The organism is Flavobacterium sp. LK-23 (assembly GCF_058135255.1).
This window is the reverse complement of record NZ_JBYUVT010000002.1, coordinates 1-57671: the sequence shown is the minus strand read 5'-3', so window position 1 is coordinate 57671 and position 57671 is coordinate 1. Positions and strand designations below refer to the sequence as shown.

Here is a 57671-nt window from a genome sequence, read left to right as displayed (position 1 = left end):
CACTCATATTGATATTTCACGACTGAAGGATAAAACGATTCTTGCCTTTAAAACTTGGGGAAAGCACTTTTTAATCTGTTTTGATTCTTTTACGGTAAAAATTCACCTGCTGATGTTCGGAACCTACCGAGTTAACGAACGCAAAACTTCAAAACCCAGACTTAGTTTAGTTTTTGATAAGGGCGAAATTAATTTCTACACCTGCTCAGTTAAAATCTTAGAAGGCGATATCAATTCTCATTATGATTGGAGCGTTGATGTAATGAATGAAAATTGGAATCCGAAGAAAGCACAGATGAGCATTGAAAAAATGCCTGAAAAAATGATCTGTGATGTACTATTAGACCAGGATATTTTTTCTGGAGTGGGCAATATCATAAAAAATGAAGTTTTGTACCGCTGTTATGTTCATCCAGAGTCGATTGTAGAAAAGATTCCGCCTCATCTTATAAGCCAGCTCATAGCCGAATGTTCTATTTACAGTTTTGAATTTTTATACTGGAAAAAGAAATTCGAACTGAAACAACATTGGGAAGCTTATACAAAAAGTATTTGCTTACGATGTAATCTGCCGTTTGAAAAAAAACAGACGGGAGATCGTAAACGCAGAAGCTTTTTCTGCACCAATTGTCAACAACTATACAAATGAAAAATCAAGTAATAATAGGATGTTCAAGTTTTTATAACAGTTTTTGGAAGAATATTTTTTATCCACAAAATCTGCCTTCAAAGCAATGGTTTGATTTTTATTGCCATCATTTTGATACGTATGAATTTAATGGAAGTTTTTATAAATTTCCAACAGTAAGAATCTTTCAAAATTGGTACAGTAAAACGCCTGAATCTTTCAAGTTTTCGATTAAAGTGCCAAAAGAAATTACCCATATCAAAAAACTGCAAGAATGTGAAGGTCTGCTTAATGACTTTTATCAGGTCTGTAAAGTGGGTATGAAAGAAAAACTTGCAGCTGTTTTGTTTCAATTTCCGCCGAGTTATGTTTTTAGCCGGGAAAAATTAGAAACCATAATCAATAGTTTGGATTATAATTTTAAAAATGTGGTCGAGTTTCGTCACGAAAGCTGGTGGAATGATGAGGTTTGGACTGTTTTCAAAGAAAATAATGTTACATTTTGCAGTGTAAGCCATCCTAATCTTCCTAAAACTATTTTTAAAGATTTTCCGCTGCTTTATGTGCGATTTCATGGAGTTCCGAAATTATTTTACTCCAGTTATTCTACAGAAGAATTACAGCAAGTAAATCACCAAATTCATTCCAAAAAAGGATTTGTATACTTTAATAATACAGCAAGTGAAGCAGGTATTTTGAATGCTTTGGAATTGAAGAGAATGAATGCTTAAGTCTGTCTTTTTTTTTTAACGCAAAGTGCACAAAGTTTTTTTTATTGTGAAGGCTTAATGCATGCGTGAAAAAGTTCGCAAAGTAAGTTTAATTTGCTTGCTGAATAATTTTTATTTCCCGCAGATTTTACAGATTTAGTAGATTTTTTTTTTAATCTTTTTAATTCTCTTAATCTGTGGCAAAAAAATAACCGTGTCTATCTAAACGAATTTTTTTTAACGCAAAGCGCGCAAAGTTTTTTTTTTATTTTGAAGACTTAATGCATGCGTGAAAAAGTTCGCAAAGATTTGAGTTTAATTTTCTTGCTGAATAATTTTTGTTTCACGCTTCCGATTACAGATTTAAACAGATTTTTTTAAATCTTTTTAATCCTTTAATCTGTGGCAAAAAAAAATAACCGCAAAGAGCGCAATGTATACACAAGGTACGCAAAAGAAAAAATCTTAGCGAACTTAGCGTATACTTTGCGCTCTTTGCGGTTAAAAAAACTTTAAAAAAGCTATAATTTCAAGCTTCCTTCAATTCCGTCATCCATCGTTTTTCCTGTTACAAAAGCCGCTGTCATTTTTGCAATAGCAACCATTTTTCCGTTTTTGTTGTTCCAATAGTAACCATCTTCAGGAACTACTTTTATAACACTCAAATTCGGATCGTCTACACCGCCAGGCATCCAGATTTTTACTATAGGATTCCATAATTTTTCGATAGTTTCTCGATCGTACGAAATACTTGCGGTTCCGTGAAGCGTTAGAAATTTATCATGCGGTTCAGAAAAGAATATTTCAACCATCGGATTTAATGTAATATCTGCATTCTGACTGCTGTTTCGGTCAGATAAAAACCAAAGCTGTCCCAAATCATCAATTTTCTGAACAGACATTGGTCGTGACTGTAATCTATATTCATTGTATGTACAAAACATACATGTTTTAATATGCTCAGCAAGATCTTTTATTTTATCTACTGCAAATTCATCTGTAAGGTCTTTATGATCGCCCATAATATTAATATTTTTAAGTTAATTACTTGACAAATAAAGTCTTGTTTGTCATTGAAATAGCTAAAAGTAAAGTTGGCTCTTTTTGTCCGTTTACAGATTATATAATTAAACTTATAAATTATGAGATTTCAATTTGCTTTTTTTGTAAGAAATTAGTTTAAAATCTGGTTGTTACATAAAATTACATTATATTTGAGACATTATAATTCGAAGCCAAAAGATAATGACTGATTTTACGATATACTATACTGATGACGATGAAGATGATTTGTGTATTTTTGCTGATGCCGTAGAATCTATACCTCAGAACATTAAACTTCAAACGTATTCTGGCGGACAGAATTTTTTAAACGCAATTTGCGATCCGCCTGCTACACCTTATGTCGTTTTTTTAGATTTAAACATGCCTGGAAAAAATGGCTTTGATGTTCTAGAAGAACTTCGAAATTCAGATTATAAAAAAGATATTCCTGTTGTAATTTATTCTACTTCAAGCGAGCCTGGAATTATAGAAAAATGCCGTAAACTTGGCGCCAACTGCTTTATTACAAAGCCAGTTTTAATGAATGACATTATAAAATCTATAGAGCATGCAATGCAAATAGATTGGGAAAAATTTATTCCCAATCAATCTAATTTTGTGTTTAAATATTAATTTCAGACAAATCGGGAATATAAATATTAAAAGTAGAACCTTTACCTTTTTCGCTAGAAACTGTGATAAAGCCTCTATGATTTTCGACGATTTTTTTCACGATTGCAAGACCAATTCCAGTTCCTTTGTATTCACTTTCGGTATTTAAGCGCTGAAAAACTTCAAAGATTTTTTCTTTATAAATAGGTTCAAAACCAATTCCGTTATCTTCCACTTGGAGATGAAGGTAATTTTTGTCTTTAAATTCAGCATTAGGAAGCAATTTTCCATCAATTTGAGTAGCAGAAATTTTCACTTCTGGAGGAACACCAGGTATAGAAAATTTCAAAGCATTTTCAACCAAATTATGTACCAACTGTCTAAACTGAAACTGAATAAGATTTGCTTCTCCTAAATCATGATATTCTACAATAGCATTTTTTTCTTCAATTCGATCAGAAAAATCACTTATTACTTCTTCTGCAATTTCGTCTATTTTAACCGTTGTAAAAATACGATCGGCAGAATTGGTACGCGAATAGGTTAATAAATCCTGAATTAGATTTTGCATTTTCTTTGCCGAAAACTCAATTCTAGCTAAATAAGATCTGGCATTTGCCGAAATATTCTGCTCGTCTAAAGTTGCCAATCGACTTGCAAAAGTCTGAATTTTTCGCAGCGGTTCCTGCAAATCATGGCTTGAGATATAAGCAAACGACTGCAATTCTATATTCATATTAATCAAATCCCTGTTTTTGAGTTCCAATTGTGTGGTACGCTCTATAATTTGATCTTCTAGTTTATTGGTAAAGTTTTTTTGCTCTTCTATATCAGTGCTTGTTCCAACCCACATTTGAATCTTTCCAGATTCATCCAATTGTGCTATTGCACGGCTGAGCTGCCATCTGTATTCGCCATCATAGCGCTTAAAACGGTGAATGAAAAGAAAATCATTTCCTGTTTTTACAGATTCCATCCATAGTTTTACATTTTCCTCGCGGTCGTCGGGATGCACAATTTGAAGCCAGCCATTTTTGTCAATTTCTTCTTTAGACAATCCAGAATAGCTGTAAACTGTTTCATTAAAATAATTCAGATTTCCTAGAGTATCACTCGTCCAGATGAACTGAGGAATAGAATCGGCGAGAAGTCTAAATTTTTGTTCGCTCTTCATTAAAACGTGCTGACTTTCTTTTTCGATTGTAAAATCCATCACAGTTCCCAACATTTTGGAAGGTTCGTTATTTTCATCAAAAAAGATTTTCCCCTGAACTTTAATCCATGCAATTGATTGGTCTAGTTTTAAAATTCGAGCTTCATATTTGTAAATTCCAGTTTTTAATGCTTCCGCGAAAGCGTCTAAAACAATATTCTCGTCTTCTGGAAGTATACGGTTTCGAATGTCTTGATGTACAATCTTTGTATTTTTCTCAAATCCAAAAATATCTAGAATAGTATCGCTATAGATGAGTTTCTTTGTTTTAAGATTCAAATCCCACATGGCAATTTCGGCGATTTCAGTAGCCAAACGTGTTCTTGCTTCGGCAGTTTCCACTTTTTTTCTGGCTTTAACCTTAGAAGTTACATCATAAACCGTGCACATTACACCAGATGCTTTTCCGTTTTTTTCGTATAGCGTAGTATATTCGTAATCCAGATAGAATTTTTTGAGACTTCCTTTAATATCAACATAAGCCACAGCTTCATTCTCCCGAATCGTTTTTCCATTGACCAAAACATCATGTAATAATTCAGGATATTTTTGGTTTTTCAATTCAGGAAAAACATCTAGTAACGGAATGCCAATACATTCTTTTTCTTCCTTTTGCCAAATATTATACATCATGGCTTTATTGGCCATTTCGATAACGAAATCTTTTCCTCTAAAAATTGCCATTGCAATAGGAGAATCAATTACAATATTTCTAAAAGCTTTTTCATTTTCTTCAAGGAGATATCTGCCTTTTACTTCTTCGGTTACTTCATATGCAACTACAATAACTCCAGTAATCTCGTTTTCTTCATTTAAAGGGTAAAAAACGAGATTGAAATAAGCTAATTCTTCTTTGTTATAACGATTTAAGGTTACAGCAAATTCATCTGCATAGTATGGTTCGCCAGTTTCGAAAACCTTTTTTATAATAGGATATGCAGTTTCTCTAGTTTCGGGAACAGAATCAAAAATAGACTTGTTTAATATGGCACTTTCTTCTCTATCAATGATATGGAGATAAGTGGTATTGGCCATCTCGACAATTAGATCGGCTCCTTTTAAAACACAAATTCCGAGAGGCAATTGTTTAACTGTATTTCTAAAACGTCTTTCGCTTTCTTCGAGTTTTTTGCGAGTAATGATTTGATTGGTAGTTTCATTACAAATTACCAAAACGCCATTTGTTTTTCCGTTTTCATCATTTACAGGACTATAACTAAATGTCCAGTAAACATCTTCCAATTTTCCATTTCTATAAATCGGTAATAATTGGTCTTCGTGCCATGTGGCTTCTCCATTTTGAAGTACTTGATCGATTAGAGGCTTAATAAAATCCCAGATTTCAGGCCAGTAATCGGCTCCTTTTTGGCCTAGAATAGAAGGATGTTTTCCATCATTTCCTAGACTTGGACGATAGGCATCATTGTAAAAACAAATATGATCTTGTCCCCAAAATAAAAACATGGGGAATTTAGAGTTTAGAAGAATTCCTAAAGTAGTCCTAAGACTTTGAGGCCATGATTCTATAGGCCCAAGTGTAGTTTTACTCCAATCTTTTGCGCGAGTAAGCATACCCATTTCTCCTCCGTTTGCGAGAAAATCATATTTGTTGCTATTCATTAAAATCTTATTTTTCGTCTTGTTAACAAGCTACTTTTCATTCGTATTAAAGTTAGTAAATTCTTGTTTTGAATTAAGTTTTATTAAAATTAATGAAAATAAATATTCGCAGAAAAGCGATTTTTAAATGAGGCAAGATTAAAATCGTTAGAGTTAATTTTATCGCTTTCCTATGCGGAAATTTGAATAACAGTTAAAAATAAAAAACAATGAAAAGGGAAGATTCAAAACACGAAACCGATAATATAAAGAGATATCAAGAAGAAGGATACACGGTAAATTATTTATTCGAAAACGATCATTTGATAGATTCAGAGAGCAAAGCAACGTATAAACCAGAAGATATTTTTATTGTGGCGCATCATCGTTATGAAGGTATGAGTGATCCCGATGATATGTCAATTTTATACATAATAGAAACTAAAGATGGAGGCAAAGGAACTCATTTATTAGGATATGGTCCAACGGCAGATTTGGAAGAAGCCGAATTTTTTAAAGACATCCCGAAAGCCAATTATTCCAAAAATGCAGACATAAACGAATTAACATAAAAGAATAAAAATAGATTGGTATTTTTATTTTGCTGATGAGCAGTTGTTTCAAATTTATTTGAGGCAGCTGCTTTTTTTTTTTTTGAAAGTTGCAAAGATGCTGAGATACTGAGATCCTAAGTTTTTTTGCTCTTTGTTTTTTAAAAGTGAGAAAGGTAGAAGTGTAGTTCCTTAGTTTGAATTCATTTGAGGTAGTTTTTTACTGTTTTTTGAGTTTGAGAAACTTACTACCTCAGTATCTCAGCAACTTTGCAACTTTAAATAATAATTATGAAATATCTGCACAAAATTGTATAAAGAATTGACTGACAATATAAACGAAATTTGGATTATAGAAAGTTAGCAACCAAGGTTGGTTTTTATGCGTAAATAAATAACTAACCGCTTTTACTAAAACCAAACCATATAATGAAAAAACTTTACATAAATACTGGAAGCTTTGATGCTGTTTTTAATAATCTGAAAGAAAGTTTTGGAGGAAAATTAAAAGTTACTGCCAATGAATACAATTTGACAATTCAATCAAAATGGGCAAAGGGAAGCATTTCTGGCGTTCGTTTTGAAAAAGAGATGTCATACCTAAGTTTTGATTTAACTTTTAATCAAGAAATTAGTTTAAGTATCGAATCGAATCCGTTTTCGCCTGTATTTTTTGCGTATTGCGAGAAAGGAAACGTTTTGCATAGTTTTGGTGCCAATGGGGCTACTCATAGCCTTAAAAAACAACAGTCAGGTATTATGAGCAATTCTTCTACTATTAATAGTGTTTTGTATTTTCAAAGCCACCAACATATTCAATTCTCTTTAATTGGAATGCCAACAACAATGGAAAATAAAGAAAGCGATTTTGTTTCTCAAGTAAAAAAAATATTTACGAGCAATTCTGGAAATTACATTTATATAGGAGATGAAAATCACAAGATTGGAGAGAAATTTCAGGAGCTTAAAAGAATTCCGAGTCAAGGATTAGTTCGTTATATAGTAATGAAAAGTATTCTTCGCGAAGTTTTAGAGCTTGAGATAGCGCAACATAGTTATAATTATTTTACAGCGTTTGAGCCTATTTTGAACTTTGCAGTAAAACAATTAAGTGAGATCAAAAAATTATCTCATATGAAATTAACCGCAATTACAGCGCCAGTACAGTTTTTAAAGCGAAACTTACAACGTCGAAAATACCAATTGGAATTAAAATCATACAACCAAAAATTAGCTAGCTAGTAAGCATACCATATTCTTCACTTTCAAAAAAACAGCTTCGATCGAGCTGTTTTTTTTTATTCTTTTTCATAGTAAATAATGAAATAAACCATGATGAGATTTAAAACGAAAGAAATACTATTGGTCAGAATAATGGGAAGGTCTTTTTTAAGAATTCCGTAAACAATCCATACCGCAATCCCAAAGGTTAAAATGCTGAACATCCATAGCGAAATTTCTTTTACTTTCTTGGTCTTCCAGACCTTTATAATTTGCGGAATCGTAGATAGTGTAATACACCCTCCAGCAAAAAGTCCGATGATGTCTATAAAATTCATTTTTTAAGATTTGTTAAGTTGGTTTAAAATAATCTCGCAAAGGCGCAGAGTCGCAAAGCCATTTTTATTAAGTTATAAAAACAAACTTAACGCCTTTGCGTCTTTGCGAGCAAAAAAATTGCGGTCATTGCGTAAATCTTAGCGCTCTTAGCGGTTAATAATTCATTTTGTAAGATTTTATTAAGTTAGTTTAGATAGTCTCGCAAAGGCGCAGAGTCGCAAAGTCATTTTATTAAGTTATAATAAAAACAAAAACTTCGCGCCTTCGCGTCTTTGCGAGCAAAAAAACTTAGCATCTTAGAAACTTTTTACCCAACCAATTCTCCACCATTTATATGAATAAACTGCCCAGTAATATAACTACTGTCTTCAGAGGCCAGAAACACATAAGCAGGTGCCACTTCCGAAGGCTGACCGGCTCTCTCCATCGGATTGTCTTTTCCAAAATCAGATAATTTGTCAAAAGTGGCTACGATCAAAGGCGTCCAGATTGGTCCCGGTGCAACGCCATTTACGCGTATTTTCTTTTTTGCCAGCATAGTCGAAAGTGAACGGGTAAAACTTACAATTGCACCTTTGGTACTCGCATAATCTGCCAAATGTTCGCTTCCGCGAAAAGCCGTAACAGAGGTGGTGTTTATAATGCTATCGCCCTCTTTTAAGAAAGCAAGCGCTGCTTTTGTGATATAAAAGAAAGGGTAAATATTAGTTTCAAAAGTTTTATGAAGCTGTGCTGAAGTTATTTTTTCTATTTCTGTTTGCGGAAACTGAGTTGCAGCATTATTTACCAAAACATCAAGACTTTTAAAAGTGGTATGGCATTTTTTAATGGCACTTTTACAAAACTTTTCATCTTTCAAATCACCATTAATTAGTAGGCATTGCTGGCCTTCTTTTTCGATCATCGCTTTGGTTTCAAGTGCATCTTTATCTTCTTTTAGATATACAATTGCAATATTAGCACCTTCTCTTGCAAAATGTACTGCAACACTTCGGCCAATTCCGCTGTCGCCACCAGTAATGAAAGCTGTTTTTCCTAGTAATTTACCGCTTCCAACATAATTTTCTCTTATAATTTCAGGCTCCGGATTCATCATGTGTTCATTGCCTGGAAGATTTTGTTTTTGCTCGGGAAATGTTTGTTTCTTTTTCATGATTTACTCTTTTTTAAGCTTGTAGTTTCATTTAAAATTACCTGTTAACTGCAATTTTAGTTGCCTTAAAAGGTATTTTGTTTAGCTCAATCAAAATAAAATGATAGATTATGTGTGAAAATACATCTAATAAGTGATAGGATTAAAATAATAGAAATTTCTAATAAGCTAAAAATCATGCAATAGGTTTAATGTGATAGTCAAAGATGGGAATTTTGTAACTATTTTTGATTTAGATAAAAAACCTGCTCGTTATTTTTTTTATACATTTGAGAATTTCCACATAATTTTTAAGAGTTACTTCGGTGATTCTTTAAAAAAATAAGAAAATTTTTAAATTTCACTTTAAATTCAAGAGTTTTGATTTACAACCGATTTAGCTTCAACATGGCATGGTATTAATTGTAGACGATATAAGGGCCAATATTATTGCCTTAAAGAAAACATTAGAGCTGCATAATATCGATGTCGATAGTGCCGAATCTGGAGAAGAAGCTTTAAAGAAAATCCTGAAAACAGATTATTGTCTGATTATTATGGATGTTCAAATGCCAGGACTCGATGGTTTTGAGGTAGTAAAAATTCTTTCTGGAAATATACGTACAAAAGATATTCCTGTTATTTTTCTTTCGGCACTTAATACCGAGAAAAAATACATTTTTAAGGGGTACGAAACTGGTGCTGTGGAATACATTACCAAACCTGTAGACAGTGATTTACTAATTTTAAAAGTAAAAACCTTCATTAAAATCTACGAACAGCAAAATGAACTTAAAGTGATGAAAGATCTTCTTTCTAAAGAAATAAAAATTAGAAAAGAAGCGCAGGACAATCTTGAAATAAAAATCGCGGAAAGAACTAAAGAACTGGTTCAGAAAAATGAAGAACTGGAACTTCGAAATCACGAATTGCAGCAGTTTTCTTGGGTGGTATCACACGATTTAAATGAACCAATCAGAAAGATTCAAATCTTTATCAAAATAATAAAAGACCTTTACTTAAAGGCAGACGACAAAGCGATCGATTATGTGGACCGAACAATAAAATCGGCAGAAAGAATGCAAACTTTAATTACCGATCTTTTGGCTTATTCAAGGCTTTCTGCTCAGGTTAAACCGGAAAAAACAGATTTGAATATTGTTTTGCAGGAAGTGTTGGGAGATTTTGATTATTTAATTGAACGCAAAAACGCCACCATAAAAACCAACGAACTTCCAACAATAGATAGTATTCCGAGCCAGATGCGCCAGGTTTTTCAAAATCTAATTGGAAATGCTTTGAAATTCTCAGGCAATGAAGAAAAAGCGGTAATTGAGATTACTTCTGAAACTATTTTAGAAAAATCAATCGAAAGTCCGACTTCGCCAGAAGGCAAATTTTGCAGGATTACAGTAAAAGATAACGGAATTGGTTTTGATGAGATTTATCTTGATCGTATTTTTATTATCTTTCAAAGTTTAAACGATCGTCAATCTTACGAAGGAACAGGAATTGGACTGGCAATTGCTAAGAAAATAATCGAAAAACATAACGGATTAATTACAGCAAAAAGTAAAGTGGGAGAAGGTGCAAGCTTTATCATTGTTCTTCCTTTAAAATACGAATAAAAATAATTTAGAATATATGAATGGTAATTTTAAAAGAAATTTATTAATCAGTTCACTAGTTTCACTGCTTGTACTTACGATTAGTTCTGTTGCCTCTTTTATTAGTATTAAAAGTCTACTAAACAGTAATTTTTGGGTAAACCATACTCAGGATGTAATATATAACCTAAATGAAGGTTCCTCAATTATTATAGAAGCCCAGACCAGTATGAGAGGTTATCTGCTTACAGGCGATGAGCAGTTTGTTGATCGTTTTAATGATGCTGAAGCGAAATCAAATACTTATTTTGATAAGTTGGACGAACTTACGTCTGACAATCCTTCGCAGAAAAAATTACTAGAAGATTTACGCTCTAAACGTTCCGGTTTCTTTAAATATCTAAACAATCAGATTGTCAAAAAACGTTTAAGCAAAGAAACGCTGATTTTTGATTTGAATGAAGGCAGAAACATGATGAACGAGATTAAGGCGATCGTTAGGAAAGTTGAAAATACAGAACAAAAACTTTTAGAAGAACGTAACTCGAATTCAGAACGTTACGGTAATTATAGTTTAGCTTTAATTGTTGTTGCTTTCTTTATAGCCTTTCTTATTTCTATTGTTTTCTTAATCAGAATTCTGAAGGATTATAATGAGAGAATGTTATTGCAACTCGAATTAGAGAGAAAAGATAAAGAAACAGCTGAAAGACTTGATGTAATAAGCGGTATCGCAACGCAAATTTCTAAAGGAAATTATGATGTTCAGATAGACGATAGAAAATCAGATACTTTAGGAGCTTTGGGCGCATCCATTCATAATATGAAAGATTCATTAAAAGATTCTTTCGAATTATTATCTCAAAAAGAATGGCTTCAATCGGGTGTTGCAACTTTGAACGATAAAATGCTGGGAGAAAAAACAATCCAGAAATTATCCAAAGATGTAATCGAATTTTTATGCCAATATACCAATAGCAGTGCCGGAGTTTTGTATGTGATTGATGGAGAGGAATTGACAGTTACAGGAGGTTACAGTTATATACCGAGCAAAAATAGAGAAAGAATCAAGAAAGGCGAGGGGTTAATTGGCCAGTCTATTGTTTCTGGAAAAATGTTGGAACTTAAAACCCTTTCTCCAGATGATATTCAGATCAATTATGCATTGGGAGAAATAAAACCTACACATATTGTGGCCTTGCCATTAATGGATTTTAAGATTGAAGGTGCAGTGGAGCTGGCTAGTATTTACGGATTTTCTGTTTTGCAGCTTGAATTCTTGAATATGGTAGCCAATAACATCGGAATTGCGATTAAAGCGACCCAAAACCGTAAGAGAGTGATGGAACTTCTGGAAGAAACCAAATCTCAGTCAGAAGAATTACAGATTCAACACAGCGAATTGGAAGCTATAAATGCAGAATTGGAAGCACAAACCGAAAAATTGCAGGCTTCGGAAGAAGAACTTCGCGTACAGCAGGAAGAATTGGAACAAACCAATGAAGAATTGTCTGAAAGAAGCGTTTTATTAGAAGAAAAAAACACGGAGATCCAAAAGAAATCAGAAGCTTTGGAATTGACTACGCGTTACAAATCGGAGTTTTTGGCCAACATGTCGCATGAGTTGAGAACTCCGTTGAATTCGATTTTATTGCTGAGTCGTTTATTATCTGAAAATAACAATAAAACGATGAACAATGAAGAAATTGAATTTGCAAAAGTAATTCAGAGTTCAGGAAATAGTTTGTTAGGATTAATTGATGAAATTTTGGATTTATCTAAGATTGAAGCTGGAAAAATGGATCTGGAATTCTTGGATGTTTCGACCAAAGAGATTACAGATAACCTGTATAACTTGTTTCATCTGGTTGCAAAAGAGAAGGGAATTAATTTTGAAATTATTGCCAAAGACGCGCCTATTGTTATTAAAACAGACAAAATGCGTTTGGAGCAGATTCTGAAAAACCTGATTTCGAATGCCATTAAATTTACAGAAAAAGGAACTGTTTCTCTTGAAATAAAAGTAGATACAGACGATGATAAAATTATCTGTTTTATTGTAAAAGATACTGGAATCGGAATTCCGTTAGAAAAACAGCCTCTAATTTTTGAAGCTTTCCAACAAGCTGATGGTTCAACTAAACGTAAATACGGCGGAACTGGTTTAGGATTATCAATTAGCCGTGAGTTAGCCAAATTACTGAGAGGAGAAATTGTATTGCACAGTAAAGTAAATGAGGGAAGTACGTTTACATTGTGTCTTCCCGTTTTAGGATTTGCGATCAATAAAGTTTCGGTAAATAAAATTCCACATGCAGAAGAAATCGAAGTAACAACTGAAAGTGATGAGGAAAGACCGAAATACATCAGTGAAGTTATTCCGCAAGAAATTGAAGATGATAGAGATTCAATTGTAGAAGGTGATAAAGTGATTTTGATTGTAGAAGACGACATCAATTTTGCCAAATCATTATTGGCTTTCACTCAGAAAAAAGGGTATAAAGGAGTAGTGGCGGTAAGAGGTGATTATGCTTTGAATTTTGCTCTGATTTATAGACCAATCGGAATTTTATTGGATATCGAACTTCCAATAAAAAGCGGATGGCAGGTTCTGGAAGAGCTAAAAAATAATTCTCATACCAAGCATATTTCGGTACACATTATGTCTTCGCATAAATTGAAACAGGAAAGTCTGCTAAAAGGAGCGGTCGACTTCTTAGACAAACCAGTTGCTTTTGACCGAATTCCAGATGTTTTTAAACGTATTGAACACATTATAAACAAAGAATCGCAAAAGGTTTTAATTATTGAAGATAATGCGAAACACGCAAAAGCATTGGCATTTTTCTTAGAAACGTATAATATTAACTCGGAGATTAAAAGCGAAGTTTCAGAAGGTTTATCGTCTTTAGGAAAAGAAGAGGTAGATTGTGTAATTCTCGATATGGGAATTCCAGATAAACAGGCTTACGAAATTCTAGAAGGAGTTAAGAAAAGTCCAGGTTTAGAAAATCTGCCAGTAATTGTATTTACAGGAAAAAGTCTTTCGATAAAAGAAGAACTGAAAATTAAGAAATATGCCGATTCTATTATCGTGAAAACAGCACATTCGTACCAAAGAATGCTCGATGAGGTTTCGCTTTTCCTTCACTTAGTAGAAAATAAGAAAGAAGGAAATACAGCAAAAGAAAGCAGTAAAAAACTGAATTCGCTAAACAATATTTTATTTGAGAAAAAAGTATTAATTGTAGATGATGATGTGCGAAACATTTATTCGCTTTCTAAAGCTTTGGAAGCCTTTAAAATGACTGTTATCACGGCTTTTGATGGAAAAGAGGCTATTAAAATTTTAGATGAAAATCCAGATACCGATGTCGTATTGTTAGATATGATGATGCCTAATATGGACGGTTACGAAACGGCAGAAAAAATTAGGAGCAATCCTAAATTTCTTAACTTAGCCGTAATAGCCGTAACGGCCAAAGCCATGACTGGCGATAGAGAAAAATGTATTAAAGCGGGAGCTTCAGATTATATTACAAAACCGGTCGATGTCGATCAGTTATTATCGCTGCTTCGAGTTTGGTTATACGATAAAATCTAATCTTAAAAAATACTGTACATGGAAAAGAAAAAAGTATTGATTGTAGATGACGATTCTAGAAATATTTTTGCTTTAGTAAATACCTTAAAGGCAAAATCTTTTGACTGTCTGTCTTGTTTAAGTGCTGAAGAAGCCCTAAAAATATTAGCAAATGACAATTCAATTGACGCCGTTTTGATGGATATGATGATGCCCGAAATGGACGGTTATGAGGCCATTCCGCTCATTAAAGCCATTCCGTCGCAAGAGAATACTTTTGTAGTTGCCGTCACAGCGCAAGCTATGGCAGGAGATAAAGAAAAATGTTTACAAGCCGGAGCAGATGCATACATCTCAAAACCTGTAGATGTAGATAAATTACTTCACATCTTGGGAGAAATTTAAATGAATTATGATTGAAGATATTGAATTAGAGACTCTCATTAATGAAGTTTACGAATATTATGGTTTTGATTTTGGAAGTTATTCAAGAGCCTCACTTAAAAGACGTGTAAGCAGGGTATTTACTTTGGATGGATTTAAGCATTTTCATGAATTTCTATCTAAAGTCCGTACCGATCCAGAATATTGCAAAAAAATGATTGATGAAATAACGGTTAACGTTACAGAAATGTTTCGTGATCCATCTTTTTATCTAACGCTTCGAAAAGAAATTCTTCCTTTGCTCGGAACCAAACCTTTTATCAGAATTTGGCATGCTGGCTGCTCTACAGGAGAAGAAGTGTATTCGATGGCGATTATGCTCAAAGAGGCAGGTTTGCTGCACAAATCAATATTGTACGCTACCGATATAAACGCTACGGTTTTGGAGACAGCAAAAAGCGGTATTTTCCCGCTGAGAATGATAAAAGACTATGCCGATAATTATCGTGAAGCGGGCGGACAAGAAGATTTTTCAGATTATTACATTGCCAATTACGGGTTTGCAAAGTTTAATGAAAATCTATCGGAGAAAATGGTTTTCTCTCAGCATAACCTAGTTTCTGACACTTCGTTTAATGAATTTGATCTGATTTTGTGCCGTAATGTTTTAATTTATTTTGATAATAATCTGCAGAAAAGAGTGGTCAATCTATTTGATGACAGCTTGGCTGTTTTAGGTTTTTTGGCACTTGGAACAAAAGAAACTATAAAGTATTCTATATCTCAAACCAAATACAAACAATTTGATAAAGAGAAAATATGGAGAAAAATAAAAGAGTAACAAATTGTAAAGTAGTTATAATTGGCGGTTCGGCAGGAAGTTTGCAGGCATTATTGCAGATTTTGCCTTTTATAGAAAAACCTGTTTCTTTTGCTATTGTCATTGTTGTTCACAGAAAAAACTCCGACGAACAAACCTTAGAAGATTTAATCGCTTTAAAATCAAAAATAAAAGTAAAAGAGGTCGAAGACAAAGTAAAACTTGAAGAAGGATTTATTTATATCGCGCCTTCCAATTATCATTTATTATTTGAAAAAGAAGAAACGTTGTCTCTAGACACTTCAGAAAAAATAAACTACAGTAGACCAAGTATAGATGTTTCTTTTGAGTCTGCCGCAGAAATATATGGTCAAAATTTAGTTGGAATTCTACTTTCGGGTTCCAATTCGGATGGTACAGCAGGATTGAGAGCAATTCAGGCAGCGGGTGGAATAAGCGTTGTGCAGAATCCGCTTTCTGCAGATATGCCTTTTATGCCTAACAATGCAATTTTGCATACAGTGCCAGATTTTATTTTAAAAACCGAAGAGATTTTAGAGTTTATAAAAGAAATAAATATTGCTGATTTTTGATTAACGATTTTTGATTTCAGATGGAAGAAATCAAGAATCGTTAATCCTCAATCTAAAAATCTTCAATTTCTTAATTTTTCTCGTCTTCAGGAAGCACGACTTTATTCAATTCAGCTTCTTTTTCGGCTCTTTTTTGCGCAGCTTTCCCTTTTCCTATCGGAATTCCTGCCGTCACATACAAAGATCGGTTGTATTGATTATTTGGACCATCTCCTTTCATTACCGTAACAAGTCCGTAATAATATTGAACGGTGATATTTAAACCGTTTCCAACATTCATATGATAGCCCGCACCGAAGGCAAGTCCAGCATCGATAACATGAATCTGATCTCTAATGTTTTTCTTGTAAACCACATCGTCTTTATTGATTTCGTTTTTAAACTCATCAAATGCTTTGGCTAACAAACCAAATTGCGGACCTGTTTTGAGATAGATATTATTTTTGAATTGGTATTTGATTAATATCGGAACATTAAAATAACGTATTTCACGATTTACGTGTCCGCCCGCAAAAGTATTGTCCAGATTTTCGTCATTTAAAGAATAAACCGGAATATCTTTGGCTCCCATAGGTGATTTTACAATTACTCCAGTATTGATCATCCACGCCGGATTTTTTCTTGATCTAAAGTCAAAATAAAAACCAAGATTAAATCCTGGATTTAAAGCAGAAGATCCCATGTTTGAAATGGTAGAAAAATTTGCACCGCCTTCCAGACCAAATTCTAAAAACTCTGAGTTGAGTTTATCTCCAAAGATTAAGGAAATCAAAACTTGTGACTGCGCCGTGGAAATACAAAAGAAAGCAAAAACGATTAATAAAATCTTTTTCATATATGGATGAATTACAGTCCAAAACGGTATTGTAAACTTCCCAATACTTGTGTACGAGTCCCTAAGAAACCGCACTCTGCACGAAACATTACATGCTTACTGAATTGATACTGCGACCCAATAATGAAGTTCCACATGTCTTTAGGCCTTTTTTGAAGGGAATATTGAACAGATGAATCTGAGGCTGTGCTCAATGCCCCGTCTAGAGTTGCAAGGAATGTTCCTGCTCTTTCTAGGGCTCTGTCGGCAGTATTATGTTTGGCTACATTAACCGGATTTTTTTGTTCAGCCGGAGTTAAACCATCCCACCATGAATCTACTTTTGTCTGATTATCAGAAACTTTTTGAAGTCCGCTGTCCACTTTAGCTTGAGCACTGCTTAGATCAATAAAATCAGATAAAGGCAAATCTCCATTCGTATCTCCAGAAATATGAACTCTAAAACCTCCAACCCAAACTGCTATATTGGTGTCTGGTTTATTGAATTTAAATGTTTTTCCTAATCTCGGACCAAAAACATAGGAAAAAGCAGGTTTATCTAGCGAACTAATATCAGTCCAAGCCATGTTCATATCCAGAGCGAGCCAGCCACCGCCAATACCAATTGTTGGTGTCATACCTATACCAAAAGTAGTAGCGTCAAAATTGGCTTTGGTGCTAAAATTGGCAACTTCAGACCAATTGTTATCTGCATCTGGCACCCAAATACCAGCATTAATTTTAGTTGCCGTTTTGGCTTTTCCAAAAATTCCATAAATATTTAGAAAGGGAAGCAGCCAGATATCAGGTCTAATAGTTAGCGCACCAGCTTCAACCGTTGATTTATCAAATCGTACAATTTCATCTAAGTTATATTGGGGGCCATGATTAAAACCAATATTCAAATCATTAATGACAATTTCAGATTCCTGCCAAAAATAATTAACAGAAACACCTGCAGAGTAGGGAAGTTTGTATCCTTTTTGAGCTACTTTCTCACCCCAAATAGGCAGAGCGTACGGATATTTTTCTACTTTAAGACTGTCTAGTAATTCTTCATTTTTTTTCCCTACAATTTTATCGGTATAAACCTGCCCGAAAATTTGCATGCTAAATAGTAATAAAAAGGCTGATATTAGTGTATTACATTTCATTGATTTAAGTGTTTTAATGTTAAATTAATTAAACTGCGAAAAATAAATATGTACTAATGCTATTGTGAGAATCTTTTTATTGATATGCTAAATTGGCTTTATTGTAATTAAATATTAAGGCTTGATAATGTGTTAATTAATGTTAAAGTTAAGGAAATTTTCTTACTGCCGACAAAAAATAATAAGAAAATGATAAAAGGCATTAAAATAATTTTTGTACCATTTTTCAGTATTTTTATTTTAGGAATTAGCACCGTCAAATACCAATTAAAAAATAAATTGTATTTTTACAGCTGTGAAATGGATAACAATCATATTATCAATTTACCTTTTGGCATTGTCTAATATGCCCTGTGCCGATATGGAAGTAAACAGTGCCATGCATAAAACCGCTCAGTTTGCCTCAGAAGACAATCATTCGCACGACAAAGACAATGATTTATGTTCTCCATTTTGTGCTTGCAACTGCTGTGGTGCACAGGTTTTAAGTTATCATTCTACTGTAAGTTTTGAGTTTCCTAAACCTTACAATCAAATTTCAATTGTATTACCAAGTTACAGTTCTGTTTTTATTTCCAATTTCTACGGAAGTATTTGGCAGCCCCCTCAAATAGCATAATGATTAGGCCTGTTCGATAAAGATCGAAAACGGGCGAGAGAGTTGTGGACTTTCCACACATTTACAGACAATTTAATTGTCTAATTTCTCACGTCATTATATACTCAAATGTTAGATAAAATCATTCAATTTAGTATACGAAACAAATTCGTCATACTATTATTTACCCTTGTACTTATTGCTTGGGGAAGTTATTCGCTTAAAAATTTGCCACTCGATGCCTTGCCCGATGTAACCAACAATCAGGTTCAGATTATTACCACTGCACCAACATTGGCGAGTCAAGAAGTCGAGCAATTAATTACGTATCCTTTAGAAAGAGCTGTAAAGACAGTTCCAAATGTGATCGAACTTCGCAGTATTTCTCGTTTCGGACTATCCGTTGTAACCGTTGTTTTTGAAGAAGATGTTGATATTTACTGGGCTCGTGAACAGATATTCCAACGCTTAAAACAAGCCGAAGAAAACATTCCAGATTATGTAAATTCTCCAGAATTAGCGCCAATCTCAACGGGTTTAGGAGAAATTTACCAATATGATGTATATGCCAAAAAAGGGTATGAAAACAAATACAGCGCGATTGAACTGAGAACAATTCAGGATTGGATCATTATTCCGCAATTGCAGGGAGTTCGCGGTGTTGCTGAAATTAGCACTTGGGGTGGAAAATTGAAACAATTCGAAATTGCGGTAAATCCTAATATGCTGAATAGTCTTGGAGTTACCATTACCGAAATTTTTGACGCTTTAGAAAAAAACAATCAAAATACAGGTGGAGCTTACATTGAAAAAGATCAATACACGTACTTTATTCGTGGTGTCGGAATGGCAAAAGGCGTAAAAGATCTCGAAAATGTGGTAGTAAAAAACCGAAATAGTTCTCCTGTTTTGGTTCGAAATGTAGCGCAGGTTCGTGAAGGTATTGCACTACGTTACGGAGCATCAACCAAAGATGGCAAAGGAGAAATTGTTTCGGGATTGGTTTTGATGCTGAAAGGAGAAAACTCTAGCGCTGTTGTTGAACGAGTTCACGAAAAAATGGCTCAGATTAATAAAAGCCTTCCAGAAGGAGTTGTAGCCGAAGCTTTTATTGATAGAGGGAAACTGGTAGACAATTCTATAAAAACTGTTGCAAAGAATTTATTAGAAGGAGCTTTAATCGTAATTTTTGTTCTGATATTATTCTTAGGAAATCTTCGTGCGGGATTGATTGTAGCTTCTGTGATTCCGCTGGCAATGCTGTTTGCCGTTATTTTAATGAATGCCTTTGGCGTAAGCGGAAACCTAATGAGTCTCGGTGCGATAGATTTCGGAATCATAGTCGATGGAGCCGTAATTATTGTCGAAGCCACAATGCATCATCTGCAGAAACTCAAAAATAAAAAAGAATTAACCCAGGAAGAAATGGACAAAGAAGTCTATAATTCGGCTTCAAAAATTAGAAATAGCGCGGCTTTTGGTGAAATTATAATTCTGATCGTTTATCTGCCAATTCTGGCTCTAATTGGAACCGAAGGAAAAATGTTCAAGCCAATGGCCATGACAGTTGGTTTTGCCATTATGGGAGCATTTATTCTTTCGCTGACATATATTCCAATGATGAGTGCTTTGTTTCTTTCAAAAAAAACAGAACATAAAGAAAATTTTAGCGACCGCATGATTGCTTGGCTAGAAAGCCGTTATACGCCTTTATTGAAAAAAGCGCTAGAATTTAAAAAAGTAGTGCTTTCTGTTGCTGTCGGGTTATTTGCTTTTGCTTTTATTGTTTTCCAAAATATGGGAGGCGAATTTATCCCGACAATCGAAGAAGGCGATTTGGCAATCAATGCGACCATTATGACGGGAAGTTCGCTTTCGCAAATGGTTGAAACGGCGACTAAATATGAACAGATTTTAAAAGCTAAATTCCCAGAAATCAAGACTATTGTGACTAAAATAGGGAGTGGTGAAATTCCAACCGATCCAATGCCAATAGAAAGCGGGGATTTGATTATTGTTTTAAAAGACAAAAAAGAATGGAAAGGTAAATATCGTAATTGGGAAGAAATCGCCAATGCCATGAAAAAGGAAATGGAAATTATTCCTGGAGGGAATATCGAAATCTCTCAGCCAATTCAGATGCGTTTTAATGAATTAATGACGGGAAGCCGATCTGATATTGCAATCAAAATTTTTGGTGACGATTTGGAAATCCTAGATGCCAAAGCGACGGATTTGATTTCGAAAATAAAAGGAATCGACGGAATCGGAGATTTAAAAGCCGATAAAGTTACAGGATTGCCACAGATTACCATCAAATACGATTACGATAAAATTGCGCTTTACGGACTAAATATTTCAGATATCAATCAAATTATTCGTTCGTCTTTTGCGGGAGAAGTGGCTGGAAAGATTTATGACGAAAGCAAAAGGTTTGATGTTGTGGTGAGAATGGACGAAGATAATCGCGCTGATATTACAGATGTCAGCAATTTGTTTATTCCGCTTCCAAATGGCCAGCAAGTGCCGCTTTCTCAGGTTGCTTCTGTAGAATACGAACAAGGGCCTGTGCAAGTCATTCGCGAAGACGGAAAACGAAGAATTACCGTTGGATTAAACGTTCGTGGAAGAGATATTAAAAGTGTTGTCGAAGAAATTCAGGCAAAACTAGATAAAAGCTTTAAGCTTCCCGCAGGTTATTATGTGACGTATGGGGGACAGTTTGAGAATTTAATTGAAGCGTCGAAAAGACTTTCTGTAGCCTTGCCAATTGCTTTAGGACTGATTTTAGTCTTGCTGTATTTTACTTTTAAAAGTGCGAAACAAGCATTGTTGATTTTTAGTGCGATTCCGTTATCGGCGATGGGAGGTGTTTTTGCGCTTTCGCTGAGAGGAATGCCATTTAGTATTTCTGCCGGAATTGGGTTTATCGCCTTATTCGGAATCGCAGTTTTAAACGGAATTGTATTGATTTCGTATTTCAATCAATTAAAGACAGAAGGAATTTTAGATCCGTTTCAGAGAATCCTTATCGGAACCAAAACACGTTTACGTCCTGTTTTAATGACTGCAGCTGTAGCTTCATTAGGATTTCTGCCAATGGCTTTATCCACAAGTGGCGGGGCAGAAGTACAGAAACCTCTAGCAACCGTAGTAATCGGCGGATTAATCTCAGCAACTTTATTGACCTTAATCGTTTTACCGATTTTGTATTTATTGTTGGAGCGTGGGTTTAACCGCAAAGAACGCTAAGGTTTACGCAAAGCACACAAAGAAAAATTTAAAGAAAATGAAAAATTTATTATACAGTTTAAGAAAGATAATCTTTGCGAACTTCGCGCATCCTTTGCGAACTTTGCGGTTAAATGAGTTGCTATTTGCAAATAAGGTTTTGTGGTTAAGTGCATTTCTATTAGCAAGTACAGTAACATTTGCCCAGCAATCCATAAGTCTAGAAAAAGCAATAGAGCTAGCCAAATCAAACAACATCGACCTGAAAATTGCCGATAAAGAAATCGAAAAACAAACCGTTCTTAAAAAAGCAGCATTCCAGCCTGATCCTTTGCAGGTGCAGTATCAGGGTGGTCAGTTCAATAGTGCAGATTACGATCATAACGTTTCGGTACAGCAGTTTTTTCCGTTAGGAAATATAACAAAAGCCAACCGACAATTGCAGGAAGAATTGGCAAAACTGGCTGAAAAACGAAAAGCTTTGTCTTCGTATGAAATTGAAAAAGCGGTGACATTGGCCTATTATCAATATTTGTATGGAATTTCCATCCAGAAACTAAATTCAGAATTGAATGATATTTATACGAAATTCCTAAAGAACGCCGAACTGCGTTTTAAAACAGGAGAAAGCGGGAATATTGAAGTGATTAGTGCCAAAGCCAAAGTAAAAGAAATTGAGACACAAAAAGCACAGTTAGAATACGACTTGGCAATTTATCAGAAACAATTGCAATTTTTCATTCAGACAGACGAAAATATTGTTCCCGATTCAAATACCGATTTACAATACACTTTTATAGAAAATCAGGAAAACACAAAAGCAGAAACGCTGATGACCGATTTTTATCAGCAACAGATTTCAGTTTACCAAAAAGAGGCGGGAACGTTTAAAGCATTACGTACACCAAAAGTAGGAGTAGGTTATTTTGCGCAAACCATCAATACCGAATCGCTGTTTCAGGGTTTTACAGCCGGATTACAGATTCCGTTATTTGGCGGTGTGAATACGACCAAAGCCAAAGCGGCTGAAATCAGTATTTCGCAGTCGCAAATGGCTTTAGATCGAAATAAAATGATTTTGAATTTGCAGAAAGAAGAATTGCAGAACAATTTCAAAAAGCAGCAGAAAAACTTAGCGTATTTCCAAAATGAAGGCTTGCATTATGCCGATCAGATTATTGAAACAGCTCAGAAAAGTTATGCCAATGGCGATATGAGCTATTGGTCGTATATCAGCTTTTTAAATCAGGCCATTGATATTAAAAAACAATTTGCAGAGGCAACGCACAGCTACAATCAGAGCGCTATCGAACTTCAATTTCCAACTATCAAAAACAATTAATCATGAAATATATAGATAATAGTTTAACCACAAAGAGCGCTAAGGGATTTTCGCAAAGAACGCAAAGTTTAATTTCCTTGCGTGCCTTGCGCTTTGTCTTTGCGTGCCTTGCGGTTACTTTAGCAAGTTGTAACGAAAAGAAAGCCGAAGAACCAAAGGAAGAAGAAAAAGAAACTACAGAAGTGGCTTTGAGGGAATCACAATACAAAACGGTTGGCATTGAAACTGGAATTGTAGAAGATCGTAATCTCAACAAAGTCATCAAAGCAAATGGTTACACAACAGTTCCTCCGCAAAATTCTGCTGAAGTTTCGACTTTAATTGGCGGAACAGTAAAAGATATTTTTGTTTTGGAAGGAACTTATGTAAACAAAGGAAAAGTGTTGGCAACGATTCAGAATTTGGAAGTTATAGAAATGCAGGAAGATTATCAGTCAGCTGTTGCTAATGTAGAATTTCTGCAGTTAGAGTATAATCGTCAGAAAACATTGAGTGAGGAAAATGTGAATCCGAGAAAGACTTTCCAGGAAGTAAAAGCCAAATTAGCGGCCGAAAGAGCCCGAGCGCAAGCCGCAAAAAACAAATTGGATGCTTTGCATGTGAATGCAAAAGGAACAACATCGGTTGTGCCAATTGTGTCGCCAATAAATGGTTTTGTTGGAAAAATCAATATTGCCAAAGGCGCTTTTGCGAATACAGGAGTTTCGCTTTTTGAAGTGGTAGACAACAGTCAGATGCATTTGGATTTGAATGTGTATGAAAAAGATTTGGGTTCGATTTCGGTTGGTCAGGTAATTGATTTTGTGTTAACGAATCAGTCGAATAAATCGATTAAAGGAAAGATTTTCGGAATCAATAAGTCTTTTTCTAACGAAAGTAAAACAGTTGCTGTACATGCCAAAATTGATCCCGCTGATGCGAAAGGATTGATCCCAGGAATGTACGTTTCTGCAAATATTAATATTGTCAATGCCACTGTTCCAGCATTACCAAAAGATGCCGTGGTTCGAAATGCCGATAAGTATTTTGTTTTTGTTCAGGAAGAAGGTCATGCAGAAGAAAAACACGAACACAAAGCAGGCGAAAAAGAAGAAGTACACGAGGAAGAAGTTCATTTTAAAGCCGTAGAAGTTATTCCAGGCACAACCGATTTAGGGTTTACAGAAGTAAAATTCGTTGATAAGATTGATTCTCAATCAAAGATTGTTATAAAAGGTGCTTTTTATTTGCTTTCAGCAATGAAGGGAGGCGGGGAGCATTCGCATTAGTGAGTTTTGCCACGAAGGCGCTAAGGCACAAAGTTTTTTTTATGCTGGAGTGTAATTTGCTCGCAAAGACGCAAAGGCGCAAAGTTTTTTTATGGTAGAGTGGAATTATCTCGCAAAGACGCGAAGTCGCAAAGTTTTTTAAGCAGATTTAAGATGTTAATTTGAGTTGCCTCCAGCTTTAGCTGGAGGTAAAAAGAGACCATAAGAAAAGGCTTTAGCCAAAATTCGTAAGTTTGGCTAAAGCCTACAAATTAGAATTTATTCAACCTCCAGCTAAAGCTGGAGGCAATTGAAATTTTGCCACAGATTAAAAGGATTAACATGATTTTTTATACCATACAGATTAATAGATTTTTTTTTTAATCCTTTCAATCCTTTTAATCTGTGGCAAAAAAACTTTGCGACTTAGCGTCTTTGCGAGACTAACTCAATCCAACTTAAAAAAAACTTAGAGACTTAGCGCCTTTGTGGCAACAAACTTTACCACAAAATGCTTAATTTTAGGACATTATTTAAACAATAACTTCAGGCATTAAAAACTTGAAACTTTAAACCTGAAACTTGAAACTCAAAAAATGATACATCAAGATAAAGAAATAAAAACGATAAAAAATAAAACCAAACCTTCTTGCTGCTGTTCTCATGACGAACCAGTGCATTCAGACAATGATGGGCACGATCATGGCGGACATGATCACGAACACAATGCAAGTGGCAATTTATTTAAACTATTTCTTCCATCGATTATATCTTTTATTTTACTGCTAATCGGAATTAGTTTAGACAACTATTTTCCGCAAGAATGGTTTACAGGATATGTTAGAATTGTATGGTATGCGATTGCGTATCTTCCGGTCGGACTTCCGGTTTTAAAAGAAGCTTACGAAAGCATTGTAAAAGGAGATGTTTTCTCAGAATTTTTCCTGATGTGTATCGCCACAATCGGTGCTTTTGCCATTGGAGAATATCCAGAAGGTGTTGCTGTTATGCTATTTTACACTATTGGAGAAACCTTTCAAGGAATGGCGGTTAGTAGAGCAAAATCGAGTATTAAAAGTCTGCTCGATCAACGTCCAGATGAGGTGCATATTTTAGAAAACAATGTTGCAGTAAAAGTCAAAGCCAAAGACGTTCAGATTGGAGCGATTATTCAGCTTAAAGCGGGTGAAAAATTAGGTTTGGATGGCGTGTTGTTATCCGATTCCGCTTCGTTTAATACAGCCGCTTTGACGGGAGAAAGTAAACCAGATACTAAAAAGAAAGGCGATACCGCTTTGGCTGGAATGTTAAACGGAAGTGCTATTGCTGAGGTAAAAGTAACAACAGCTTACAACGACAGTAAATTATCTAAAATTCTGGAGCTGGTTCAAAACGCAACAACCAAAAAAGCTCCTGCCGAATTGTTTATTAGAAAGTTTGCTAAAATCTATACACCTATTGTAGTCTATCTTGCCATTGCAATTTGTTTACTGCCAATGCTTTTTGTAGATAATTACGTTTTTAGTGACTGGTTATACAGAGCTTTAGTTTTCTTGGTAATTTCTTGTCCGTGCGCGTTGGTTATCAGTATTCCGTTGGGTTATTTTGGCGGAATCGGTGCGGCAAGTAAAAACGGAATTCTATTTAAAGGCAGTAATTTTCTCGACAGTATTTCGACTATTCAGAATGTGGTAGTAGACAAAACGGGAACCATGACCAAAGGTGTTTTTAAAGTGCAAGAAGTTATTATAAAACCCGAATTTAATAAAGATGAAATTTTAAAGCTCGTAAATGCTTTAGAAAACAGAAGTACGCATCCTGTAGCAACAGCCATTCATAATCATGTTGGACCAATTGATTCTTCGGTAGAATTAAAGGAAATCGAAGAAATTTCAGGCCACGGATTAAAAGCAACTTACAACGGAAAAGAATTGCTTGTAGGGAATTTTAAGCTTTTGGACAAATATTCGATTTCGTATGATATTGATCCGTCTTCAATAGTTTACACCACGATTGCAATTGCTTATGAAAGTAAATTTGCGGGTTATCTTACTATTGCAGATGAAATTAAAGAAGATGCGAAAGAAACGGTTTCAAAACTAAAGTCTCTAGGCGTAAAGCTGACCATGTTGAGTGGAGACAAATCGAATGTCGTTCAATTCGTAGCAGATAAACTAGGAATTACGAAAGCTTTTGGAGATTTACTTCCCGAAGATAAAGTCAATAAAGTCAACGAAATTAAGGACAAAAACGAAACGATTGCTTTTGTGGGCGATGGCGTAAACGATGCGCCTGTAATTGCTTTAAGTACTGTTGGAATTGCCATGGGAGGTTTAGGGAGCGATGCTGCCATAGAAACTGCCGATGTCGTAATTCAGGACGATAAACCAAGTAAAATTGCAATGGCAATCAATATCGGGAAACAGACTAAAAAGATTGTCTGGCAGAATATTACGCTGGCTTTTGTGGTTAAGGCTTTTGTTTTAATTCTTGGCGCGGGCGGACTTGCCACCATGTGGGAAGCTGTTTTTGCAGATGTTGGAGTAGCGCTGTTAGCGATTTTGAATGCAGTTCGAATTCAGAAGATGAGGTTTTAGGTTGATGAAATTCTGTCTTATTTTGATATATTTTTGATTTTAATAAGGTTTAAAAGGTATTACGAATAAATAAATTTGTAAAAAATCATAGAATATTTTTTCACAAAAGAATAATAAGGAGATAAGTTATACTAAATTCAAAAATTATGGATTTAAATTTGTTAAAAGGAGAAAAAAAAATTCAAGCTATACTCTCACTTGGAGAAGATTTTAAGAATGCTCCATTACTTTTTTCATTGATTGAGTCTGAAAAAGGAAATTATAAACAAACAGCCATTCAATGTTTAGCAAATTTTGATTATGAACCCGCTTTTCCTCTCTGGAAAAAACTCATTAAAAGTAAGAACAAAGGTGAAAAGATATTTGTAAAAACTTCTGCTGACTCAATTTCTGAAATTGTAGCTAATGAATTTTATCAGTTTTTATCATCTTTATTTGAAAAACCGGACGGATATAGTTTAACAGAATTAGAATTATCAAATTTTAAAACATTTATATCCTTAATGTTAGGGAAAGCAAGTGTTCAAATGCAGAAAGTATATTTTTTAGTAGCTAAAAACACTTCTAAATTGAGCTCTTTTAATTTTACACCAAATACAAAAGGTTTATTTATAAATAATTATATACGTTTCTTTGATCCATCTCCGAAGGATATAAAAAAAATATTTCCTGCTGTTTTATCAATGTCAATTATTAAAAGTATGGATGAAAGACTGATAAAACTGACAGAAGAACTTAATTTTGAATATGGAGAAAATTGGATTTCACCACTTTTTATGTCTGAATTATTAACTAAAACTTCCGTGTCAGTTTTTAATAAATTCTCTTCAGAATTAAAGGGTGTAAATGCGCATTATTTGTTGGATAGTTTAGCAGCAATATACTTCGATAAAAAACAAGATCAACATTTAGGATTATTATTTTGGGGTCAATATAATTATGGAGAAATAGATGCACGATTTGTATTTAGTCGTCCCTTATTTGAAAATTTAAATGAAAAATGGTTTTCTCTTTTAACAGAAATGAGTGTTGACAAACTTACTTTGCAAGCTTACAACCGCGGTGGGGTGTTATATGAAGCTTATGATGAAATGTTTGCGGAATTAATACCTCAATTATTTACTGATAAAAATGTCGAGCAAAAAGTAAAAGAATATTTTATAAAAAAAGCAGAAAAACATAATGGAGCAAGTACACTTTACATAGAGGCCTTAAACATTTTACATTGTGAAGTGAATGAATCTCTCATTGAAAAATTTATAAGCTGTAATGATAATGCAGTTAGTAAATATTCTTTAAGAGTAGAAATTAATCAATTTACGAATTGGTCAAATGAAAGAAAATTAGAATTTTATAAAAAATTACCATCAAAATTAGTTATGAAAGAAGAGATTGAAAAGCTTCAAATTTAAAAATGATAATTCTAGTAATAAATAAGCTCTTTAAATTGTAAAAGCTGATAAAATTATATATGAAACTATATTTGGGAAATTAACTTTAGTCATGGACCAAAAAGATTGTCTGGCAGAATATTACGCTTGCTTTTCTAGTTAAGGCTTTTGTTTTAATTCTTGACGCGGGCGGACTTGCCACGATGTGGGAAGCTGTTTTTGCCGATGTTGGAGTAGCGCTGTTAGAGGTATTGAATGCAGTAAAAATTCAGAGAATGAAGTTCTAAAATAATAAAAGTCCAATTCGTATGAATTGGGCTTTTTACTTATTTCTTTAAATGTTTTTGCTCTTGAATTTCTCCATTGCCAAAAGACCAGTTTTCATGACCATTATTTTCTAGTAAAACAATAATTATGTTGTTGATTAGGATTTCAGTTGAAGCTGAAATTTTCGAAGCAACTTGATGATATAGTTTTTTCTTTTGTTCTAAAGATCTTCCTTGTCCCGCAGTTATTTGTACATAAACTATTTCTTCAGAATGTGAAATTCCTAAATAACTTTTAGGATATTTGATCTGATGTGGCTCTAATTCTTCAATAACATGAAAAAAATCATCGACAGGAATATAAAATTCTTCAATTAAAGATTGATGAATAGCTTCAGAAATATTATTTTTTGTTTCAAGCGAAAGTTTTTTTGGAAGACTTATTCTAACAAATGGCATTTTGATTCATTTTAAAGTTGCATAAAAATACAGAATTTAGAATTGTCAGATTATTAAAACTTCAATTCAATTATGTTTTCATTATTCTCCAAAGTTATTTTTACCGGATTACTTTCACAAGGAATCTGAGTTGGATACCAATTTCTAGTCGGTTGAACCAGAATCAATAAACCGTCATGATCACCAATTGCAGCAAATTTATCGGTATTTGTATTTTGAGAAAAGAAATGCAATCCGTGTTCTTCAATTAATTGGTTTCCTAATTGCAGCGGATTTTCTGTAACAATTCCGATTTCGCTTATATTTAAAATAGAAGCAGAGTTGAATTCACCAACTTGTTCATTATTAAGATCATGTCTAGCAATAAATTCGAGTAAATTTCCGTTGTGATCAAAGAAATAAATAGAATGCGCATTCCAATTTTCGAAATTAGTAACGACGCTTTTATCTTCCAAAACAATTAAATCTACTTTGTCTTTGCACCATTGAATGGCTTCTTCAAGCTGATTTTCAGGAATATTAAAAGCAAAGTGATAGATGGAATTAAAATCTGGATCTTCAACAAATTTTAAAATAGAAGTTCCGGCTTGAAATGTGATTGATTTTTGGTCATTATCCAGAACAAAAAGTCCAAAAAGGTTCTGGTAAAATGCTTTTGTTTTTTGAATATCGTTTGTTTTAATTTGTATTTGATCTATTCTCATGACAATAATTTTTTATAAAAGAAAAAGCTTCTTTTGATTGATAAACAAATTTAAAAAATGCCAATGTTATGTAGCATGCAGCGTTATTTTATGCTTCAATGAAGGGATAGTAAATAAGTATTGGTTGAAGTTAAATTACATTTTTAAATGTTTTATTAAAGTTACAAAAACACAAACGGTCATCGTTGTAATATTATCGAAAAAAATTTCATTTTGAAATCGTTGCATTTGTAACATTTAAGTTTTAAAAAACTGCCGACTCAATTATAACTCTTCTTTTATAAGCTTCGGAGAAGCGAAATATTTATAGCAAAGAATAAATGGTTACAATATAAAGCTCCAGAGGAGCTACATATATTTAGATTGCAAAAAAATGTGTCGCTCCTCCGGAGCTTTTTTTATTCGTTTTTATTGTAATTCTATAAATATTTCACCCCGCTGGGGTTTTTACAGATGAATTAAATTTTATAAATATTTTGTCGAGCAAAAAAAAATCTATCCATGATTCTATTTTTTTAAAACACCTTATTTTGATACAACTATAGCTTAAAGGAGAATTTATAACTCTTTGATTAAGTTATTTTTGTGAGTAATTAAAAGTATAGAAAATGAAAATATTGAATGTATTAACTGGTAAAAAATTTGATAAAAGTTATTTGAGAATATATATAGATATTGGAAAAAAGCAATATTCGGAAGATGAAAAAAAAAGTGCTACAGAATTATTAATAGATATTGCAAATAATTTATGTAATCATTCCAAACTGAAGTTTGATATATCTGGACCTGGCTACGGAATTTCAAAAGGAGATGGTTTTATAGGTGAAAAATCTTTAAAAAATAAAATAGAAAAAAAAGGATTTAAAAATCTTTTTGGTTTTACAGTCCATTCAAATGACCGTACATATAAATCAGGTTTTTCCATTTTTTCAAATGAATATGTTGTAAATAGAATGGATATGTATTTTAGCTGGCCGTATGAAGATTCTAAAAGTCTAGATAAATCTGTTGAAATTATTAAGATGGTTAGTGAAAAATTAAAAATTGATTATGCATATGCCTATCCAGATAATAAAACTTTATCTGAAATTAATGAAAGTAGAATTTCTTATGGTTTTTTTTCAGTCAGCTCTACTGTGCCAAAACAAGAAAGATTATGGCAAGATAAGCTTTTGGATATACCCAAAGGAACTATTAAAAAGTTATATCCTCTAAATGTTTTTAATAAAAAACAAATTGAAGAATTAGGTAATATTATTCCCGAAAAGCAAATCGAATTATCTAATCAAAATATAATTTGGATTTTTGATCCCATAAAATTGAAAGCAGAAAATGTTAAGGTTAAGACGAAAGTAATAGATTAAAGACGAAAAAATTATATAAAATAAAAGCCCATTTCAAAAAAGAAATGAGCTTAACAGATTTGTAAATAGTTGGGGCAAAATACAAATCAATTAACTAACTTATTTTGGCATTTCGGGAATCATAATTCTTCTGGTTGGCGTACTTAAAGTTTCAATAAAAGCCAATAAATCGCCTATTTCTTCCTTACTTAAATTCAATTTTCTAAGCATTGGATCTGATTTCGGAATAAGAGAATCTCGGGCTGTTCCTAGGTATTTTTTCTGAACAGGAGACGGATTTCCTAAATTGTACAATTCCACAACATCCAATAAAGTTGGAAAATGTCCGTGATGCATCCAAGGTTTTGTATTTACGACTTCACGGAGTGTTGGAGTTCTAAATTTGCCGATATCTTTTACATCTTTCGTCACATTATAGCGTCCGAAATCTTCATTTTTTGTTCCGAATAAAGTTTGACCGTCGTTATGAAACTCATTATCGCTGAAATAAGGCGTATTATGGCAATTGATGCATTGTGCTTTGGTTCTAAACAAATGCATTCCTTTTACCTGCTGATCAGTATAAATATCTGATTTTCCGCTTACAAACTGGTCAAATTTACTTTTCGGACTATTGATAGATCTTTCGAAAGTAGCAATCGCATATTGAATTCTCTCTAAAGTCACTTTTTTATCTCCAAAAGCTTCTGTAAATAACGAATTGTATCCTTTAATTTTGGCAATTTTATCAACGGCAATCGTCAGTTTTTCATTCATTTCTAAAGGATCAGAAACAGGAAATTGCGCTTGATCTTCTAAGCTCGAAGCTCGTCCGTCCCAAAATAGAGAGGTTGCGTATGCCGAGTTTAAAATCGTCATAGAATTGCGTTTTCCAGTTTGGCGGTCATGACCAAAAGAGCGTGTTAGATTGTCTGTCCAGCCCAATTCTGGATTGTGGCAAGAAGCACAGGCAATTTGTCCGCTTCGCGATAATCTCGGATCAAAAAACAAAATCTTTCCCAAACTTTCTTTTTCCTTCGAATACGGATTGTAAGCAGGATAAGGAACGGATGGCAAAACGCCAATATCCTGAAATTTAGATTTATCTACGTTTTCATGTAATTCCGCAGCAGGCCATTTTGATGAATCTCCGCTAGAGTACAATTTTCGTAATTCCTGAATATCCGTATAATTAGGACTTTCGGCTGCTTTATAAGCCGATAGTCCAAGCAGGAATAGGAGAGGGAAGATTAGTTTTTTCAATTTTGTTTTTGTTTTTGATTTGTTTCAGGTTTCAAGTTTCAAGTTCTGTTGCAACGTGAAACTTGAAACCTGAAACCATTTTTATTTTAAAGAGAAACTTCTTTAGGACACGGAATGCTCAAAGCACTTGGTTTCGGATACGTTCTGTTATTGTACATTCTATATTGTGTCGAAACTGTTCCTCCAAACAGTGCCTCATTTGTTAGTTTTAATTCAAATGATATTTCATATAAGCCATTGCTGATTTCTTTGTAGGTTCCTTCACCTGAAATAGCAATAACATGTGATCTTGATGGTACAGCTGCAGTTCCGGTAGTTCCAATAGTGATGTCCTGCGGAATTACTAAAACGGTTCCTTCAGTTTTGCTGTTTCCGTTTGCAGGGAAAAATTCTAAAGCAGACGTAATATTAAATCCAGGTGATATCGAAGCAGAGTTACTTTCGTTAGAAAACCATCTTTTTAAACCAAAAGAATTCACCGTATTGGTTCCGCTTGAGACGTTAAATCCAATTTTGAAAGCATCGTGAAAAATATCATCATTAGGATTTGTGGTTCCTTTGTCGCTGTATAAAATAGCATTTGGATCGTCTTTTGTTACTATAACAGGAAAAGTCAAAGCGTTGAAAGTCATCCATGCACAGTTTCCATTGTTGTTAAACCAATGTTCGCCGTATGTTAGATAAAACGCATTGGTCGGATCTGTAAATTTCGAAGCTGGATAGGCATTAACATCTCTTGGTGTTTTTATTGGTTTTACAATGGTCAAGTTGATGTTTCCTGTTGCAGTGTAATTCGGAATATTTACAAGCGTTAATTTGGACTCGTATCGAACATCGTCATTTTGAAGATCTTCTAAAAGAGTTAAATGATAGGTTACAGAAGTTCTGTTGTCGCCATAATCATCATGGGTTAAGGAATATTCGAATCCGTTTTGGAATTTAAAAATAGACGCATTTTCAATTTCCTCAGGGAAAAAACCATTCGGATAATTGACTATAAAATCGATTTTTTCGCCCATTTCGCCTTTTATATTGTATTGCGTTACAGGAAAAGTGTAATTGGTTGCAATAGTTCCTAAATCAATCTTGAAAGTAGTGTTAGGATATTCTGTATTCTGGTTTCCAATATGAATATCAGGATCAGAAACCGTTTCTAATTTTAATGTAATATTCTGGCTTTGAGTCCATCTTTTATCAAACGAGACATAAATAGTATCTGTTAGTTTGCTGCCTTGAAAAGAAAGCTGATTTACAGGATTTACACTAAAACTGTCACTTGCACCGTTTGTTTCGGCACTAAAATTGGCTGTAACAGTTCCTTTCAATTCGCGTGTTGTTAAAGCTACAGGAACTTTTAAGGTCTTTACAGATTTGTTTTCATAAGTAGACTGCGGAACTAAATTTCCGTTTACGGTTGGGTATTCTAAAGGCGTGTTGTCACTTTTTACTAAAAAGTTAAATCGTAAAAAAGGATCAATGTCTGAGCCTAATTTGTAATCATCTTTAGAACATGAAATATATAATAGTGCTGTAAATAATATACTGAATATCTTAATACGAGTCATTTTGCTGCAAGTTTGGGTTAAGATTAGTGTTGAATGTTGGTATTGGCAGTACGTATTTTAAAGACGGATAAGTAAGACTGCAAACCGTAGCAATACAGCCATCATTTCTGGAAACATCTTTGTGCATTCTGGCAATATCAAAAAATAGGAAACCTTCAAAGCATAATTCTTTTCTTCGTTCTAAAAAGATATTTTCTTTAAGATTGTTTGTACTGGTCAATAGAGATGCATTGGCGCGGGCACGAATGATGTTAATGTCTGCCATTGCCAAATCGGCTCTGTTGGTTTCTAGCGCCGCTTCGGCACGAATTAAATACATTTCACTAAGCCTAGAAGCTACATAACCCGCATTATTCTGGTATTTTTTGGTAAAATTGTAATTAAGATTGGTCTGAACGCCACTTACTATTGTAAAAAGCGATTTTGTTAAGAACAATTGTTTTCTTAAATCTGTGCTTTCGTAAAGATTAACTAAATCATTGGAAGCAGTATATTTTTGAAAGTTTGTATCTGTAATATAGCCGAAAGTACTAGACATGGATGAAGTAACACTTCCTTCAGTGTCTTTTGGAATAGAAAATTCCAATAAAATTTCAGACACGGGAAGATCTGGTTTTTCCCATTCTGCAATTAAAGTTTCTTTGCTGGTTAACACAACGCCAGAATTGGTAATTACATCGTTTGCCATTTCGTAAGCATTAGTCCAATCTCCTTTTTGAAGATAAACTCTCGCCAATAATGCTTTTGTATTTTTTCTGTTAAAGAAAGAATAAGCAGGACCAGAAAGGAGTGAAGCATCTGAATAATTATCGATAGCCGTTTGTAAATCATTTATAATTAAAGTATAGGTTTCGGCTGCCGTTTTTCTGGCCGGATATTGTATACCCGATTTGATAGATTCTGTGCTGTAAATTATTCCTAAATGCGATGCATCTGGAGTATATTTATAATCTTGGCTGTAAACCAGAGATAAAAGAAAATGTGCATAGGCTCTTATTGCCAAAGCTTCTGCCTTTATTTGGCTTTTCTCTGCCTCAGTGGCGTCGGTTAGGGCAGGAGTAAATTCTAAAATTAAATTTGCCTGATTGATTATATCATAACTGGTATCGTAAAATGATTTGAAATTACTGGTTAGCGCTACATCTTCAAAAGAATAAACCTGCTGCAGATTTATTGCTGGAGAAATTTGACCTCTAGAGCCTCCCGTTGCAACTGGCGCAAATTTTATATTACCGCCCTGCAAATCAGCATAAGCAGCATAACGATCTGCTCTTACATTGGCTTCTACTTCGGTGTAAAGTCCTGTAAGCGCCTGTAAAACTCCTGTTTTGTTCTGTAAAAGTTCGTCTATAGAAGTTTGTGTTCCAGGTTCTTGTTCTAAAAAGTCACTACAGCTTTGTAATGAAAGCATTAGAAAAAATATAGATAAGTATTTTGAATATTTCATTTTCTTAAAATTTAGCATTTACTCCAAGCGAAATTGTTCTTGCCTGCGGATAGATATAACTATACTCTCGAACTCCGTTCATTCCTTTCGGACTTTTTTCTTTGTACCAATACGCCACATTTGTAGCATCGGCAAAAACAGAAAGAGCATCCAGAAAAGTATTTTTCAGCGGTACATTATAACTTAAATTAACATTACTGATTCTGATGTAAGTAGCATCATAAACATACTTGCTTAAGTTGTTTAGAATTGGCGAAAGTGTTACAGCTGACTGAGAAACATTATCGCCTGGATTTCTCCAATAATCGTATGCATTTACAGAAAGATTTCGGTTGGTTGTTACATTATATTGATCTATAAGCACGCTTGATGCCAATAAGTCACCACCAATTTGATAATCTCCTCTAACAGACAAAGTAAGATTGTTGTAGAAAGTAAAAGTGTTGTAAAAACCACCGTAAGCATCTGCTTGCTTGTCTCCAATTGGCTCCCAATCGGCAACAGTATGGAGTTCATTATAGGTTTTTGCATCGTAAACTTGACCATTTTTTTGAACAAGATCTCTTCCTGTTGCAGGATCTACACCAACCCATTTTATTCCCCATAATGTTGTAGTACTGTAGCCTATTTTTTGTGCCAATGCAATATTCGCTTCAGAATAATCGCTTCCTAGGCCTTTTAAGTCGGTTACTTTGCTGTCTATTGTAGAAATATTAAATGCTGTTGTCCATTTAAAAGCATCGCTTTTTATCCATTTAATTCTAGTAGTAAGCTCAAAACCTTTATTGTACATACTGGCTGCGTTTAATTGCACTGCACTATAACCCGTTTCTGTCGGGATATCTCGGGCAGTAATTAAATTGCTTTTGTTGTCATAATAGTATTCTAAAGTCAATTCGATTCTTTTGAAAATATTAAAATCAAATCCTGCATTGAATTTTGTGTTTTTTTCCCAACTTAACCTTCCATTTGGCGCAAAACCTGTAGTTGCTCCAATAGCACCATTATATCCGTTCTGGCTGATATTGTACAAACCTTTTGATCTGTACGAACCAATTTTAGAATTTCCTGTTGTACCATAACTCGCTTTTAATTTCAAGAAATCAATCCAAGAATTAGATTCTAAAAAGTTTTCATTGCTAATAATCCAACCACCACCTAAACCTCCATTATGAGCCACATCGGTATCATCTCCAAAAACAGAACTCTGATCGCGACGGTAATTTGCCAACAAGAAATAGCGTTTTTTATAATTATAATTTACCTGCGAGAATAAAGAAACTCTCGAATTGTAACTGATTTCATTTCTGTAGGTCTGACCATCTTTAGATTCATCTTGAGGTGTGTTTGGATTATCATCTCTTATGGCATCTGTAACAGCATTAATACGGTTTGGCTCTAAAAATCCGACCCCAGATTGGTAATTGAAATCTGTTTTGTCTTCAGCCAATTCAAAACCAACAACACCGTCAATTTCGTTGTTTTCATTCAGTTGCTTATTGAACAAAGCTTGTCCTTGCCAGTTCCATTTGGTCGAATTTCTTTCATTGATAAGACGGCGACCCCAAGCGGCATGCGTAGTTCCGTCTAGAATAAAAGTTCCGTTAAACTGACCGCTTTCATTTGCTGCAGAAAAATAGCGATCTTGTTCTTTATCGGTATAATCCATACCAAAAAGAGTAGAAAATCGAATATTTTTATTGAATTTATAAGATAAATTAATGCTTCCTAGAAGGCCAAAAGTCTGGGCTTCATTTTTGTTTTGTTCAATTGCCGCCAACGGATTTCCTCTCGTAGCACCGCTTAAACCTAAATCGGCATACGATCCGTCTGCATTGTATACGGGAAGAGTAGGAAGGTAGGCAAAACTATAAAAAATGTTTGGCGCATCTTTTTGTACAAAACTCGGATTCAGCATTAAATTGATATCCCATTTTCCAGAACTGTAGCCTAAATTAATCCCCGCATTTAATTGCTTAGACTCATTTCCAACCGGAGGTTCGTCAATTTTGGTGTAACTAACGTTGGTTCGGTACGAAAATTTAGAAGTAGAACCCGAAACATTGAAATTATATTTGTTATAAATTCCAGCTCGGTTTAGAATGTTAAACCAGTCAGTATTTACGCCATTATAAGCAACAGGAACATAGCCAGTTGTGGTGTTTTTCATGAACTCATTTCGAAGTTCGGTGTATTGTTCTCCATTTAAATATTTAATTTGATTAATGGCAGAAGAAACTCCCAACTGATTTGAAAAACCAAATTGCGTTTTACCTTTTTTACCTTTTTTAGTGGTAATTAAAATTACTCCATTTGCTCCGTCGGCACCATAAATACCTACAGCTGCGGCATCTTTTAGAACCGAAATGGTTTCAATATTTTCTGGAGCAATTTTCATTAAAGGGTTAGCGATGTTTTCAGAAAAATCGCCGCTTCCGTTAAACAAACTGCTGTCAATGGCATATTCTTCACTCATTACAACACCATCAATAATAATAAGCGGTTGCGAAGAAGTTCCAGTAATTGCCCCGCTTAAAGAAGATAATGTGCCTTGACCACGAATATTAATTTTTACAGGACCACCTATACCAGAAGTATTTTCTACCATAACACCGGCAATTTGTCCCGTGATCATTTTATCAAAACTCTCAGAAGCTTGCTCAACGGCAATATCTTTGGCTTGTAAAGTCGAAATACTTCCCACAATTTCTTCTTTTAGCTTTGTCGTGCCATAAGACGAAGTAATCACAACAGGATTTAGTTCATCTGTCGCTTCTTGAAGATAAAAAACAAAAACTTTTTTGTCGTCTGCTTTTTGAGACTGGGTTTCCATTCCTAAAAAACCGGCTTCAAGAACCAGATTTGAAATCGTGCTTCCTTTTAGCTGATAAACAAACTTTCCGTTAAAATCGGTAATAGCGCCCATTCCAGTTCCTTTTATGCGAATAGAAGCACCTGGAAGCGGTTGTTTGTCTTTTGCGCTATAAACTGTTCCGCTAATCATTCTTGAAGTTTCCTGAACTGCCGAATTTGAAGTTTCAGGAACCGAAGGAGTCAATAAAACCTGCTTTTTCTGAATATAAAAGGCAATGTTTTTATCTTTTAATAATTGCATTAAAACCGTTTCTAGAGAAGCATTATTAACATCTAAATCGGCTAACTGATCGGTATCTATTTTTTTTGCATTATAAATGATTCTAAAATCACTTTGCTCTTCAATAGATTTGATAATTAGGCTTATAGGTTTGTTTTTTACATGTAATGTTATGAGTTTATTCTGAGAAAATCCTTTGAATCCAGATATGAGTAGGGCTAAGAAAAACAGAATTTTTCTTAAAACGGGTTGTATCGTAAATGTCATGTTTTTTTATTTATCGCGGATTGGTGATTGTAATGGTTTTTTGTTGAATAGAATAATTAAATGGCGTGTCACGTTTTAGCAGTTCTAAAATGTTCTCGACACTAGATTCGCTAATTTTAATCGTACCGGTAAAATTCTGTCTGGCCAAATCAGAATTTTCGTTGATAATTTCAACATCATAAGTACGCTGAATAATTTTAGCGATTGTAGAAAATGGGGTGTCTTTAAAAGCAAGTTCGCCTTTTGTCCAGGCAGCATAAAAGGTTGGATCTACTTCTTTTAAGACCAGTTTTTTGGAATTATTTTGCCATGTAGCCATTTGGTTGGGCTCCAGCAAAATAGCATTAGAAGGATTAAGGGCTTCAGACATTCGAATACTTCCTTCAATTAATGTACTATTAACTGTAGGGTTTTCGAGATAAGCGCTCACATTAAATGTGGTCCCGAGAACTTCAATGTCTGCTTGATTAGCATGAACAATAAACGGATGCATTTTGTCTTTGGCTACTTCAAAAAATGCCTCGCCAGTTAAGTACACGTTTCTGCTTCCATTTAAGCCAAATTGCTCCGGATAGCGCAAAGTGGTTCCAGAATTTAAACTCACAACAGTACCATCTGAAAGTTTAAGTTTGAAACGTTTTCCGTACGGAATAGAAAGCGTATTATAAATCACTTTGTGATCCTGAACTTTGCCAAAGTAAATAATCTCCGTCGGAAATTTTTTGGCAACCAAATCGCCTTTGTCATTTAAAAGAGTGGTCTGAGTTTTTCCAGAGAAATACTCCAGACGGCCGTCGCCTAATTCTAGAACAATTTCTTTTGGAGTTTCAGATTTACTGTTAAACAAATAAATAGTTGTTCCTAGACCCAAAAACAATAGAAAAACAGCAGCATATTGCAAATACTGTCTGATTTTGTTTTTTGATTTCATCTGAATTACCGGAACAGTTTCAATAGATAAATCGCAAGAAAGTGTGGTTAATGCCCAAATTTTCTTAGCCTTTATAAATTGTGTTTTGTTTTCTTCTGATGCTTCAATCCAATCAAAAAGTGCCTGAACTTCTTGTTCTGAAGCTTCATTAGAAAGGTATTTATTTAGTATTTCCGATGTCATATATGCTTTTTAAAACTTCTCGCCATTATAAGTACACCTCAGAATTAAAATACCCTACCCTTTATTCTTAATTATTATAAATAAGGATAAAAATTAAGAACAAATAATCAGATAATTTAGTCTTTAAAATCTTCAAAGCCTTTGTCATATGGGCTTCAACAGCTTTTAAGGAAACTCCTAGTTCTTCGGCGATTTCTGCATTTTTTTTATTCTCAAAGCGTTTTTTAATAAAAACTTCTCTGGTTTTTGGAGGCAGATCGCTGATAGATTCCTGAATTATACGTTCTAATTCGGTTAATTCTAAAGTGTCAAACTGAATCGAATTTAAAACTTCAATATCCAATTCTCTTTCTTTGTGGTTTAAGAGGTCATTTTTGAATTTATCCTTCACTTTATTATGACGGATTAAATTCAAGCATTTTGATTTGGCATAAGTAAACAAGAAAGCTTGAATACCGTTTATAGACTCTATTTCTTCTCTACTTTGCCACAGATGTAGTAAGGATTCCTGAGCAAGATTTTCAGCTTCGTCTTGATCGTAAATGAATTGGATGCTGAAAGATTGAATTCTCCTAAAATATTTGTCGTAAAAAAACTTAAATGCAGTTTCGTCGCCTTCCTTAAAGGAATGGAAAAGATCTAATTCTAAACTGGCATTATTACTCATTAAACGAAATTTACTTTGGGTGAAGCAATATTAAAAGAAATTTTAAAAACTACTCAATTTTGCCCAGAAAGCGGCAAATATAAAAGTTTATTTATATTAATTCTAAATAAAATTCAAATAAACTACTTTCCTGAAAAAATTATTCAGAATAGGTTTAGTATTGCTGTTTTTTTAACCGAAAAGTATTGCTTTTTTAACCGCAAAGCACACAAAGTTTTTTGTTTAGGATTCTTAAAAAAAATGCAAAGTCCGCAAAGCTTTGTCTAAAAACTTTGCGAACCTTGCGTAAACCATTGCGAACTTTGCGGTTAAATAATTTTACGGCTAAATAATTTTGTGGTTAATTAAGTATCAAATCTATATTTTGAGACAACCTCTCGGCTAATTCGGGTGTAGTGTTGTTATTTAAAACCCATGGAACCAGTTTTCCCTTGTTTATGATTTCATTTTTAGAATAAACTAAACTGAAATATTCCTGTAATTCATTGTAATCAACGGGTATTGGACCATGTTTTTTATTTTGGGAGATTTCTTCAAAATAATATCTGGACTGCAGTAAGGAAGGATATTTTTCTAATAAAAAATTGTTTAAGGTATAAGAAGGGCCGGCTTTATACAAATCCTCTTTTAGTATTCCGGTAATTTTTATATTGCCTATGTTCTGTTTTAAATCTTTGTAAGCTTCTTTGGTAGTAGAGAAATCAGATTGCAGCAGCTTGTCTTTTTGCGATAACTGCCTAACAACCGAAAGTCTCACATAATCACCGTTAATTTCAATTACCTTAAAAATAAAATATTTGTGTTCCATGCTTTGACTCCCGTTAGAGCCACTTTGTTTGCTAAAGATAAAACTTCCCAATTGCAATTTATGCTCAGGACTGTTAATTGCTTTTTTCCATTGATAAGAATCATAAACTAATTTTTTGAAAGCATATAAAATGAATACCAAGACAACACCAGCGATAAATAATTTTTTCATTAAATGGAAATTTCATTAAAAGTACTACTTTTTAACCGCAAAGTATTGCTTTTTTAACCGCAAAGCACGCAAAGTTTTTTTGTTTAGGATTCTTATAAAAACGCGAAGTCCGCAAAGCTTTGTCTAAAAACTTTGCGGACTTTGCGTAACTCTTCGCGCTCTTTGCGGTTAAAAAAGGCAAATATTTTCTAAAAAACTTTGCGAACCTTGCGTAAACCTTCGCGAACTTTGCGGTTAAATAACTTTGAAGTTAAATAATAACCTTACGTTTAAAATTCCTCCATCCAAAACCAATCAAAAGTAAATTGAAAAGCACTAAAGGCAAAATCGTTTTCATAAAACTCGTTTCAGATTTGTCTTTAAACGTTTCTACTTTAAAATCTTCCCATTTTTGTTGATTTACAGGTGCATTTTCGAATATTTTTGGATAAAAATGCAGACGTAGTTTTTCGTGGAATTTAGTTGTTTCTTTTAAAAACAAAAGCTGATTACGCAAATCTGACTTTGCGATTTCGTTTAACTGAATCTGTGTATGAAGCGTTGGAATAAACAAGGCAATTAATTCGCTGGCATTATTTCGCTGTTCTAATTTCGATTCTAATTCTTTGGACTGAATTGCCGATTCGTCGTCGCCCATTTGCTGCATCGCATAATACCAAAGCCAGTTAAATTCGGTATCAGGGAGTGCATATTTTTTAAACTGAGGATAGTGTTTGTAGAATTTATCTACCGTTTCCTGTTTATCCATATCCCACTTTTCGTGATAGGCATTTCGTTGGGTAAGGGTTAATTCTAAAGCTTCGGGAACTTTATATTTGTTGATAATATAAGTATTGATTGCGGCCGGAAGAATGATTATGAGAAACAGCCAGATGGTTAACAGAATAACCGCATTGAAATTAGAATTCTTCTGCAGTGAAACAATGAAAAAACAAACCGCAAACCAAAATAAAATGTACAAAATAGAAAGTCCGTAAAACACAAAGAAGGATTGATCCAACGGAATCTGTAGAAAGACAACCGCCGCTAAAAGAATCAAAGTTAAAAGTGCCATTAAACTTAAAATTCTAACATAGAATAGTTTCAGGATATAAAAAAAAGTATTCGGACTTTGTACAGCGACAATCTTCCAGGTTCCTGATTCTTTTTCTTCAGAAATAATGTTATAAGAAAAAGCAATAATCAAAAGCGGAAACAGATACAAAAGAACAAAACTAAAATCAATATTTCCAGACAATAAATTACTCGGATTATTGAGTTCCGAATCGTATTTCTGGCCTTCTAAACCACGAATGGTAACATTTTGAATAGACGGATTAACATCTCGCTGCCCAATGGCCAAACTGTTAATTGGCAAAGTATTGTTGACCAATGAAAACTTGATGTAATAGAGCAGGAGGCCAATTTCATCTTTATGGAAAGCGGCATTTCTGGCGATATGCTCTTTTTGATAGACTGCCGCTTCAGTAATATTATTTTGTTGTTTTTCCTGAAATTGATGGCCAATTAAAAGGCTTATAAAACCAATGATTAATAAAAAAAGTAATCCAATTTTGGTACCTTTTGATCGTATAAAATTTTTAAATAAGAGTACTAGCATATTAGATGGCTTTTAGATTTTTAGCAGCAATTCTGATCAAAACAAACAATAGAATTACCCATAAAAGAATAGATACAATAGAAACGATTTCGGTTTTTAAAACTTCGCTAATGCTTTTAGGCTCATAATGAAATTCTTCAAGATCTGCCCAGTGTTCTTTGCCAATTATTAGCGGTTTATCATTTGGGCCAGGTTTTTTATTGCTGATGTATTTAACTTGCAACGCATTCATTTTCTGCGCCATTATGTAACGGTATTTCTCCGCTTGTTTCTGGAAATCGATGTAAGAATCATAATCCGTATTCGATAATCCCATAGATAAGTTTTTCATGGCGATATACGGATTCAGAAAAGAAACGGCTTTAGAAAAGCTGTTTTGTTGGGCATAAACCTTCAATAAATCTTCTAAATGTCTGTTGTAGATATTCGAGCTGATTCGCTCACCTTCGGTCATAATAAACCCAGAATAATTAAAAGGAAGTTTTTGTACCGAATCGACTTTGTAAACTCGTAATAAAGAATCTTTTATTGCCTTATAGTGCAAATCGTTTGGATTGTGGCTATCACCTTGTTTTAAAATATCTTTTTCGATATTGCTGGTAAACTGAATTTTTGATGGCGCTTCATACAAATAAGCTCCAATGGCTTGTGTTGTTCTGGGCAAGATAATCGTTAAAATCAGCCAGATTCCAATTAAAGAAACCAATGCTTTCTTTGAAGTTTTGCTTGATGCCGATACTAAAACGGCAAGCACACAAAAAAACATTAGATAAATAAAATGAAACAGAATAAACAGCAGCATTTTGATCGTTTCATCTGCCGAAATCGAAAAATTCTGAAGCATTAGCCAGATTAAAACCAATACGATAATGGTTGGAACAAAAAGAAGCATAACAACGCTAGCAACACCAAGTATTTTGCCCCATAGAAGCTGTTTCCAATTAATTCCTTGGCTTAAAAGTATTTTTAGAGTTCCGTTTTCTCTTTCATAAGCAACAGCATTAAATCCGATAAAAAAGATTAATAAAGGCAGTAAAACTTGCAAAACCATCGCAATGCTGATCTCGCCAAAACGAAGCATGCTGTTTGAAAATCCTGCCTCAGAGAAATTAGCCGTATTTTGTTTATGAGCTTCTAAGAAAATCGCATTTCCAAAAAAAGGTTCCATTCCAAATTCAAAAACGCTTAAAGAAGTGCTTTTTCTAAAGGCAAAATTGCCATAATGCGCCATTCTATGCGGATTTTTGTCTGGATTTCTCAACCAGTCTTCGCGAGATTCATGCTGATATTTTTCACTGGTTTCGTTTTGGCTTTTGTAATTGTCCCAACCCGAAAAAGCGGCGAATAAAAGTAATGCGCCAATAAAAAAGGTAATGATATAAAGTGCAGGATTTTTAAAAACAGAATTTTTAAAATGCCTGGCTATAAGGAGTTCTGTATGTAATAATTTCATATAAATTAAAATTTATAAGTTACGGTAAGGCTTGCATTTCTAGGACTTCCAGGAAATAAACGCAGATAATTCTGTGCGCCCAGCCAATAGGTTTTGTTTAATAAATTGCCTGCATTTAGAGCAATTTGCACATTGCTTTTGTTGGGTTTGTAAAATAAAGCCGCATCAAAAATGGTAAAGTCAGGAAGTGTAAAATCTCTTGTAAACCAAGGCACTTTACTGCTTTGATATTGAACTCCAAATCCAATTCCGAGATCTTTTAAAGCAGAATCAGCAGTAAAATTGTAGCGTGTCCATAAATTGGCGCTATTTTTTGGTGTATTTTGTTTTCTTGCACCAATTAGAGCAGGATTACTGTCTTGAGTTATTTTGGCATCGATATAACTGTAGGAAGCATTAATTTGCCAGTCTGGTGTAATATAACCTGCTAAATCGCATTCAAAACCACGGCTTCTCTCAGCACCTCGCGTTACCAATAAATCCGGATTTGCGGAATCATTTGCATTCATTAAAATATTACGCTGATTGATTTCGTAAACAGCAACATTAAAAGTCATGGTGTTGTTTAAAAAAGTGGTTTTTATCCCGATTTCTTTCAAATCGCTTTCTAGAGGATCAAATAGACTTCCGCCTGGCAAAGAACCCGTTTGAGGCATTAGCGTCACGGTATTAGATTGTGGCTGATAGCCTTCTAGATAAGTCGTATAAACATTTATCGCACTATTTACAGCATAAGTGATTCCGATTCTGGGCAATAAAGCTGTTTTTTTAACAGTAAGTTCGTTGCTAGTTTCATAATTTGTAATGTCTTCAAACCATTCGTTTCGCAAACCCAATAAAAAAGTAAACTTTTCCCACTGAATCTGATCTTGGATGTAAATAGCGTTTGTAGTTGTTAATGCCGATGGCAGTGCCGTTCTTACATTCAAAGTATAATCGTCAGGACTTGTAATTCTGTAAATCGGATTATTCAAATTAAAATAATCAACATTCGGTTTGGGTAAAACAATGCCATCAATCGTAACAGTTTGGTAATTGGATGCATTTGCCAAAACAAAAGTGCTGGCAACCGTTCCATCTTTCAATAAATAGCCTCTACCTGCGTTTTGTCCGCCACCTTTGTTTTTATTCCAACTACTTAAATCGTAACCTGTTAGTAACTTATGATTCAGTTTCCCTGTTTTAAAATCGAAATTAAAATAAGCGCTTAAGTTGTCGACATCCCAGTTTTGCTGACGCTGTACAAATTGCATCATGGCTAGACTGGTAACAGGCTGATTATTCATGTCTACAGCAAAAGCATTTGTAGTTCTGTGTTCCTGCAGATCTTCTTTCCAAGTTTGCTTCATGTAGGAGGCATTAAAACCAATTTTAGAATTGAATTTATGTGCAAAATTGGTCATCAAAATCATTTCTTTCGACTTGAAAAAATCACCTGGCGCACCAAGATTTAAACTTATTGGTGTTTTATTCAAACTCGTTTTTCCCGCAACAGCACCAAAAATAGGCTGTCCGCGATCCAAAACTCCTGTCATATCGCTCAGAATTAGTTCTGTATTAATTGCCGTTTTTTCATTTGGAATATAACTGAAAGAGGGCGAGATTAAAAACGATTTATTATTGACTAAATCACGAAATGATTTTGCTTGCTGATATGCGCCGTTTACACGATATAAAAGTGTTTTAGATTCGTTTAAGGGTCCAGTAAAATCAAGCGTTCCGCGCAAAGTGCTAAAACTGCCGACACTCATGCTAACTTCTTTTCGGTCAAGTGCCAACGGTTTTTTGGTAACCATGTTAATGCTTCCTCCTGGATCAACAGATGAAAATGTAGCGCTAGACGGGCCTTTAATGACTTCAATACGCTCAATATTGCTTGTTAAAGGCTGCAGAAAATAATACTGACGCGTTCGCATTCCGTTGATTATTTGTCCTTCTTCATTTTGACTGATACCGCGAATCGTGTACTGATTGTAATAACTAGCCGGAATTACACCACTAGACATTTTTACGGCATCAGCAAGATAAAAAGCGCCTTTGTCGGCAATTAATTCTTTGGTTATAGTTGAAATGGATTGCGGAATATCTTTGTTTAAAGCCGCAGTTTTAGTAGCAGCAAAAGAATAGTCGCTGTTGTATTTTTTGGTCGAACGTCCCACAATTTCAACAGTCTGCAATTCATTTCGTTTGGTTTCCATTTCCAGTGAATCTTTTGCAATACTGTCTTTAACTTTGTTGTTGTTATTTTGAGCCTGGATGAAATGTGTACCGCCGATTAAAAGTAAAAAAGTGAATATATTTTTCATCTTAAACCGTCTGTAAATACAAATCTTCCAACTCATTTGCAGAAATTTTATCCGCTTCAATAACAGTAACAAGATTTCCCTGCCTCATTATCCCGATGTGCGAAGCCACTTCTCTCGCTCTGAAGATGTCGTGAGTTGCCATTAAAATTGCCGTTCCGTCTGCTGAAAGCTCTTTTAGAATCTGAGAAAATTCATTAGAAGCTTTTGGATCTAAGCCGCTTGTAGGCTCATCTAACAAAAGCACTTTTGCTTTTTTTGCAATCGCAATTGCAATTCCCACTTTTTGACGCATTCCTTTAGAGTAACCGCCTAAATTTTGATTATGTGCTTTGGCTTGCAGTCCTGCTTTGTCTAGAAAATAAGTTAATTCGCCGTCAGAATAGTTAAAACCTGCTAATGACGAAAAGAATTTAAGATTCTCTAAACCAGTAAGATTTGGATACAGCATTACGGTTTCTGGAATATAAGCCACATGTTTTTTAGTTTCCTGATTGTTTGCTGTAACCGATATATTATTGATTTCTAATTCTCCTGATGTTGGCTCAATAAAACCTAAAAATAAATTGATTGTTGTCGTTTTTCCCGCACCATTTTGCCCTAAAAGAGCAAAGATTTCACCTTCTTTTATGGTTAAGTTTAAGGCATTCAAAGCCGTATGATCGCCGTATTTTTTAGTTAGGTTTGTTGCTGTAAGCATAAGTTTTGTTTGTTAAAAAAAAATGATTTTTAAAAATAGATATAGAATTATCAGACTTTTAATGAGTTTTAAAAGCTTGATAATTAATTTTTTATTGAATAATTACTGCAATAAATGAAGAGGTCTTTAATTGGGAGCTAAAAAGCCCGAATTAAAAAACGGTAATGTGAATTTTCTTTTACTCTATTAGAATAAATAGAGCAAAGGTTTTGAGTTTAAAAAAGTGCAGTAATTAAAAGAATACAGGAGGCGCACGCAAGGCAAAAAGACTGCCCTTGAAAAATGTTGATATTCCCTCAAAATATAAGAATGTATAAGAGGTATTGGCAACTGTTTTATGAAATGTAAAGGTTTGAAATGCGTTGGGAATAAACGTACTGAAAGCAAAATGACAAATATGGCAATTTGCATCGACCGAATGGCTGTGTGTTATTTCTTTTTGACCAGGAGTGTATTTATGATCGCAATGTTTTTCTGCCGACTGTTTTAAAATATGCTCATAGGAGTGAACCGTCTGAAACAGCATGGCAAACAATACTGCAAAAGACATTAGGAAATTTACGGCTGTAATCTTCTTTTTCATTCCGTGGTATTTCTGCTGGATATTTAAAAGTTTAATTATCAAATAAATAAACGCAACAGCGTTGCAAATATAAATATCTTATTTAGAAATACAGTTAAATAGGCCTTATTTTTGGAACAACCTGCAGATTTGCAAAGTGATTCTTACTTCTATAAATTGCTATACAATAATTGCAGCGTATGAAAATCGGATGAGCCATCAAAATGCTTGTGAAGCACTTCCTGAAAAACAGGTTCTGTGTTTTGAACACTGGCAAACAAAGTCATACACGATTGAAGTTTTTCTACATCAAGACCTTCAAAAATATCGGAAACACTTTCTTCTTTTTTGGCAAGTTCTGAAGTAATTTCTACAAGATGTTTTCCTAAAATGGGATGTTCCAGAAATGCAATTGCTTCATCGGCATTCTTGATTTCGTAAAATTTGGAGTTATCGCTCGAACCCATTCCTTTTATCTGCGGAAAAATAAACCACATCCAAGGCGATTCTTTTTTACCTTTTTTGATTTCGTTTAGAGCTGTTAAATACAATTTGTTTTGAGCATCTAAAAACCGAAGTAATCCATTAGTATTGTAAGACATTCTTTATGATATTAATTTGGGGATATCAGGCCATAAAACTAGGCAAAATATATTTACCTGTATGTGATCAAATCTTTTTTTTAAAGTCATTTTTTAACATTTTAAAGGGAATAATTTAAAAGAGCGCTTCCTTTAAAAATTAGGCGTTTAAATTTCCTATTAACAGAAAAAATCGTATTAATGGATGTTTTTATTGTTATAAAATGAAGTTTTTGTTGGTAATTCTGTTATGATTTTCCTATTTTTATGAACAAGCGGTTTTTTAAGAACCGTCTAAAAAAATAAAATTAGGATTGATATTGACAACTTTACAATATCAATAGTTTCAACCGGGCACGCTTCGCCCATAAAATAATAAATGCTTATGAAAATAGGATTAATCGGATTTGGGAAAACTGGAAAATCAGTAGCTTCAATACTATTAGAAAATAAAAAATTCAGCCTTGAATGGGTTTTAAGACAAAGTAATGTTTTGGAGCACAGATCAGTTCCCGAGTTTTTTGGAATCCAGTCAGACGAACCCGGCTTAATCTATTCCAGTTCGCATACCTCTGTTGAAGAATTATTAGAAAAACATCCAGTAGATGTCATAATCGATTTTTCTTCTAGTGAAGGAATTTACACTTATGGAGAAACAGCTGCGAGGCACAAAGTGAAAATAATTTCTGCAATTTCTCATTATAAGGAAAAAGAATTGAATTTATTGAAGAAACTGGCAGATAAAACTACCGTATTCTGGTCGCCAAATATCACGTTGGGTGTTAATTACTTATTATTTGCTGCAAAATTTTTAAAGAAAATTGCACCGTGGGTGGATATTGAAGTAAATGAAGAGCACTTTAAAGCAAAAGAAGGAACGTCTGGAACCGCAGTAAAAATTGCAGAAGCACTAGATGTGGACAAAGAAGACATTAATGTTGTAAGGGCAGGAGGAATCGTTGGAAAACATGAAGTTATTTTTGGTTTTCCTTTTCAAACGGTGCGTTTAATACATGAATCGATCTCTAGAGAAGCTTTCGGAAATGGAGTTATTTTTGTAGCCGAAAATCTAAAAGAAAAAGAAAAAGGACTTTATAATTTTGAAGATATCTTGACTCCTTATTTTACGGTTTAAGTTTTTTTTACCGCTAAGACGCTTAGTTTTTTTGCCACAAAGACTCTAAGGCACAAAGGTTTTTTATCGCATAAGTCGCAAAGTTTTTTTACTGTTTGTCTTCCTGAGCGAAGTCGAAGGATAAGCGCAATGTATAAAAAGTATATTTTAATCTCGCAAAGTCGCAGAGACGTAAAGGTTTAAAACTTAAAAAACTTTGCGACTTTGTGTCTTAGCGGCAAAAAAACACTTACTTCCTAAAAGTCAAAGCCTTCATATATTCTAAATTCATTTTAGCAATCGAAAGCACAGAAATGCCTTGTGGGCATTCGATTTCGCAGGCTCTGGTATCAGAGCAATTTCCGAAACCTTCTTCATCCATTTGTTTTACCATCGAAAGGGCACGTTTAGGAGCTTCTAATTTTCCTTGCGGTAAAAGTGCTAAATGCATTATTTTGGCACCGACAAACAAGGCAGCACTAGCATTTTTGCATGTAGCGACGCAAGCCCCGCATCCAATACAAGCAGCGGCATCAAAAGCAGCTTCGGCAGTTTCATACGAAATAGGAATACTGTTTGCTTCTGGGGCCTGACCCGTTGAAGCGCCAATAAATCCTCCTGAAGCGATAATAGAATCAAATGCTTTTCTGTCAATTTTTAAATCTCTTAAAACAGGAAAAGCTTTCGCGCGAAAAGGTTCAATATAAATGGTATCGCCATCTTTAAAACTTCTCATATGAAGCTGGCAAGTTGTAGTGTTTTTTAGAGGCCCGTGAGCTCGTCCGTTTATCATTACGCCACATTGCCCGCAGATTCCCTCGCGACAATCGTGATCAAATTCAATAACACGTTCTCCTTGCTGAATAAGCGATTCATTCAAAAGATCCAGCATTTCCAGAAACGACATATGTTTAGACACTCCATCAATTTCATAATCTGTCATTTCCCCTTTGGTAGAAGAATTAAACTGCCGCCATATTTTAAGATAAAGTTTCATGGTTTTATGTTTTTTGGTTTCATGTTTCATGTTTGAAGTTTCATGTTTGAAGTTTCATGTTTGAAGTTTCAGGTTTCAAGTTTTTGATCCTGTTTGTCAGGCTGAGCGAAGTCGAAGCCCTCGCTTTGTGCTCTTCGACTTCGCTCAGGGAGACATCGTCTTTTTAGGAGTTTCAAGTTTCAAGTTCACTTCATATCTTTTATCTTGCTTCTTGTATCTTCATCAACTCTTCACCATTTATTTATAACTCCTAACAGCAAGTTCTACCGATTCAAACGTTAAAGGTTCTTTGTGAAGTTCAGGTTCATTATTTAAACCTTTCCACTCCCAAGCGGAGACATAACAGAATTCATCGTCGTTGCGGACAGCTTCTCCGTCGGCGGTTTGGTATTCTTCTCTGAAATGTGCACCGCAGGATTCTTCTCGCTGTAGGGCATCGTAACACATTAATTCTGCCAATTCGATATAATCGGCTATTCTGCCCGCTTTTTCTAATTCGCTGTTTAAAGTATTATCTCCTGTAATTCTGAGGTCTTTTTCGAAAGAAGTTTTAAGTTCCCGAATTTCGATAATCGCTTCTTCCAGTTTTTTTCTGCTTCGCGAAAGACCGCATTTTTCATATAAAAGACGTCCGATTTTTTTATGGAAATAATCTGCTGAAAGCGTTCCATTAGTATGTAGAAAACGATCTAACTGTCTTCTTACCGTATTTTCAGCTTCTTCAAAAGCAGGATGAGAAGTGTCAGGTTTAGACAAATTCAATTCACCGGCCAAATAGTTCGGAATAGTGTAAGGCGCAATAAAATAGCCATCGACGCAAGCTTGAAGCAACGAATTTGCTCCGAGTCGGTTTGCGCCATGATCTGCAAAATTAGCTTCGCCTAAAGCAAATAAACCTGGAATAGTAGTCATAAGCTCATAATCGACCCAAAGTCCGCCCATTGTGAAGTGTGCTGAAGGTGAAATCAGCATGGGCTCTTTATAAGCATTTATGCCCGTAATTTTTTCATACATGGCAAAAAGGTTGCTGTATTTGGCTTCGATTTTATCTTTTCCTTGCGCTTTAATAGCATCCGAGAAATCGAGATAAATAGCATTTTTCATTGGGCCGACTCCATGACCAGCATCGATTCTTTCTTTTGCAGCTCTTGAAGAAATATCTCTTGGCGCTAGATTTCCAAAAGATGGATAACGTCGTTCTAAGTAATAATCGCGTTCTTCTTCGGGAATAGCATTTGCATTTCGGTCGTCTGCGACTTTTTTCGGAACCCAAATTCGGCCATCATTTCGCAAGGATTCCGACATTAAAGTTAGTTTTGACTGGTTTTCACCATGTTGCGGAAGAGAGGTGGGGTGAAACTGAATCCAGCTCACACCAGCCATAAAAGCCCCTTTTTTATGTGCCCGCCAAATTGCCGAACTATTACAGCCCATGGCTAAAGTAGACAAATAATATACTTTTCCGTAACCTCCAGAAGCCAGTACAACAGCATCAGCAGCGTGGCGTTCTAGAATTCCTGTTTCAAGATTTCGTGCAATAATTCCTTTTGCTTTGCCGTCAATAACCACGAGTTCGAGCATTTCGTGACGAGTATACAAATCAACTTTTCCTAAAGATGCCTGACGTTCCAAGGCTTGATAGGCGCCTAATAAAAGTTGCTGTCCAGTTTGTCCTCTAGCATAAAAGGTTCTAGAAACCTGAACTCCTCCGAAAGATCTATTATTTAAGTAACCCGCATATTCCCTTGCAAAAGGAACGCCCTGCGCAACAGCATGATCGATAAGATGAGCCGAACATTCTGCTAAACGATAAACATTTGCTTCACGAGATCTAAAATCGCCACCTTTTATAGTGTCATAAAACATTCTAAAAGTGCTATCGCCATCATTTTTGTAGTTTTTTGCAGCATTTACTCCGCCTTGAGCGGCAACAGAATGTGCGCGTCGTGGTGAATCCTGAAAACAGAAAGATTTTACATTATAGCCTTGTTCGGCAAGAGATGCCGCACACGAAGCGCCCGCAAGACCAGTTCCGACTACTATAATATTTAGCTTTTTCCGGTTTGCTGGATTTACTAGTTTGGCTTTAGACTTGTAAAGACTCCATTTATCAGCAAGAGGACCTTCGGGTATTTTTGATTCCATCATTTTTAGTGGTTTAAAATGAATTCATGCAAAAGCTTAAAAAGAAAACTAAATTTAGTATAAAATATTGATATTTAGCTGTTTTTTGTATGAATATATTTAAACGAAAATGGATTTTTCAGTAGAGAAATAGCTGTTTTTTAACTTTGGTTTAGTTTATATAGCTAAAAAAAATCTGCTGAATCTGGTAAATCTGCGAGCAAAAATTACTCCCGCAGATTTAGCAGATTCAGCAGATTTATAAAATTGAATTGAAATATTTTTTGAAAAATTATTTCTCGATTATCATGGTAACTCCTTGACCGCCTGCGGCACAAATAGAAATTAATCCTTTTCCTGAGCCTTTTTCGTTTAATAATTTTGCCATTACGCCAATAATTCTTCCTCCAGTTGCAGCAAAAGGGTGAGCGGCTGCTAAACTGCTTCCTTTTACATTCAGTTTATTTCGATCTATTGCGCCTAGTGGTTTTTTTAAGCCAATTTCGGCACTCAATTCAGGACTTTCCCAGATTTTTAAAGTGGCCAAAGTTTGTGCGGCAAAAGCTTCGTGAATTTCGTAATAATCAAAATCTTGCAAGTTTAATTCTGCTTTTTCGAGCATTCTTGAAGCAGCAAATAAAGGCGCTAATAAAAGATTCTGCTGATTCTTAACGTATTCAATTGCAGCAATTTCTGCAAAAGTGATGTAGGCCAAAATAGGAAGCCCTTGTTCTTTTGCCCATTCTTCGCTAGCTAATAGAATACAAGAGGCGCCATCTGTTAATGGAGTTGAATTTCCTGCGGTCAGCGTACCATTTACTTTATCAAAAGCAGGTTTTAATTTGGCTAATTTTTCAATTGTACTATCTCTTCTTAGATTATTGTCTTTTTCTAATCCGTTAAAAGGTGTAATCATATCATCGAAAAAACCTTCGTCATAGGCTTTTGCCATGTTTAAATGACTTTTCAACGCAAACTCATCTTGTTCTTCTCTTGATATTTTATAATATTTCGCTGTGATTTCGGTATGTCCGCCCATAGAAAGGCCAGTTTGAGATTCTTCATTTCTAGGAACTAAAGGAGACAAATCTTTTGGACGAAGCTTTAGAAATGTTTTGATTTTTCCGCCCAATGATTTTGCTTGTCTAGCTTCTAAGAGAATTTTTCTAAGTTTTTCACTAACCGCAATTGGCATATCGCTGATAGAATCTACACCGCCAGCAATTCCAGAATCAATTTGCCCGAGAGCAATTTTGTTAGCAATGTAAATAGCGCTTTGAATTCCGGTATCACAAGCTTGCTGTAAATCGCACGCAGGCGTTGCGGGATCTAGAGAGGTTTGCATAACAGATTCACGAATCAAATTGTTGTCGTAAGTATGTTTAATTACAGCTCCTCCCGCAACTTCGCCTAATAATTTTCCTTTTAGATTGTATTTGTCAATAAGACCATTGAGTGCTGCGATCATCATTTCTTTATTTCCCACATTAGAATAGGCCGTATTGGCTCTCGCAAAAGGAATTCTGTTATAGCCCACAATGGCCACTTTTCTTATTGTATTTGATTTCATATCAGGAAGTTATTTGTTTTTGATCATTGAAATTTCGAAATATAAAGATAGAAATAGATTTTGGTTTCAAACTTAATGTAGATTAATATTATCAGGAAATAACTTAGAAATGGCGATTCTCAAATTTATTCCTACTGATTTAGTCTAATTTGTTTTATTTATTTAGAATGAATTAAAATAATTTGGAAAAGTTGAGATTTGCATCTACTTTTGTCGCTCAATTTAAAATCAAAACCAAATGAAAATAATTATTAATGCAAAAGTTTATCTTTTTGTGCTGTTTTTGAGCTCATTAAATATAATGGCACAACAGCTTGGAACTGTAAACGGAAAAGTTTCTTTGAGTGGCAATAAACCAGCAGAAAATATAGCTGTAGCGTTAAAAGGAACAAAATATTCTGATATTACAACTGTTTCAGGACATTATGAAATTAAAAATGTAAAACCTGGAACATATACTATTGTATTAAATGGAGTAGGAATTCAACCTGTTGAGGATAAGATTGTAGTCAATTCAAAACAAACGACAACTAAGAATTTTTCTCTTTCTGAAAGCCAAGAAGATTTGGAAGAAGTGGTCATTAAAAAGAATAAATACAAGCAAAATAACCCTTCATTGTCATTGCGTCTTCAAACTCCTGTTTTAGAAATTCCTCAAAATATACAAATTGTAAGCGGTCAGACTTTAAAAGATCAGCAAATTACGAGTATGAGCGATGGGGTAATTCGTAACGTGAGTGGAGCTGTACGTTTGGAGCACTGGGGAGATTTGTATACGAATATTACGATGAGAGGTTCTCAAATTCAGGCTTTTAGAAACGGATTTAACGTAGTTTCTTCTTTCTGGGGACCCTTAACAGAAGATATGAGTTTTGTTGATCATATCGAGTTTGTAAAAGGACCAGCAGGATTCATGCTTTCAAGCGGAGATCCAAGCGGATTGTACAATGTGGTGACTAAAAAGCCAACGGGAGTTACAAAAGGCGAGGTGAGTGTACTTGGCGGAAGCTACGATTTTTATAGAGTAAGCGTTGATTTTGACGGGAAATTAGATAAAAAAGGAAAATTGCTTTATAGATTTAACGGAGCTGCTCAAAACAAAGGATCGCACCGTCCGTTTGAGCGCAATAACCGCTATGTAATTGCTCCTGTACTTTCATATCAGATTGATGATAAAACAAAAATCACAGCCGAATATAATTTCCAGTATGCAAATATGACAGAAGTGGGTTCGTATTATGTTTTTGGACCTCAAGCAGGTGGTTATGCAACGTTGCCTGTAGGTTTTACTATGACGCAGCCAGGATTGCCTGATACCAATATTCAGGATCATAGCGGCTATCTTCAGTTTGAACATAAGTTTGATGAAAACTGGAAACTTACCGCACAGACTTCTTATTTTAAATATATTCAGCAAGGATATAGTTCATGGCCAGGAGTTGTTGGTCCAGGACCTGCTGATAGAGATTTTGATGGTGTTCCGGAAGGAAATCTTGCTTATGGAGAAATCATTAGAAATGTGGGTATTTGGGATGCAGAAAGTAATATGTACTTAGGACAAATATTTGTGAACGGAAAATTCAATACAGGAAATGTTTCTCATAAAATATTGGGTGGAGTAGATTTGGGAAGCAAAGATTATATGGCAGATTGGGGACAATCGCATGATTTAGATACAGTTGATAATCCATTTAATGTTTATAATCCGAATTACGGAACGCCTTCAAATGGTTTCCCACAGTTTGATCACGATACTCCTTTAAGCCAAAGAGCTGGCGGACTTTACGGTTCAGAATATGCTGCTGGGTATATTCAGGATGAACTTGGTTTTTTGGAGAATAAATTAAGATTGACTCTTGCTGCAAGATACACATGGATTAGTCAGACTAGCAGCTATGAGGCAGAACCAATTGCGGATAGTCATATAACACCTCGTGCAGGTTTAAGTTATTCAATTACTGACGATTTTGCGGTTTACGGCTTATACGATCAAGCCTTTACACCTCAATCGGGTGTAGTGAGAAGTGGCGATGTAAAACCTCTAACAGGAAATAATGTTGAATTTGGACTTAAAAAGGATTGGTTTGATGGTTCTTGGAATACCAGTTTATCTGTTTACAATATCTTAAAAAAGAATGAGTTAACGGCAGATCCTAATAATCAGCCAAACGAACAGTATAAAATAGTTCTAGGTGAAAAAAGAGCACGTGGTGTTGAATTTGATTTGAGAGGAAAAATCTTTGATGGTCTAAATCTGATTGCAAATTATGCCTTCACAGAATCAACTGTAACTAAAATTGATCCAGATGTTTCTGAAGCTAATGGGATTAAGGTGGGTGATATTGTTCCAGGTTATGCTAAACACACCGCAAATGCTTGGTTAAATTACACGCTTCAGCATGGAAAATTAAAAGGTTTTGGCGCTTCTATTGGAGGAACTTTCCTTGACGGACGCCAGACAGATACTTGGAGTGCAGGTCTTCAAAAACTACCTTCTTACTTTAAATTGGATGGAGGTTTATCTTATGAAACGGGTAAATTTAAAGTTACGGCAAACGTATTCAATATCTTAGATAAATATCTATATAGCGGTTCATACTACAGCTGGTTAAATGCTTATTACTGGCAGACAGAAGCGCCAAGAAATTTTAGAGTTGGTGTTACTTATAAGCTCTAAATTGGTTTGTTATCGTTGAAAAATTGCAAATCACACCAAAAGCATCTGACTTAATTGTTGGGTGCTTTTTTTTTTAAGATGCTAAGATTCTGAGATGCTGAGATTCTAAGATTTTAAGATTCTAAGAAGCAAAGTTACAAAGTTACAAAGGTTGAGAATAATTCTTTTGAATTGCCTCCAGTTTTAACTGGAGGTTACAAATAAGATTGAAAAAAGGCTTTAGCCAAACATCACTAGTTTGGCTAAAGCCTTTTGAATTTTGCTATACCTTTCATCCAGCTAAAGCTGGACGCTATTCAAAAATTAAGGATGGAAAAAAATCCTTTTAATCTTAATAGACTGCACCCAAAAGTTTAGACAAATTTATAATTAAGTTTGATAATAATGAGCTCGATATTGTATCGGGCTCATT

At 34.5% G+C, this 57671-nt stretch carries 44 protein-coding genes (1 of these 44 running past the window's edge); 20 read left to right on the top strand and 24 right to left on the bottom strand.

Features of this window, described 5'->3' with window-relative positions:
* Positions 1-649: the 3' portion of a DNA-formamidopyrimidine glycosylase family protein gene (locus AC3Y25_RS03690; protein ID WP_489901779.1), read on the top strand. The gene continues 104 nt to the left of window position 1, outside the view; 649 of the gene's 753 nt are visible here — the last part of the coding sequence; its start codon lies beyond the left edge, outside the window; its stop codon occupies positions 647-649.
* The gene (locus tag AC3Y25_RS03685; RefSeq protein ID WP_489901778.1) at positions 646-1359 is read left to right on the top strand and encodes a DUF72 domain-containing protein; all 714 of its coding nucleotides are present in this window, start codon (positions 646-648) and stop codon (positions 1357-1359) included. Before AC3Y25_RS03690 ends, AC3Y25_RS03685 begins: the two co-directional genes overlap by 4 nt.
* Positions 1360-1859: 500 nt before the next feature.
* Here AC3Y25_RS03685 and AC3Y25_RS03680 read toward each other — a convergent pair whose 3' ends face one another.
* Positions 1860-2360: a pyridoxamine 5'-phosphate oxidase family protein gene (locus AC3Y25_RS03680; protein ID WP_489901777.1), complete on the bottom strand. Its 501-nt coding sequence runs from the start codon at positions 2358-2360 to the stop codon at positions 1860-1862.
* Positions 2361-2583: 223 nt separating this feature from the next.
* On the opposite strand from AC3Y25_RS03680, the gene AC3Y25_RS03675 reads away from it, so the two are divergent.
* Positions 2584-3015, top strand: coding sequence for a response regulator (locus AC3Y25_RS03675; protein WP_379800294.1), 432 nt, complete (start codon positions 2584-2586; stop codon positions 3013-3015).
* On the opposite strand, the gene AC3Y25_RS03670 is transcribed toward AC3Y25_RS03675, so the two are convergent.
* Complete coding sequence (locus AC3Y25_RS03670) at positions 3005-5827, bottom strand: PAS domain-containing sensor histidine kinase (protein ID WP_489901776.1); 2823 nt, start codon at positions 5825-5827, stop codon at positions 3005-3007. The genes AC3Y25_RS03675 and AC3Y25_RS03670 overlap by 11 nt on opposite strands.
* A 209-nt stretch (positions 5828-6036) precedes the next feature.
* On the opposite strand from AC3Y25_RS03670, the gene AC3Y25_RS03665 reads away from it, so the two are divergent.
* A complete protein-coding gene (locus tag AC3Y25_RS03665; protein WP_489901775.1) occupies positions 6037-6378 on the top strand; it encodes a hypothetical protein in 342 nt (113 codons plus the stop codon).
* 408 nt (positions 6379-6786) lie between these two features.
* Complete coding sequence (locus AC3Y25_RS03660) at positions 6787-7599, top strand: hypothetical protein (protein ID WP_489901774.1); 813 nt, start codon at positions 6787-6789, stop codon at positions 7597-7599.
* A gap of 56 nt (positions 7600-7655) precedes the next feature.
* On the opposite strand, the gene AC3Y25_RS03655 is transcribed toward AC3Y25_RS03660, so the two are convergent.
* Entirely contained in the window at positions 7656-7916 is a 261-nt protein-coding gene (locus AC3Y25_RS03655; protein ID WP_489901773.1) for a SemiSWEET family sugar transporter, read from the bottom strand.
* Between the two features lie 308 nt (positions 7917-8224).
* Complete coding sequence (locus tag AC3Y25_RS03650) at positions 8225-9070, bottom strand: SDR family oxidoreductase (protein WP_427873299.1); 846 nt, start codon at positions 9068-9070, stop codon at positions 8225-8227.
* A gap of 392 nt (positions 9071-9462) precedes the next feature.
* Here AC3Y25_RS03650 and AC3Y25_RS03645 point away from each other — a divergent pair, with 392 nt between their 5' ends.
* From AC3Y25_RS03645 to AC3Y25_RS03625, 5 genes are read left to right on the top strand one after another with little or no spacing between them, the layout of a single operon-like run.
* Complete coding sequence (locus tag AC3Y25_RS03645) at positions 9463-10677, top strand: hybrid sensor histidine kinase/response regulator (protein ID WP_489901772.1); 1215 nt, start codon at positions 9463-9465, stop codon at positions 10675-10677.
* A 16-nt stretch (positions 10678-10693) separates the two neighbouring features.
* On the top strand, positions 10694-14260 hold the full coding sequence (locus tag AC3Y25_RS03640; RefSeq protein ID WP_489901771.1) for a response regulator: 3567 nt from the start codon (positions 10694-10696) through the stop codon (positions 14258-14260).
* Positions 14261-14278: 18 nt separating this feature from the next.
* Entirely contained in the window at positions 14279-14644 is a 366-nt protein-coding gene (locus tag AC3Y25_RS03635; protein ID WP_095927599.1) for a response regulator, read from the top strand.
* Positions 14645-14651: 7 nt separating this feature from the next.
* Positions 14652-15464: a CheR family methyltransferase gene (locus AC3Y25_RS03630; RefSeq protein WP_320492707.1), complete on the top strand. Its 813-nt coding sequence runs from the start codon at positions 14652-14654 to the stop codon at positions 15462-15464.
* Positions 15443-16036 carry a chemotaxis protein CheB gene (locus AC3Y25_RS03625; RefSeq protein ID WP_427873305.1) on the top strand — a complete coding sequence of 198 codons (594 nt, stop codon included), beginning with the start codon at positions 15443-15445 and terminating at the stop codon, positions 16034-16036. The genes AC3Y25_RS03630 and AC3Y25_RS03625 overlap by 22 nt, the downstream gene beginning before the upstream one ends.
* A gap of 70 nt (positions 16037-16106) precedes the next feature.
* Here AC3Y25_RS03625 and AC3Y25_RS03620 read toward each other — a convergent pair whose 3' ends face one another.
* Positions 16107-16871, bottom strand: coding sequence for a porin family protein (locus tag AC3Y25_RS03620; RefSeq protein WP_428239372.1), 765 nt, complete (start codon positions 16869-16871; stop codon positions 16107-16109).
* An 11-nt stretch (positions 16872-16882) separates the two neighbouring features.
* Complete coding sequence (locus AC3Y25_RS03615) at positions 16883-18004, bottom strand: hypothetical protein (protein WP_489901770.1); 1122 nt, start codon at positions 18002-18004, stop codon at positions 16883-16885.
* Between the two features lie 295 nt (positions 18005-18299).
* Here AC3Y25_RS03615 and AC3Y25_RS03610 point away from each other — a divergent pair, with 295 nt between their 5' ends.
* The 6 genes from AC3Y25_RS03610 to AC3Y25_RS03585 all read left to right on the top strand — a co-directional run bounded on the left by AC3Y25_RS03610 (position 18300) and on the right by AC3Y25_RS03585 (position 28431).
* Positions 18300-18623 carry a DUF6660 family protein gene (locus AC3Y25_RS03610; protein ID WP_349306047.1) on the top strand — a complete coding sequence of 108 codons (324 nt, stop codon included), beginning with the start codon at positions 18300-18302 and terminating at the stop codon, positions 18621-18623.
* A 108-nt stretch (positions 18624-18731) separates the two neighbouring features.
* Positions 18732-21854, top strand: a complete 3123-nt coding sequence (locus AC3Y25_RS03605) for an efflux RND transporter permease subunit (RefSeq protein WP_489901769.1) — start codon at positions 18732-18734, stop codon at positions 21852-21854.
* A 37-nt stretch (positions 21855-21891) separates the two neighbouring features.
* A complete protein-coding gene (locus AC3Y25_RS03600) occupies positions 21892-23175 on the top strand; it encodes a TolC family protein (RefSeq protein WP_489901768.1) in 1284 nt (427 codons plus the stop codon).
* Between the two features lie 2 nt (positions 23176-23177).
* Positions 23178-24443, top strand: a complete 1266-nt coding sequence (locus AC3Y25_RS03595) for an efflux RND transporter periplasmic adaptor subunit (RefSeq protein ID WP_489901767.1) — start codon at positions 23178-23180, stop codon at positions 24441-24443.
* Positions 24444-25018: 575 nt separating this feature from the next.
* Positions 25019-27019 carry a heavy metal translocating P-type ATPase gene (locus tag AC3Y25_RS03590; RefSeq protein ID WP_489901766.1) on the top strand — a complete coding sequence of 667 codons (2001 nt, stop codon included), beginning with the start codon at positions 25019-25021 and terminating at the stop codon, positions 27017-27019.
* 146 nt (positions 27020-27165) lie between these two features.
* The gene (locus tag AC3Y25_RS03585; RefSeq protein WP_489901765.1) at positions 27166-28431 is read left to right on the top strand and encodes a hypothetical protein; all 1266 of its coding nucleotides are present in this window, start codon (positions 27166-27168) and stop codon (positions 28429-28431) included.
* A 305-nt stretch (positions 28432-28736) separates the two neighbouring features.
* Here the strand turns inward: AC3Y25_RS03585 and AC3Y25_RS03580 are convergent, their stop codons facing one another.
* Positions 28737-29135 carry a tautomerase family protein gene (locus tag AC3Y25_RS03580; protein ID WP_489901764.1) on the bottom strand — a complete coding sequence of 133 codons (399 nt, stop codon included), beginning with the start codon at positions 29133-29135 and terminating at the stop codon, positions 28737-28739.
* A 53-nt stretch (positions 29136-29188) separates the two neighbouring features.
* Complete coding sequence (locus tag AC3Y25_RS03575) at positions 29189-29839, bottom strand: VOC family protein (RefSeq protein ID WP_489901763.1); 651 nt, start codon at positions 29837-29839, stop codon at positions 29189-29191.
* Positions 29840-30447: 608 nt separating this feature from the next.
* Here AC3Y25_RS03575 and AC3Y25_RS03570 point away from each other — a divergent pair.
* Entirely contained in the window at positions 30448-31203 is a 756-nt protein-coding gene (locus AC3Y25_RS03570) for a hypothetical protein (protein ID WP_489901762.1), read from the top strand.
* A 99-nt stretch (positions 31204-31302) separates the two neighbouring features.
* Here the strand turns inward: AC3Y25_RS03570 and AC3Y25_RS03565 are convergent, their stop codons facing one another.
* From AC3Y25_RS03565 to AC3Y25_RS03540, 6 genes are all read right to left on the bottom strand, one after another.
* The gene (locus AC3Y25_RS03565; RefSeq protein ID WP_489901761.1) at positions 31303-32445 is read right to left on the bottom strand and encodes a cytochrome-c peroxidase; all 1143 of its coding nucleotides are present in this window, start codon (positions 32443-32445) and stop codon (positions 31303-31305) included.
* 86 nt (positions 32446-32531) lie between these two features.
* The gene (locus AC3Y25_RS03560; protein WP_489901760.1) at positions 32532-34010 is read right to left on the bottom strand and encodes a hypothetical protein; all 1479 of its coding nucleotides are present in this window, start codon (positions 34008-34010) and stop codon (positions 32532-32534) included.
* Positions 33997-35457: a RagB/SusD family nutrient uptake outer membrane protein gene (locus AC3Y25_RS03555; RefSeq protein WP_489901759.1), complete on the bottom strand. Its 1461-nt coding sequence runs from the start codon at positions 35455-35457 to the stop codon at positions 33997-33999. The genes AC3Y25_RS03560 and AC3Y25_RS03555 overlap by 14 nt, the downstream gene beginning before the upstream one ends.
* Before the next feature lie 4 nt (positions 35458-35461).
* Positions 35462-38818 carry a SusC/RagA family TonB-linked outer membrane protein gene (locus AC3Y25_RS03550; RefSeq protein ID WP_489901758.1) on the bottom strand — a complete coding sequence of 1119 codons (3357 nt, stop codon included), beginning with the start codon at positions 38816-38818 and terminating at the stop codon, positions 35462-35464.
* A 10-nt stretch (positions 38819-38828) separates the two neighbouring features.
* Complete coding sequence (locus tag AC3Y25_RS03545; protein WP_489901757.1) at positions 38829-39932, bottom strand: FecR family protein; 1104 nt, start codon at positions 39930-39932, stop codon at positions 38829-38831.
* A 67-nt stretch (positions 39933-39999) separates the two neighbouring features.
* On the bottom strand, positions 40000-40599 hold the full coding sequence (locus tag AC3Y25_RS03540; RefSeq protein WP_489901756.1) for an RNA polymerase sigma-70 factor: 600 nt from the start codon (positions 40597-40599) through the stop codon (positions 40000-40002).
* Positions 40600-40614: 15 nt separating this feature from the next.
* Between AC3Y25_RS03540 and AC3Y25_RS03535 the strand changes: the two genes are divergently transcribed.
* Positions 40615-40866: a hypothetical protein gene (locus AC3Y25_RS03535; protein WP_489901755.1), complete on the top strand. Its 252-nt coding sequence runs from the start codon at positions 40615-40617 to the stop codon at positions 40864-40866.
* Between the two features lie 73 nt (positions 40867-40939).
* Here the strand turns inward: AC3Y25_RS03535 and AC3Y25_RS03530 are convergent, their stop codons facing one another.
* From AC3Y25_RS03530 to AC3Y25_RS03500, 7 genes are all read right to left on the bottom strand, one after another.
* Positions 40940-41578 carry a hypothetical protein gene (locus AC3Y25_RS03530; protein ID WP_489901754.1) on the bottom strand — a complete coding sequence of 213 codons (639 nt, stop codon included), beginning with the start codon at positions 41576-41578 and terminating at the stop codon, positions 40940-40942.
* Positions 41579-41828: 250 nt separating this feature from the next.
* Entirely contained in the window at positions 41829-43178 is a 1350-nt protein-coding gene (locus tag AC3Y25_RS03525) for a DUF3526 domain-containing protein (RefSeq protein ID WP_489901753.1), read from the bottom strand.
* Between the two features lies 1 nt (position 43179).
* A complete protein-coding gene (locus AC3Y25_RS03520) occupies positions 43180-44631 on the bottom strand; it encodes an ABC transporter permease (protein WP_489901752.1) in 1452 nt (483 codons plus the stop codon).
* A gap of 5 nt (positions 44632-44636) precedes the next feature.
* The gene (locus AC3Y25_RS03515; RefSeq protein ID WP_489901751.1) at positions 44637-46937 is read right to left on the bottom strand and encodes a TonB-dependent siderophore receptor; all 2301 of its coding nucleotides are present in this window, start codon (positions 46935-46937) and stop codon (positions 44637-44639) included.
* 1 nt (position 46938) lies between these two features.
* Positions 46939-47634: an ABC transporter ATP-binding protein gene (locus AC3Y25_RS03510; protein ID WP_428239386.1), complete on the bottom strand. Its 696-nt coding sequence runs from the start codon at positions 47632-47634 to the stop codon at positions 46939-46941.
* A gap of 232 nt (positions 47635-47866) precedes the next feature.
* Positions 47867-48217 (bottom strand): hypothetical protein, encoded by a 351-nt coding sequence (locus tag AC3Y25_RS03505; protein WP_489901750.1) that lies wholly within the window; start codon positions 48215-48217, stop codon positions 47867-47869.
* Positions 48218-48366: 149 nt separating this feature from the next.
* On the bottom strand, positions 48367-48798 hold the full coding sequence (locus AC3Y25_RS03500; RefSeq protein WP_095927574.1) for a DUF1810 domain-containing protein: 432 nt from the start codon (positions 48796-48798) through the stop codon (positions 48367-48369).
* Positions 48799-49162: 364 nt separating this feature from the next.
* Here AC3Y25_RS03500 and AC3Y25_RS03495 point away from each other — a divergent pair, with 364 nt between their 5' ends.
* Positions 49163-49912 carry a 4-hydroxy-tetrahydrodipicolinate reductase gene (locus AC3Y25_RS03495; RefSeq protein WP_427873350.1) on the top strand — a complete coding sequence of 250 codons (750 nt, stop codon included), beginning with the start codon at positions 49163-49165 and terminating at the stop codon, positions 49910-49912.
* Between the two features lie 229 nt (positions 49913-50141).
* Here the strand turns inward: AC3Y25_RS03495 and AC3Y25_RS03490 are convergent, their stop codons facing one another.
* The 3 genes from AC3Y25_RS03490 to AC3Y25_RS03480 form a co-directional block, all read right to left on the bottom strand.
* Positions 50142-50888: a succinate dehydrogenase/fumarate reductase iron-sulfur subunit gene (locus tag AC3Y25_RS03490; RefSeq protein ID WP_489901749.1), complete on the bottom strand. Its 747-nt coding sequence runs from the start codon at positions 50886-50888 to the stop codon at positions 50142-50144.
* 237 nt (positions 50889-51125) lie between these two features.
* Entirely contained in the window at positions 51126-53036 is a 1911-nt protein-coding gene (locus AC3Y25_RS03485; protein ID WP_489901748.1) for a fumarate reductase/succinate dehydrogenase flavoprotein subunit, read from the bottom strand.
* A 268-nt stretch (positions 53037-53304) separates the two neighbouring features.
* Positions 53305-54582 carry an acetyl-CoA C-acetyltransferase gene (locus AC3Y25_RS03480; RefSeq protein WP_489901747.1) on the bottom strand — a complete coding sequence of 426 codons (1278 nt, stop codon included), beginning with the start codon at positions 54580-54582 and terminating at the stop codon, positions 53305-53307.
* A gap of 238 nt (positions 54583-54820) precedes the next feature.
* Between AC3Y25_RS03480 and AC3Y25_RS03475 the strand changes: the two genes are divergently transcribed.
* Positions 54821-57259 carry a TonB-dependent siderophore receptor gene (locus AC3Y25_RS03475; protein ID WP_489901746.1) on the top strand — a complete coding sequence of 813 codons (2439 nt, stop codon included), beginning with the start codon at positions 54821-54823 and terminating at the stop codon, positions 57257-57259.
* Positions 57260-57671 lie beyond the last annotated feature (412 nt).

Excerpts from the sequence above, each read along its gene's own strand:
- AC3Y25_RS03685 (WP_489901778.1), top strand. The coding sequence starts at position 646 with ATGAAAAATCAAGTAATAATAGGATGTTCAAGTTTTTATAACAGTTTT.
- AC3Y25_RS03680 (WP_489901777.1), bottom strand. The coding sequence starts at position 2,360 with ATGGGCGATCATAAAGACCTTACAGATGAATTTGCAGTAGATAAAATA.
- AC3Y25_RS03675 (WP_379800294.1), top strand. The coding sequence starts at position 2,584 with ATGACTGATTTTACGATATACTATACTGATGACGATGAAGATGATTTG.
- AC3Y25_RS03670 (WP_489901776.1), bottom strand. The coding sequence starts at position 5,827 with ATGAATAGCAACAAATATGATTTTCTCGCAAACGGAGGAGAAATGGGT.
- AC3Y25_RS03665 (WP_489901775.1), top strand. The coding sequence starts at position 6,037 with ATGAAAAGGGAAGATTCAAAACACGAAACCGATAATATAAAGAGATAT.
- AC3Y25_RS03660 (WP_489901774.1), top strand. The coding sequence starts at position 6,787 with ATGAAAAAACTTTACATAAATACTGGAAGCTTTGATGCTGTTTTTAAT.
- AC3Y25_RS03655 (WP_489901773.1), bottom strand. The coding sequence starts at position 7,916 with ATGAATTTTATAGACATCATCGGACTTTTTGCTGGAGGGTGTATTACA.
- AC3Y25_RS03650 (WP_427873299.1), bottom strand. The coding sequence starts at position 9,070 with ATGAAAAAGAAACAAACATTTCCCGAGCAAAAACAAAATCTTCCAGGC.
- AC3Y25_RS03645 (WP_489901772.1), top strand. The coding sequence starts at position 9,463 with ATGGTATTAATTGTAGACGATATAAGGGCCAATATTATTGCCTTAAAG.
- AC3Y25_RS03640 (WP_489901771.1), top strand. The coding sequence starts at position 10,694 with ATGAATGGTAATTTTAAAAGAAATTTATTAATCAGTTCACTAGTTTCA.
- AC3Y25_RS03635 (WP_095927599.1), top strand. The coding sequence starts at position 14,279 with ATGGAAAAGAAAAAAGTATTGATTGTAGATGACGATTCTAGAAATATT.
- AC3Y25_RS03630 (WP_320492707.1), top strand. The coding sequence starts at position 14,652 with ATGATTGAAGATATTGAATTAGAGACTCTCATTAATGAAGTTTACGAA.
- AC3Y25_RS03625 (WP_427873305.1), top strand. The coding sequence starts at position 15,443 with ATGGAGAAAAATAAAAGAGTAACAAATTGTAAAGTAGTTATAATTGGC.
- AC3Y25_RS03620 (WP_428239372.1), bottom strand. The coding sequence starts at position 16,871 with ATGAAAAAGATTTTATTAATCGTTTTTGCTTTCTTTTGTATTTCCACG.
- AC3Y25_RS03615 (WP_489901770.1), bottom strand. The coding sequence starts at position 18,004 with ATGAAATGTAATACACTAATATCAGCCTTTTTATTACTATTTAGCATG.
- AC3Y25_RS03605 (WP_489901769.1), top strand. The coding sequence starts at position 18,732 with ATGTTAGATAAAATCATTCAATTTAGTATACGAAACAAATTCGTCATA.
- AC3Y25_RS03600 (WP_489901768.1), top strand. The coding sequence starts at position 21,892 with ATGAAAAATTTATTATACAGTTTAAGAAAGATAATCTTTGCGAACTTC.
- AC3Y25_RS03595 (WP_489901767.1), top strand. The coding sequence starts at position 23,178 with ATGAAATATATAGATAATAGTTTAACCACAAAGAGCGCTAAGGGATTT.
- AC3Y25_RS03590 (WP_489901766.1), top strand. The coding sequence starts at position 25,019 with ATGATACATCAAGATAAAGAAATAAAAACGATAAAAAATAAAACCAAA.
- AC3Y25_RS03585 (WP_489901765.1), top strand. The coding sequence starts at position 27,166 with ATGGATTTAAATTTGTTAAAAGGAGAAAAAAAAATTCAAGCTATACTC.
- AC3Y25_RS03580 (WP_489901764.1), bottom strand. The coding sequence starts at position 29,135 with ATGCCATTTGTTAGAATAAGTCTTCCAAAAAAACTTTCGCTTGAAACA.
- AC3Y25_RS03575 (WP_489901763.1), bottom strand. The coding sequence starts at position 29,839 with ATGAGAATAGATCAAATACAAATTAAAACAAACGATATTCAAAAAACA.
- AC3Y25_RS03570 (WP_489901762.1), top strand. The coding sequence starts at position 30,448 with ATGAAAATATTGAATGTATTAACTGGTAAAAAATTTGATAAAAGTTAT.
- AC3Y25_RS03560 (WP_489901760.1), bottom strand. The coding sequence starts at position 34,010 with ATGACTCGTATTAAGATATTCAGTATATTATTTACAGCACTATTATAT.
- AC3Y25_RS03555 (WP_489901759.1), bottom strand. The coding sequence starts at position 35,457 with ATGAAATATTCAAAATACTTATCTATATTTTTTCTAATGCTTTCATTA.
- AC3Y25_RS03550 (WP_489901758.1), bottom strand. The coding sequence starts at position 38,818 with ATGACATTTACGATACAACCCGTTTTAAGAAAAATTCTGTTTTTCTTA.
- AC3Y25_RS03545 (WP_489901757.1), bottom strand. The coding sequence starts at position 39,932 with ATGACATCGGAAATACTAAATAAATACCTTTCTAATGAAGCTTCAGAA.
- AC3Y25_RS03540 (WP_489901756.1), bottom strand. The coding sequence starts at position 40,599 with ATGAGTAATAATGCCAGTTTAGAATTAGATCTTTTCCATTCCTTTAAG.
- AC3Y25_RS03530 (WP_489901754.1), bottom strand. The coding sequence starts at position 41,578 with ATGAAAAAATTATTTATCGCTGGTGTTGTCTTGGTATTCATTTTATAT.
- AC3Y25_RS03525 (WP_489901753.1), bottom strand. The coding sequence starts at position 43,178 with ATGCTAGTACTCTTATTTAAAAATTTTATACGATCAAAAGGTACCAAA.
- AC3Y25_RS03520 (WP_489901752.1), bottom strand. The coding sequence starts at position 44,631 with ATGAAATTATTACATACAGAACTCCTTATAGCCAGGCATTTTAAAAAT.
- AC3Y25_RS03515 (WP_489901751.1), bottom strand. The coding sequence starts at position 46,937 with ATGAAAAATATATTCACTTTTTTACTTTTAATCGGCGGTACACATTTC.
- AC3Y25_RS03510 (WP_428239386.1), bottom strand. The coding sequence starts at position 47,634 with ATGCTTACAGCAACAAACCTAACTAAAAAATACGGCGATCATACGGCT.
- AC3Y25_RS03505 (WP_489901750.1), bottom strand. The coding sequence starts at position 48,217 with ATGAAAAAGAAGATTACAGCCGTAAATTTCCTAATGTCTTTTGCAGTA.
- AC3Y25_RS03500 (WP_095927574.1), bottom strand. The coding sequence starts at position 48,798 with ATGTCTTACAATACTAATGGATTACTTCGGTTTTTAGATGCTCAAAAC.
- AC3Y25_RS03495 (WP_427873350.1), top strand. The coding sequence starts at position 49,163 with ATGAAAATAGGATTAATCGGATTTGGGAAAACTGGAAAATCAGTAGCT.
- AC3Y25_RS03490 (WP_489901749.1), bottom strand. The coding sequence starts at position 50,888 with ATGAAACTTTATCTTAAAATATGGCGGCAGTTTAATTCTTCTACCAAA.
- AC3Y25_RS03485 (WP_489901748.1), bottom strand. The coding sequence starts at position 53,036 with ATGATGGAATCAAAAATACCCGAAGGTCCTCTTGCTGATAAATGGAGT.
- AC3Y25_RS03480 (WP_489901747.1), bottom strand. The coding sequence starts at position 54,582 with ATGAAATCAAATACAATAAGAAAAGTGGCCATTGTGGGCTATAACAGA.
- AC3Y25_RS03475 (WP_489901746.1), top strand. The coding sequence starts at position 54,821 with ATGAAAATAATTATTAATGCAAAAGTTTATCTTTTTGTGCTGTTTTTG.